This is a genomic window from Vibrio sp. 1180_3, assembly GCF_029478545.1.
In the GTDB taxonomy this organism is placed as follows: domain Bacteria; phylum Pseudomonadota; class Gammaproteobacteria; order Enterobacterales; family Vibrionaceae; genus Vibrio; species Vibrio aestuarianus.
Genome location: NZ_SJFM01000030.1, coordinates 1 through 53,372 on the forward strand (window position 1 = coordinate 1; position 53,372 = coordinate 53,372).

Here is a 53,372-nt window from a genome sequence, read left to right on the forward strand (position 1 = left end):
AGTCATAATGTAGCTTTAGCACGCATATAACAAAGCGTTTAAGACGGACTCCCAACGCTTGGCGCTTTCGGCTTTCTTCAGGTTAAGTGTTTATGTCACAATGGTTTAGGTAAGGTGGTTGGCGTTGCTCGCCACTTAACGCGGCGTTATGCGTACTAATTAACAAGGAAGAATTAAATTTGAAAGGAAACTGTTTGTGTGGAGAAGTTTCGTTTGAGTTGTCAGGCGAATTGCCACCCATTTATCAATGCCATTGTTCTCTGTGTCGCAAGGTATCGGGTTCTTCATCAAATTCAGCGTTGATAGTTGAAGCCTCAAATTTTAAGTGGCGTTCCGGCGAACATCAAATTAGGTCATTTTCTACGAGCTCAGGTTTTAAATCTGAGTTTTGCTGTCAATGCGGTAGCCCAGTACCGAATATCAGCTCAAGCGGTGATTCATATTGGGTGCCAGCTGGCCTGCTGTCCGAGCCCGTGGATACAAAAGTTTCTGCTCATGTTTATGTTGGCTCTCACGCTAGCTGGGACGTGGGGTTTGTAAATGACGGTATACCGAAATTTGATACGATGCCAACTGATAAAGATTGGTTAAAAATATGCAGGTAACGCACGCATAACAATGCGTTCAAGAGGGACTCCCAACGCTTGGCGGTTTTAGTTCAAAGTTTGGCTCATGTGTTTATGGCACAATGCTTAAGTTTGGTGCCATAGCGTTGTCGCCCCTTAACGCGGCGTTAGGGGCTGTCGATATTTGTAAGGAAGAGTAGATTGAAAATTCAGTTTGGCGTCGTCTTAGTTTCAGTCATTGCTATGGTTACTTCTATAGCCGCTAATGAGTTAGATTTTTCTCAGTTTAAAGGTAAAGCTTACGATATGGTGAAAAATGAATTTTTTGCCAAAGGCTGGGAACTCTCCCCCAAGCAAGAAGGCGAAACCTCTTTCAGTAAGCAATACCCCGAGGTTACATGTGGTTCGGGCTCAATGGCTATATGTTCTGTTGGATTTTATAGCAAGCAGCACTCAGTGGCTTTTGTTGTCATAGAATCTGGCGGTGAACTAATTGTTTCTGAGGAATACTGAGCCTGCCCCTAACAAACAATTCAAGTGGATTTTCAACGCGTGGCAGTTTTACTATGCGTTGAGTAAAGTGTTTTATGGTGCAATGCGGTGGCTTGGTCAGTGCGTTGTTCACCACTTAATTGGGCGTTAGTTGCTAGGTGAAAAAATAGCTTTTGGGAGATAATCAAGTTGGTTCAAACATACGGTTCTGAAGAAACCAAAGCGTTCTGCTGTAATTGCAAGAAGGTGACGCTTCATAAGTATGAAAGCTTCTCCAAATCTGATGAAACCACGGAAACAGAAGTTAAAGGTTTCTTTTCAGGCTTTTTCGCTGCAATAGCAAGTGCGCTAGTGGAAGGTGAACCTACAGGTGATTACAAGTGCAAAGTCTGCGGTACAAACTTACATACACCAGACTACCTGGATTAAGGTTGGTAGTACTCAGCAAGCGGTAAGTTTCGCAACTAACAATCAATTTAAGAGGGATTCCCAACGCTTGGCATTTTTGCTTCTACTTCAATTTTAATGGTTACGGTACAATGCGTTAGGCTGGGTGGTAGCGTTGTTCACCCCTTAATTGGGCGTTAACGGCGATGCCTTGGAGGCAATCCCTTGTTGCTCTTGCTTCAACTGCCGAACCCAACGGTCGATAGCGGATTGACTGACGTTCATCGCTTTAGCCGCTTCGATAACGGAATAACCATGACTCACAACCAGTTGAGCAGCTTCAAGTTTAAATTGTGCGCTGAATGTTCTTCTTTCGCGTTTACTCATATTGTCACCTGTTGGTTTTATGAGATGTATTTTAACACCTCTAATCAGGTGGCCAAATTCACCGTACCACTACAATACGCTGTGGGTTGTGTTTTTTGATGGTAGTTAAGGCTTGTTTGATACCTTTTTCGTTGTTTGGCACGGTAAAAAAAACATCGAGTGGACGGATGTAAATGTCGAGCTGTGATTTGCCAGTATCAACACCGATATTAATGTTTTGAAGTGTTTTTGTATTCATAATAAGCTAACTCTTGCTTGCGAAATGCGGGTTCGAGACCCAGTCGACTATTCGAGGTTTATGCTTGGAGTCCTATGAGGTGTTCATGTTTGTTATCGGTCTCTCGACAGAGGAGCCAGCGTTCAATCGAACTACTACATAGAAAGCTTTAGTTGCCGCTAAAGCCTGGATCTCATTTTACCCTTTTGGCTTGGTTATTATCCATACAAACTGTTTAAGAGTGATTCTCAACGCGTGGCAGTTTTACTCTGCGTCAGGTAAAGTGTTTTACGGTGGAATGCAACGGCTTGGCCAGTACGTTGTTCACCCTTTAATGCAGCGTCATACTCTAGTCACAATCAAATTATTTTGGAATTTATCACAATGAAAAAATTAACAATTTTAGCTCTTTCATCACTGGTTTTCTTCTCATCAAACACTTTTGCTAGAGATGATGTGGGTAATTATTCGATTACAAAAGCAATGAGCTCTGAAGTAGCTAAATCTAAATTAGGCTCTGAAGTTTCATTTTACTTTGGCGAGCAGAGTTACGGCAAAGTTCTCAAAGAATTAGGTGAATTTAAAACCAACAAAAAAACGAACGCTTTCAATAAAACAGATGAAGAAGCGTGCAATTGGGTTTTTCTTTCCGCCATGATTGCTCTTAAAAACAGAGCGATAAAAGAGGGTGGAAATGCGGTGGTCAATATCAAATCAAATTACAAAAATAACCTCACTTCAAGCAACGATACTTTTCAATGTGGTGCTGGAGCCGTGATGGCTGGAGTTGCATTGAGTGGTGAAGTTGTGAAGCTCAAAAAATAAGGTTAACGAGGGATTCCCAACGCTCGTCGTTAGCCAGCACGAAGCTTTTGGTTCAGTCTGTTTTCGATAAAGTGGAACGTTTCGAAATGTTCCCAGAATCAAGGCGTGTCCCTCCTGAACTTGATTATTTAAGCTACCGTGAAGTCGTTGCTAGCCCTTGTCGCTCCCATATTAAGATAGCCCGTTTATGGGGCGTAAGTAATAGTCATATGCAAATGTCAGATCGCGATGCACCTACTAGGGCACAGATGAAAAACCTCCGGCTATGCCGGAGGATATTTTTTAAACGTGTTAATGAATCTAGCTTTTCGCTTCAACAAGATCATTAGGCTGGTTTGACTGAGCCGCCTCGAGCATTTTTTTAATAATAAATGAAGCAATCAGCGCTACCACAACCATTACAACAGCAAGTATGGTCAGCAATTTAAAGTAGTCGCCATAAACGGTTTGTACAATTTGTTGGGTAATGACTTGGCCTTTTTCTAATGCTATTGAGGTCGAGAAAACGGCCCCGACAATGCCACTTAAGGCAATAGCAACTGAAAATAAGCTAACAGAGAAGTTTTCGATATGTTTAGGCGCGACCGAAAGGATAAACGCAACCACTAGGCTACCGACAATCACTTCTGCAAACGCTTGGAAGAAGTGGATCACTAAGAACACTTCAGGACGGATAACGACATCTGCGCCGACACTCATGACAGCCATGGTTAGAATACCAAAGGCAATGGCAGTAAAAATAAATGCGAAGCCGATTTTCGTTGCGGTAGAAAAGTTAACGCCACGTTTTTCAAGTGATGAGAATGTCATCGCAATCACTGGGCCCGCCACGATACACCATAGTGGGTTCATCGCCATTGATGCTTCCGGCGCTATTGGGATTAAGCCAAACAAGTCACCACGCATTGTGTTGATTGTTACCATGGTCATGGAAGTCATCATTTGACCGTAGTAAACAAAGAAACAAGTAGTGAGCAGCGTCATGATAAGGATGGCTCCCATCTTCAGCGCGTCTGATTTTTGTGCTTTTAGCATTAATGTTATGAAATATAAAATAGCGGCTGCACCGATCGCATAGACGATGTTTTGGCCGATATCCATATTAGAGAACATGAAAAATACCAGTCCCACCATCGCGCAAGAAAGCACTAAGAAAGCCAACCAGTTCTTTTTGCTAACCTTATTTTGGTCAATTTCAGCGGCTACACCAACCAATGGTTTATTGAAAATAATTAGTGTTGCAAATGCGCACGCTGCCAAAATAGCAGAAAGCATAAAGCTACCGTTAAAACCGATAGCCAAAACAAACATTGGAAATAGGTATTGACCAAGTAGTGCCCCAACATTATTGACTGAGTAGTTGATTGGGTAGCAGTTTTCGAAGTCTTCTTGCGATTTAAAAGTGCGTTTATACAAACTGGGGTACGAAGGAGACATCAAACCACGAGCGTAACTCGCAAGTGCAATACCAGCTAAAGCCATTGGGACATTGGTCGCAGAAGCACCTAGAACCAATAGCACATAACCTGTTGCAAATGCACCATAGGCAATAGTTAATGAGCGATATGCACCAAGGAATTTATCTGCGATAAATCCACCAGCAATAGCAAACAAAGGGCCAATCGATGAAAACGCACCGACAACCATCATGGTATCCGCTTCGTTATAACCTAGATCTTCTAGAAAAAAACGCGTGAGGATTACCATCACACCGTAAAACGATAAGCCAAACATCATTTGGCAAAACATCATTGATTTATTGAGTTTATTCCACATAATTATCTCGATATATAGTGATATTAAGAATTTATTCCTGATTATTTTATCACTGTCAGGCGTTTATAATTTGGCGCGATTATCGCAGAAATGTCACTTTATGCACGAGTTTTTCTAATGTATAAATCATGTTTCGCTAATGTATAATCAAGGCAAACGTTTCCCTTGAGTGTTGTCGCGCATGAGTAAAATTATTGATTAGCTTGTTTTCAATGTATCCCTGAGATGATTGGCAACTTTCAGCTTTGAATAAGAAGGGCATAAGATGGTTTTGGTCATTTTAGTTATTTAACTTTTTAGGTAGAAAATGAACCCAGAAGATACGAGTAGTAACAATACAAAGAAAATTTATGTGGTGTTGGGTAAGCGCCTTGCCGCGGACCAACTCACTTTAGAGGGGCAAAGTCGTATCGATAGATTGGTGATGGCGTTACGCTGTAATGAAATAGATAATAGCGTGCTTGCATTCTGTGGTGGAGTAACCAAAGGACAAACGGTGTCAGAAGCGTCGGCGATGTATCGCTATTTGGTGAGCCAAGTCGATGAATGTTCAAATCAACGTGGTGGTTTGTCGAATTTATTGAATCGCAACCATATTTTGTTAGAAGAGTCTTCAACCAATACAGTGGAAAATATTGAAAATTTAGCGATTGAATTGCTAAAAACTGGTCAACTGCAAGCCGGTAATCAATTACACGTTACCTTTATCTCTAGTGATTATCACCTCCAGCGTATTTTTGAAATACAACAGTTGATGGATGAACAAGGTCTTCTTGGAACTCTAAAAAAACGCTGTGAGCAGTCAGGCCTAACTGTATTGGTCGACTATGACATCAGCCGACACTTTGTTGCTCAATATCCCTATCAGCATTTAGAAGCTCAATTGTTTCTACTATGTGATGAACTGACAACGTATCGTGTTTATCTTGAAGGTGTTGTAAGGCATTCTTTTACGAGAGATTTAGAGTCAGTAAGGTATGAACCATACCGTATTGGGAATTCTGCGCTAAATCGTATGAATGCACTTATCCAACAAAGCGAGAAGTGGTCTTTTTTGGTATCGAGTATAGAGCTACTCAGAGAGTGTATTGAGGCCACGCATTGCGAGCAATCACCACAGATGATTGAGCCATATTTAATCATTTTTGACACTCACTTAGCGCTATTAAATCGTTGGTTTGATCCCGAGCAATCACATGCAGGGCGATGGTGGCGCTAGCTACTACAAACTACTATTCGTTACGACCTACTACCAATAGATAGACCCCGCAAGCGGGGTCTTTTTGCTTTTAGTCAAGCGACTTATTTCCTGACCAAAATTGAGGGCTAAGCGATTTCTAAAGAGCGTTCTTCCACAACTGTTAAGCGTTCACCATAAATAGGGCGTAATGCTTGAAGTACGTGATTACGAGTCAGCATTCCGACAAATTTACCATTGTCTAGAACGGGCAGGTTTTGCGGTTTGCTGACTTTCATGCTTTTTGCGCGCTCCTCTAGTGATAGTGAGCTAAAGCGAGTGGCAATACCCATGCTTGTCGTTGGGTATAGCTGCTCTTTATCAATACATAAGAATTCTGCAATATCGATTAGACGGTCAGAAGCATCGATAGCCACAACGTCACGACTCATCAAATCAACCACTTTTTGGTCTGCTGTTGGAATGTAATCTTGGCACCATAAGTCGACCATCACATCGTGAGCGGAGAAAAAGCCTACTAAGCGACCTTCCACATCGACAACTGGAGCACTATCAAGCTGGTTATCTAAAAGCATATCAACCGCAACAGCCGTTGGCATTTCAACGCCCAGAGTGATTGGTTGGGTATTCATGATGTCTTGGACCATTGTTGTTTTGTTCATTTTAGTTTCCTTAACTGACGTGATTGTTGCAGTTTTTGTAATAGATTGGATGTTGGCAGCTTTGAGTTGCGGACGTCGGAAAATACTCCAGTTGGCTAAACCAACCAGCACCGCTCCGCCAACGATATTGCCTAACGTTACAGGGATTAGATTTGCGGTAATAAAGTGATAGATGTTGAGATCGGCATAGTGACTTGCATTCACACCAATTTGTTGCCAGAAACTGTCTGGAGCAAAGTTTTGAATCACAATACCTAAAGGCACCATAAACATGTTAGCGACACAGTGTTCAAATCCACTGGATACGAACATCGCGACAGGCATGATGGTCATCGCTGCTTTTGTCATTGCATTGGCAGAACTGAAAGTAAGCCAAATTGCAAGACAAACTAGTAAGTTACAGAGAATCCCTAATGAAAATGCTTGAATTGTGGTGTGATGTAACTTGTGCTGTGCAATATTGAGCGCATTTAGTCCCCATTGCCCACCATCCATTTGATAAAGGCCTGCACCAGTAACTAAAACCAGTAATAGCATGGCACCAATGAAGTTGCCGACGTAAACTTTGCCCCAAATAGACAACATTTTGCCGAAGCTGATTTGCTTGTTTGCCCAAGAAATGCTCGATAACACGGAACTTGTGAATAGTTCACCACCGCAAATCACAATTAAGATAAGACCCATACTGAAGGCCAAACCACCAGCTAATCGACTTAATCCCCAACCAGCATTGGCACTACCCGTTGTGACCGTAATGTAAAACAAAAAGGCTAAGCCAATAAATGCGCCAGCCATAATAGCCAAGCTTAAAGTCATACCGCTGGATTTCTTAGCTTTACTTAAAGCGAATTTTTCCGCTTCAGCCATCATCTCAACAGGTGAGAACAGTTGTTTATTTTCAGAGTAGGCCGCTGACATAGTGTCTCCCAAAACTCATTTTCATATTTACCTCCTAGTTAATGTAAGAGTAAAAACAACGCATCATGCCTTGCTTCCTAAACAGACTAACCAGTTGAGTATGTAGTGGTAAAATTGATAATTTTTAAAATCATCATCAAATAATTTGATATGCATAAATGAAGGTGTAAAATGAAACCGCTTGCGCATATATCACCTTAAAAATTAAGGTTAAATACGCAGAAGAAAATGAAACTAAATAGGATTAGCAGTGCGGTATTCACTCAAACAATTAGCAGTATTTGACGCAGTTGCCGATAGTGGTAGCGTCAGCCAAGCTGCAGACAAACTAGCGCTAACACAATCAGCGACCAGTATGTCGCTTGCACAACTGGAAAAAATGTTAGGGCGACCTTTGTTTGAAAGGCAGGGAAAGCAAATGGCATTGACCCATTGGGGGATGTGGTTGAGACCCAAAGCAAAGCGTTTATTACAAGATGCTCAGCAAATAGAAATGGGGTTTTATGAGCAACATCTTCTTAGTGGTGAAATACGTTTAGGGGCCAGTCAGACGCCAGCCGAACATTTAGTCCCAGACCTCATCAGTATTCTTGATAACGACTTTCCAGAGATGCGAATTGACCTAGGAGTACAAAGTACGAAAGGGGTGATAGATGGCATACTTGATTACAAATATGACCTTGGTGTCATTGAAGGTCGTTGTGACGATAATCGAATTCACCAAGATGTATGGTGTCGAGATCACCTGACCGTAGTTGCATCAGCACATCACCCGTTTGCGAAGCGTGAAACGGTGAGTCTTGCGCAACTCGAACAAGCAAAGTGGGTACTTCGAGAACATGGATCCGGCACGAGAAAAGTATTTGATAGTACCATTCACAAACTCATTGCAGATTTAGACGTATGGCGGGAATACGAACACGTTCCTGTATTACGCAGTATGGTTGCTAATGGTCCTTATTTGACATGCTTGCCGTATTTAGATGTTGAACGCTTTATCAATGCTGGGAACTTAGTTGCTCTCAATGTACCTGAATTGAATATGGAAAGAACGCTTTCTTTTATTTGGCGTGCCGATATGGCTGAAAACCCTTTGGTTGAATGTATTAAACGTGAAGGGTTAAGAATGATGAAAGGTAAACCAAGCGTCCTTTAACGGTTCACTTCTTACAAAGAACATATTTCCTAAATCTGTTGATTTACCGTTTGCGTCTATTTTTTGATGAGAAATATAAATCTATTGCAATATTTATGTGATGAAAGTCACTAGATATTGATTGGTTATACTCTAGTATGCCCACTTGATTCACTGATGCCATCGCAATACTGCACTTTATTTTAATCTCGTGCGGTTTGTTCGGCTCAAATGAGGGTGCTATGAGTACATTATTTGCCATTTCATTGACCACTGGAATTCTTTCCGGTGTTTGGGGTTGGATTGCCGTTTCATTAGGGCTGCTTTCGTGGGCTGGTTTTCTTGGCTGCACTAGCTATTTCGCCTCTCCAACGGATGGGATAAAAGGGTTAGCAGTAAGTTTGATGACCAATATCAGTGGTGTATTTTGGGCAATGGTGATTATTCATACATCAAGTTCAGTTAGCCTAGATATTTTGGGTTATGTCATCACTGCTATAGTGGCATTTTTAATGTGCATTCAAGCTTCCAAAACATGGCTAAGTTACATCCCCGGTACATTTATTGGTTCTTGTGCAACATTTGCCGCAGGCGGTGACTGGCAAGTCGTGGTTCCTTCTCTTATTTTGGGCGGTGTATTCGGTTACGCAATGAAGGCAAGTGGAATGTGGTTACATCAGCGATCAAAACAGCCGGCTCTTAACGACAAAGCCGTTGCCGAAACACAGTCTTAATGGTTTTCCCTATAAGGTATTGTGTGGCGTTGGTTTAAGAAAAGGCTACCCCCGATTGATTTGTATCGATTCATCAAAATTGTTGATATTAGTCTTCGGTATTTATTGTCCCTATATAATGCCGAATGAATATGGTACAAGGCACACAGCAATGTGTGCCTTTTTTTAGAACTGAGTATTGCCGTTAGCCATCGTAATGACACGCTTTAATGTCCAACGTAAAAGTACGGGAATACATTCAATACCTTGTAGTTCACAGTGGGAAACAATAGCTAAAGCTAAGTCTGGCTTCGCGTGTTTCTTCAATACACGCGTGACCACTTTTTTCGCTGGAATAGGGTGGTCGTACGGAATTTTGATCATATCTTTGAAAAAGTTTTCAAATCCATGAGAATAGAGGAAATGCTCAATATCTCGGTCAGGTAATTCTGTCAGACGATGTCTTTCCTGATCGCCAGATAGCATTCCACGAACAGTTGCCGAATATTTTTTGCCGGCAGGGTCTCCATCTGTGACCACATGCCAATCAATTCCAAAGGCTTTGGCCACTTTAATTAACGATTTCAAGCCTGACTGAGCAAATTCTATAATTTGAACACCCTCAGCGGCTAAGTTGTAGCCACATTGACGTGCTAGTTCACTGAATAGCCATACTTCCGTTTCGCCTTCAACTAATAACCAGCAACGAGCAAACAAGGCTCCAGAACGATGAAAACGTATATGAAATCCAATTCTACGTAGTTCATCTTGGTTTAAACCTCGTGAAGGCATTGATGTTACAGTGGTGCGATCAGAAGTTCTCACCAAACGGCGAATAGAGTGTAAAGGTACCGAACCCAGCAGCTCACCACTGTTGGTGGTGAGTATTTTTTGCATTGGAAGCAGTTCGAGTAAACTCCAAGCGCGTGCTAAATGAGTTGGATGCAAACGACCTTCAGGATCTTCCAAAATGAGCAAAGGTCGAGCACAGCGTCTTAAGTCTGTTGGCCCTTTGGCTTGAAGGTAGGCATTGAGCAGCCCCATCAATAAAAGACGAGTTTGTTTATTTTTTGTTTCTTCAACAACCTGACTTATGTTCTTGTCTGTTTTAGGGCTCGAGTAAACTAAACTATCACGTTGCTGCCTCGGATTTTTGCGAGTTTGACTTTTGAATGAAAAATAATGATTGACCAAAATATTCATCGAATTAAGGCTGCTTTTCATCTCACCTTTATTGACATGCCCAGGAATCGCAAGTAAGCGACGACAGGTATTATCGATGCGTTTTTCTACCCGTGCATTTTTTCCATTGCCGTTAATGAATGGGCGTTCAAAACGTCTTGAATCTTTTAGGCGGATCACAGGATGAAGGCTCATCAACTCTTGGGCGAGTTTTTCTGAATGATGCAAAGGGAGTGGATTACCCTCAATATCTAAAAAAAGATATTGAGTAGTAACTTGGTGACGATCCAGTGTGCCACTTATCCGATAAAAAATACGCTTGTCACCGTTTTCATCATCGACCCAAAGTGGTCTTAATTTACGATAACGCCCTGATCGAGATTCATTTTTTTCGGTTGAAACAAAACTTAAAATAATTTGTAAATGCTGGGTTTGTTGGTGGGCGATAGAATAGTCGACATGGAAGTCCTGCATTTCAAACTGGTAAGGTACGCCGTTGGCGGGTAAAACAACAGATAATGCGTCTAGTAATGAGGACTTACCCCACGTGTTTTCACCTATTAAGGTGGTGAGTTCATCAAAAGAGAGCGATAAACGTTTAATTCCTCTGAATCCAGAAATTTCAATTCGCTCTAAATGCATAGGCTGACTCCTTTTATAACTCAAAGACTTACTGTATGTTCAGCTTCTTTTTATCAAGCATAATTTAAATTTTTGAGATAAGTCGCTTGTTGGCTCACATATCAAATGTTTATGTGAGCGCTACAGGTAGAAATAATGTTAGGGAAAGGTGATGCAACACTCTTTGCGTAAATTAGTTTTCAAAGCCGTTTCATAAAAGTCACGATTCTGTCATGATTTGTAGGCTAGGATGGAGTGGAAAAAGAAGAGATAGATAAATGATGCATAAAAAGAACAGACCAGCATCAATTATGCTGGCACATATAAATGACACTCACTCATATTTTGAACCTACGTCGTTACAGCTTTCATTGAATATAAAACAACAGACGTTGACTCCCTATGTTAGTGCGGGCGGCTTTGCTCGGATAGCGACTAGAGTGGCTCAATTGAAAGATGATGCCGCGCGCATGAAGCGCCAATTTCTGTTTTTGCATGCAGGAGATTGTTTTCAAGGTACTTTGTATTTTTCCTTATTCAAAGGAAAAGCCAACGCCGACATGCTTAATGCGCTTCATATTGATGCCATGGCTTTGGGTAATCATGAACTGGATATGGGCAACGAGCCGGTTGCGCATTTCGTTGAGCGAATTCAATTTCCATTACTTGCGGGCAACTGGGATTTATCTAATGAAAGAAAAGACAAACCTTACCCTATAGCATCAAGTCCACAAGTCATCAGCTACGATTCTCAAGGCCAGTATGCACAATGGATAGAAAAACAAGCAGGTGAGGAAACTATCGCTATCTTCGGTTTATCACTCGATAAAATGAGCGATATTGCTAACCCTGATCCAGACACGCCTTTTGCCAATGCCATTGAAACAGCGAGGAACACAATTAAGCAACTGCATCGTAAAGGCATCAATAAAATCATTTTGCTCAGTCACTTGGGTTATGAAGCTGATATTGAACTGGCACAGCAGGTTGATGGTATTGGCATTATCGTTGGCGGGCATAGCCATCGCTTACAAGGGGATTTTAGTGCATTAGGCTTAAAGAAAGACGATGACTATGGCTTAAGAGTTAATGATACCTATGTCGTACAAGCTGGATACTACGCATTAAGCTTGGGACATTGCCAAGTGGATTTCTCTACTGAAGGAAAAGTCGTTGGGTTTTGCGGAGGAAATGAGCTATTACTTGGCCGCCGTTTATTTTTAGATGCAAGCATGAATGAAGCCGGAACGGATGAAAGTCATCTAAGCGCCTGCGAGTTTCTCAACAATCATCCCAATGTTGTGGTGTGTAAGAAAGACCCTCTGGTCCAAGGTATCTTGATCGATAAATACATGCCAAGAGTGCGCCAATTACAACAGAATATCATTGCTCATGCTGATTGCTCGCTAAGGCATGTTCGTATCCCTGATGAAATGGGAGCAAGTGAACTGGCCCCACTGGTAGCAAAATCCTTTGTGTATGCGATGAAAGAGCGTGGGCATCCAGTGCAGTTTGCAATCCATAATGCTGGTGGAGTACGCAATTCACTCAATGCAGGCAAGGTATCTATTGCCGATATTGCCGGAAACTTGCTGCCATTTGCCGTTCCTATCGGTGTGTATCACATTCAAGGAAAAGTGATTGCGCAAGTTGTCGAAGGTGCAATAAATAACGCATTAGGCAATGGTGTCAACGGCACTGGATCAGGCAGTTATCCATACACGCATAATTTATCATTTGTCTATCACCACGACTGGCCAATTGGAAACCGAGTGACTGATGTAAAACTGTTTGATGAAAAATTAGGTTGGCAACTAGTTGATTCTGAAAAATATTATTGTGGTTCTTCTTCTGCCTATACGATGAAAGGCAAAGAAGGTTACGATGCATTACTGCAAATGCAAGGTGAAGGCATTATTTCGAATGTTTCAATGGCCGATGCATTCATTGAACTGCTTACCGCCCACCCAGAGACGTTAAATACTCTTGAATCGTCGCGAAGACATAACAGTACTGTGTAGCATTACTGTTATGGCATAGAGTTTGCTCAGTAGTTATTAGTCTTAGAGCATCTTCAACCTTTGAAGGTGCGTGAAGATGCTAAGGGGAGAACTATGTGGAGTAGAGATTGGGCTGACACCGTCATCGTTGTTGCTTGGGTTGGTATATGGTCAGCGTTAGTTTACTTACTGCCATTTGCAGGTGTTTAGACGTAAATGCCGTTGAAGACATCTGAACTCACTAAGGAGCAATAAATTGCTCCTTTTTTTGATCTAATCTATGGACGTTGCACGATGACAAGTCTAGAATCCATGCCGATTGGGGAGTAGTCGCCTTTTGTTTACTTATCGTCATCTCGTTAAGCATTCGCTTATCCGGTAAGTATAAGTTAGTGGTTTTTTTGTAAAACAGAAAAATGACAACTTCGACGAGACCAACGCATACAACACTGTTCACTATGATCAGTGGTTACTTGTCTGCGGAAGGTTTCGAACAAAGCGATTGCCTTGTGAACCTTCCGTATTTTGGAGGATGCACATACTATGACCCCAGCAATCTACGTTTGTTTCGGTTTACTCACTATACTACTCATCTCCGTTGATATTTGGCAAACTCGTGGTGGTGAAGTATCGATCACTAAAGCGGCTATCTGGAGCACGGTGTGGTTTATATTGGCATTTGTGTTTGCAGCAACTCTTTATTTTTATTGGGATTTTTACGCACCAACCAGTACCTATTCTGCCGATAAGGCAATGATTTCATTCATTACGGGTTATCTGCTAGAGAAATCACTTAGTGTTGATAACTTGTTTGTTTTTGCGATTATTTTTCACCAATATGCCGTTCCAGAACACCTTCGTCCTCGCGCATTGCTGTGGGGAGTGATTGGGGCGCTTATTCTAAGAGCAGTAATGATCATTGTCGGTGCTCAGTTACTAGAGCAATATCACTGGTTGCTATATGTGTTCGCATTATTTCTTATGTGGACCGGGATACAACTTGCGCGTGAAAAAGGCGATGAGCAGCTAAACCCAATGCCGGAGAAATTCATTCGACGCTGGTTTAAAGTCACCGACAGTTATGAAGGTAACGCGTTGATTGTTAAACGCGATACACAGTGGCTTGTGACTCCGATGCTGATTGTTATTGGGGTGCTTGCATTTATGGATGTGATGTTTGCTTTGGACTCAATACCTGCCATTTTTGCCGTGACACGAGAACCTTTTTTGGTGCTAGCCGCGAATGTTTTTGCACTACTCGGCCTGCGTTCATTGTATTTTGTTCTCCAAGGAATGATGGACAAGTTTACTTATCTCAAACCTGCGCTGTCATTCATCATGGTGTTTATTGGTATTAAGATGACATTGGTTGGCTCAGAGTGGGAAATACCGACACAAGTTTCTCTGAGTGTTTTGCTTATCACTATGTCGGTTGCCATTATTGCTTCAATTTATAAGCAGAAGCATTCACCGTTGTTAATACAAAAATAGATGTAAGGCGTGAGAGAGTAATTACCATTACTTGCAATATACAGTTGCTTGGATATGTCATGCTCTCTGTACACACTTCACCCACTGTGAAGGCCTGCCGTTATTTTAGTTTAACTATGACAAAAAGAGATAAAAAGACAAGTGTAAACGACTTGTGAATATCGATGGGTGGCGTCAAGAATTAAGATTAAAATTCACGAAAATGACGCCATTTCGCATATAAAACCAAAAATAATGAATATAAAAAATAGCCACTGTTAATGTGTTGTTTCATTAGAATAACTAATCTGAAATTCGAAATTTTGTCATTTTTTAACCAGAAAAATATCACCTAGAATTCATTTCAACAAAGTAAGTTACCGAATATAAAGAGAGGCTATCATGGCACAAGCAATGAATCTGGGTACTATCACTGCACCTACCTCTATGGACAAAAAAACCTACACGGTTAACTTCAAAGGATTGATCAAACATTTAGTTGATATACTTTTTGTAGACAACAGCGCCCCTCGTAGTTACTACGAGAATGACTTGTCTGGTCACATGCAAAAAGATATCGGTTTGTACCGTTAATTAGCTATTTATTAGAATTAAAAAAGCCGTCCCTGAAAGAGACGGCTTTTTCGTATATAGCGATAGCTAATTGGCAGAAAAAAGAAAAGCGTAAGCGCTAAAGTTGTCGTTACGCTTTGTTGTTATCTGCAATTATTTCTTACGGCAATATTCTGCAATGATGTACATCGATTGACCGTTAGCTTTACCTGAAATCAGTTTCGGGTCATCACCTAAGCTAATACCACGAACCACGGTACCTTGCTTGATCACCTGACTAGAACCTTTGATTGGTAAGTCTTTAATGATCGTTACGTCGTCACCTTTTTGTAGTTCAACACCGTTTACATCACGCGGTTTTTCGGCATCATCATCCATGCCAATTTCAGCCCATTTTGCTGTTTCTTCTTCAAGATACATCATATCAAGTAGGTCTTGAGCCCAACCTTCAGTGACGGCAAGTTGCTTGAGTTGACGCCAAGCCATCACTTGAACCGGCTGCTCTTGGCTCCACATGCTGTCATTAAGACAACGCCAGTGGTTCACATCTACTGTTTCTGGGTTCTCGATCTGACCTTTACAGGTATCACATAGCATAACAGCATGGTCAACAGTAACCATAGTATGTGGCGCTACCACAAATGGTGATAATGGAGATTCTGATGAACAAAGCTCACATTTTGATTGGCAGCGTTCAAGTAAAGTTGCTTCAGTAGACATAGTACCCACCTTGTAAAAATATGTAGGCACGTATTATCCACTTTGCGCCTAGAAATAAAAGGGGTATTGCTGAAAAGCGCTCTTTTTGAAGGGAATTGCACTGAATATGTCATCAATAGTCAGTAGTTTTGTTTCGTGCTTTACGCTGTTATTGCTCAAAGGCATAATGCGCGTAGTTTTTATATTCATAGTTAGGTATCGGTTTGGAACTGCTAGCAACGCCATTTTTAGGAAAATCTCTGCGCCTTGAGGGATCATTGTCAGGTTGGCAACAACTGTTTTGGGATAATCATTTGGTCGCTCAATGTGATGCTTCAAGTGAAGCTTGTTCGACAACTATCCATCAATTTCAGTTGCTCAATGGCGAAGCACTAAACCATTGTGAATTAAAGGTGGAACTGACTTGGCAGCCATTTTCTTTACACTACCAAGCTTCCGTTAATGGTGACATTGTCACGCAGGGTGAGCGTGTTGAGAAAGATATAGAGACTCAAACTCCTTATAGTGCACCGAAAGTAGAAAAACGATTTAGCTTGATTGGGCTAGTTTCGTTAGGGATGAAAGCTTTAAAAAGTGCCAAGTTAATTAAAGTAGTCTTTGCATCAGCCAGTTTAGCTGCTTACTCGTGGCTCTTTTCGTTTCAATTTGCGCTTGCGCTGATCGCCTGCTTGATGTTTCACGAATACGGACATATTCGCGCCATGAAGTATTTTGGCATGAAAACCAAAGGTATTTATCTAATCCCATTTTTAGGTGGCCTTGCGCTGAGCGATGATAAGATCAACACTCGCTGGCAAGATGTCGTTATATCAATCATGGGGCCATTTTTTGGCTTAATTCTCTCACTCATTTTAGTTGCATGTTATTGGGTGACTGGCGAGATGTTTTTTGCTGGATTGGCGGTTTTTAATGCGTTTCTGAATTTGTTCAACCTGTTACCAATTCTTCCTCTGGATGGTGGACACATTTTAAAAAGCGTTAGCTTTTCAATGAACAGCAAACTCGGTATCGCCTTATGTGCCTTAGCTGCTGTGGGCGGTGTTGTGTTAAGTTATTCACTTGGATTGACTTTATTTGGTTTTTTGCTGGCAATGGGAACGCTAGAAATTGTCATGGAATGGCGACAACGGCATCAGAGCCATTTGCTACCATTGAATCGTTATGGGCAGATATTTTCTGCGCTGTGGTATATCGGACTAGTGGTTTCGCTAACGACCATTATTTGGAGTTTTGCCAACACGGGCGATGCAATGCTGCAACTCCCTCTGCTCATTCTTGGTACTTAAGCTGTTATAAAAAATAAACACCTTCAGAAGCAAAGAAAGGAGCATGCAGTGCTCCTTTTTTACATCAATAATTTCGAACATTTATTGTGATTAATAGCATTACCTACATTTAGGACGCGTAGCTGACGAAGCTGGTAAGGTTTTAATCTTCTCTTCTAAATCATGGATTCGCGTACTATGCGAAGGGTGGGTTGATAGCAATTCAGGAGGTTGGCTTCCACCTGATGCTTTTGCCATATTTTGCCATAAAGAAACACTCTCTTTAGGGTTAAAACCTGCTTTTGCCATCAGTTCAAGTCCTACAATATCGGCTTCTGATTCTTGTGTACGCCCATAAGGCAAAATGACGCCATATTGCACGCCAACGCCCAGCGCAGCCATTGTTGCTTCCTTATACTGGGCATACTCCGAAGCACCAATCGCTACCTGTGTAATTTGTAACCCTGCATTTGCAATTTGAGACTGAGACAAACGCTCGTTACTGTGGTTGGCTAAAACGTGCGCGACTTCGTGGCCAATCACCGTAGCCAACTGATCTTGATTAGTTGCTACTTTGAGTAAACCTGTATAGACACCAATTTTCCCACCAGGCAGTGCAAATGCATTGACCTGATCACTTTCAAATACCACGACTTCCCAGTTGTCAAAACTTGGTTGCTTAGGGACATAGTCTGTCACCGTTTTCGCGACACACTGAACATAAGCATTGGTTTTAGCATCATGATTGATCGGGATCTCTTTCTTCATTTGTTCAAAAGATTGATCACCTAAGCTGCTCATATCTTGATCAGAAAATAGGATTAACTGGTTTCGACCTGTGGGCGAAGAACTACAAGCAGCAAGTGCCATGCAGCTTAATAGCACTGAAGTTTTGAGGCTGTTTCCCATAAAATAGTTTCCTTTTAGATGAACGATTACTCATCTCACAACTCATTACATTTTAAAAGAATCATATCATCGAGAAGCTAGTTTGTAAGTCGGCAGTTTTTATATTGTGCAAATTTATTTAACGATCTTCATCTAAGTGTCGAATGCTTTTTTCTTGGTTTTAGGTATAAAATGAACGTCTTTAAAAAATAGATGAGATAGACACATGGCCATTTGGAAGAAGCCGATCGATCTAGAAACCTTGAACGCGACCTCTAAAAACACATTGATAGAGCATCTCAATATTATTTATAGCGATTACACCGACAATTCTTTATCTGCGACGATGCCCGTTTGTCATTTTACTCATCAGCCGCTTGGTATGTTGCACGGTGGAGCTTCGGTTGTGCTCGCGGAAACATTAGGTTCATTGGCGGCAAATTTTTGTGTCGATCAAGACCACTACTGTGTCGGATTGGATATCAATGCCAATCATATTAGAGCGATGAGAGAAGGCCATGTTATCGGTACGGCAACGCCAATTCATTTAGGTGTTTCCACACAAGTGTGGCAAATCAATATTACTGATGAACGTGAACGCTTGGTTTGTAGTAGCCGTTTAACTATAGCCGTAAAGAAAGTGCGTCATGCGACCAAAACAGAAAAGGTAGACCGTTAAATGGTGATTGATTTTTCAGGTGGAAAACTTATTGCCACGGCGCATGAGCTGGTGGTTCGTTTGAAGGGTGATCACAAAGTGATACTGCAAGCACAAACGGACGCCATTCAACTTATTGGCCAAGGAGCCAATGTGGTTTCAGTCAATTGTTCAGAGGCTAAGTGGTCCATTAAATTAGATAATGAGCAGCAAATTAAGCAACTGTCTCAACAGCTAGGATGTGATATCGCTTAAAGAATGCTTTGAGCCCCTTGCATCGTAAACACAAAATGAGGAAACTATCTCAGTTTTATAAAAACTGAGATTTCCTCTTTATATGAGTAGCCCGCGACTTCGAGTTCAATTCGAATCATTATTTGAACACTTTAATGGCCAAGATGTTGGTGTTCAATTAGAAGACATTACCGATATTCTATTCTGCACACGTCGTAACGCCCGTATTGTTCTGAACAAAATGGAAGAGCAGGGCTGGATCGAATGGCACCCCGCGGCTGGTCGCGGAAAATTGTCTGACCTGAAATTCAAACGTAGCCGCAGCGATGTTAGTGAGAACCTTGCTCGCCGGTATCTGGATGAAGGTAAAATAGGTCAAGCCTTCTCGGTTTTGGATCAAGATGCGGCAAAACTGACCCAAGTTATTCAAAGCTACTTGGGAGTTCAGCATCAAGAAGGGTTGCAAGTGGTGCGCCTACCGTACTATCGACCACTTTCGATGCTCAATCCTTTAAAGCCGATGCGTCGTTCAGAGCAGCACATCGCGATGCAAATCTTCAGCGGCTTAACCCAGCTTGATGAAAATGAGCAATTACAACCCGACCTTGCGCATACGTGGGAAGCCATTTCTGCAACGCATTGGCGTTTTTATCTACGCCCAGGGGTTAGGTTCCATAATGGCGATTTACTGACCACAGAATGCGTTGTAAAAAGTCTTTGGGAATTAAGATTTCTGAACTTGTTTTCTCATTTAGAACGTATTGATTCGCCTTCAAATTGGGTGATAGACATCTTTTTACAGAAACCGGATAGCCGTCTTCCTCTGCTGCTTGCGGAGTCTTGCGCCAAAGTTTTACTGGCTGAATCAAATCGTAGTGAAAATTTTGACTTAATGCCTGTTGGAACTGGACCGTATAAAGTGGTGCTTAATGACGAAAAGCGCCTAGTATTACAAGCCTTCGACGGTTACTTTGGTTTTCGTCCATTGTTAGATAGAGTCGAAGTGTGGGTCATTGATGAAGCGTATTCATCGATGGTCTTTCCAAGTCTATCGCACCCAATTAAAACTAAGCGTGGTTCCTTTACGGAAGACGTCGACCTAGACCCCGGCTGTACTTATTTACTGTTAAATAGGAAAAATGGGGTCGCTGCGGATGATGTATGGGCAAACTACTTAACCAATAAGCTCAGTACATTAAACTTATTTCGACAATTACCAGAAGAGAAGGTTGTCGAGCTGGGTGTGCTGCCAGCGTACGGATTGAAACCGGGTTGGTATCACCAAACCTCAAGTGATACTTCCGTAAAACCACCCTATGAACGTTCAATTACCGTCGCGTACCATGCCCATCACCCTATGTTTCCTAGCTTGGTTAAAACCATACAGCAACTACTCAAAGATGATGGGATTAACGTAGAGTTGATCAAATATGACTTAACTGTTGAAGACACAAGTTTGGTTGATATCTGGGTAAAGCCGATGGGCATTGCCAATCATCGAGAAGATGCACTTGCAGGATGGTTGTTGGATTATAGTGATATAGAACATTTAAGCCGTGCTGAGGATTTTTCTTACTGGACGGGGTTGGTTGATTTATGGCGCGCAGATAAACACGCCGCTTTCCCTGCGAAAGAGATTGGTAAGTCATTAGTTGAGAAATATCAAGTGATCCCAATGTTCCACTGTTGGTTAGGTATCAGCAAAGATCAGTGTGGTTCTCTACAAAACGCAAAATGTAACGCATTAGGTTGGTTTGATTTTAGTAATGTTTGGGTGAAACCTGAGTGGTAATTTAAGACGATGAAAGTGATGATTTTGCGATGTCCATCTGTTTTTTGATCTGAGTCGATAAAAAGGTAATAAATTGGTTAAATACTATCTTAATCTTGTAAAGATGCTAGACTTTGTTTGTCCTTATTTTATTCCGTAAATTTACATTTTTATTGAGGTTATGTATGGAACTTGGGTTAATCATCGCTTTTATCGTTGCAGCTGCTGTAATGGTTAAAAAAGAGATGGCCGACAATAAATAAACAATTCATTTTTACTTTTAATCCCATTTTTTGAATGAATTTGTCTAAGGCCAGTGTAAAGCTGGCTTTTTTATATCTTTTCTCTGAAGTATCATTTTCGCTCATCCCTTACCTATATAATTTTTCACTTTTATTCAACGCGGTGAATACCACTACATAAGCAAATAGGGCATACTTCTTAGCAGCTATAGCCAAACAACTTGAAGTTGCGATTCAAGTTGCAAAGGTACAACTAATTGCTGATTTCATGGAAGGGTGACTTATTTTGCAAAGTCCAATTACTTTAGAAGCACTTCATATTCTAGATGCTATCGATAGGCGTGGCAGCTTTGCGGCTGCGGCAAATGAACTCAACCGAGCACCTTCATCGCTCAGTTATCAAATACAAAAACTTGAGCAAGATTTAGATATCATGATCTTTGATCGCTCAGGACATAAAGCCGCATTTACCGAGTCTGGATTGCTTATTTTAGAACGAGGGCGTGCCATTCTTACTGCTACAGAAAAATTAGTTAATGACGCGACATTACTTGCCAATGGTTGGGAGTTAGATCTGACGGTTGCCTTTGATGGGATCATACCAATCAATAATTTCTTTCCTATGGTGGAAGCTTTAGGCAACGTTAGTAAAACTAGGGTACGTCTTCAAGAAGAAATTTTAGCAGGTTGCTGGGAATCTTTGTCAGCAGGTCGCTCTGATCTACTGATTTGCCCAAGAATAGAAACTTTGCCACAAGACGTTAAAGCCGAAACGATTGGTTCTATGTCGATGATATGGGTAGCTGCAAGTTCGCACTATGTCCATAAACGAAACGGGGCATTTGATGAAGTAGCACGCGAAAAATATCGAGTTATAGCGATTGCTGATACCGCTCGTGAGCAACCAGCGATGAGCGTTAATATTTTGCAGAAACAACCAAGACTAACTGTGACAAATTTTAGTGCCAAATGTGAAGCACTGATCAACGGGTTAGGAATAGGAACACTGCCGAAGCAAATAGCTTTGCCTCTAATAGCGGAAGGCAAACTAAAAATCATAGATGGTTCTCCAGAATCTCCGGTTGAAATTATTATGGCGTGGCGTCGAAATAAAATGGGTGAGGCCAAATCGTGGTGCGTACAGTACCTTAAGAAAAACTGGTCGTTAGGCTAAGCGGAGCGCTTATTTCTCAGCTTGTGAGTAAATGATCAAATGAAAGCGGGAAGATCAAGGTCGATCTTCCCTTGTGACTCAGACCTTATTTAATACTAACACCATGTCAGCTGTGCCATCTTCAAAATGAATGTCGACTTCAAAGCCCAATTTTTGAGCAAGCGTCAGCATTCCTCGGTTTGTCGGCATGGTCATCCCTGATATTTGTACAGTACCTTTTAAACGACAGTAATCGATGACTTTTTGCAGCAAAATTTTTCCTAAGCCGTTTCCTTTAAGATCGGAGCGGATCAAAATAGCAAATTCAGCATCGGTATTTTCTGGGTTAATTAGTGCTCGAGAAACCCCAATAATCTTGCCTTCACCATCATTATTATCAACGGCAACAAAAGCCATCTCTCTGTCGTAATCAATTTGGGTAAAGTTGGCTAATGCCTCGTGGTTGAACTCGCCAACATCAGAGAAAAAGCGCTTGTATAAATCTTCTTTCGAGACGTTATGAATAAACTCTGCGTGCTGTGGTTCATCTTCCGGCAAGATAGGCCGTAACATCACAACAGAATTGTCTCGTAGCGTCACCCGCTCCTCAAGTTCACTTGGATAAGGACGAATCGCCAGCCTACTGTGTCCATCACCTTGAAATGGTTTTAATATTAAATCAGCATCAAGGATCGTAAATTGGCTTCCATTAGCAAGTACTGGATGTATATCCAGCTCGTGAATTTGTGGACAATCTATTATCATTTGCGAAATTCGCACCAGAAATTCAGACAAGCCATTAACATTCATCGGTTCTGGTAATTTTTGTAGCCTAATTTTGCCTCCACGAATTGCCCTTACAATCAAATAACGGGCTAATGTCATATTGAGTGGCGGCAAAGCGGCTGCAGCGTCAATGGCTTCATCCCATTCTGATCCACCTTGCCCTAGCAAGATCACCGGGCCAAAAGTTGCATCTGTTTTAACCTTAATACGTAACTCTTCTCCGCCAGCGAGTTTAGCCATTCCTTGAACCAATAAGCCATGAATATTAGCAGATGGATAGGAGAGTTGCGTTCGGTCTAAGATTGCTTGGGCGGCGTTTGCCACTTCATGGCTATTGCGTAAGTTAAGCATCACGCCTTGAACATCGGACTTATGGGCAATATCTGGTGATCTCAATTTCACTGCGACAGGGTAACCAATTTGTTCGGCAATATGGATTGCTTCACTCGCATCAGAAGCTATCCATGTCGGCAACACATCAAAATTAAAGCACTTAAACAGTGTGCCTATTTGATGAGTATCTAAATGCAAAGTGGATTGCTCGCCAAGCTGCTTAATTATCCACTGTTGTGCAGTGTGGATTTCTGAAACATGAACGGGCTCTGCAGTAGTTGGGGTTTCCATCAACTGTTTTTGATTGCGCCTATATTCAACCAGGTGCATGAATGCGACCACAGCACTTTCTGGAGTACGATACGTTGGAATACCTGCCTGAGTGAATATTTGTCTAGCAGGACGAGCTGTTAATTCTCCAGACCAATTGGTTAAGATATTGAAATGTTTATGCCTTGGGTGCGCTCTAATCGCATCAACAACGGCTTGTGCCGTCTGCTCTGATTGCGCAATAGCTGAAGGACTATGCATGATAAGAATTGCATCGGCTTCATCACTATCTAGCAGTGCATTAAGCGTATTGACGTACCTTGTGTGATCCGCATCGCCAACCATATCGATAGGATTACTATGTGACCAACTATCAGGTAAACATTGATTCAATTTCTCAAAAATATGTTCTTCAAGCTCCGCCAGCTTTCCACCGCGTTCAAGCAAAGTATCCACCGCCATAATCGCAGGGCCGCCACCATTTGTAATGATGGCCAATCGTTCACCTCTAAGTGGTACAGAGTGGGTAAGAGTCTCTACCGCGGCAAATAATTCATGGGTATTATTGACTCGTAGCATACCAGTTCGCTTAATCGCGGAGTCATAAATAATGTCTAGAGTATCATCACCCCCTGTATGAGCTTGTGCTGCTTTACGACCCGCCAGAGTTCGGCCGCCTTTGAGCACCAGTATTCTTCGATTGCGTGAAGCCGCTCGTGCAGCGGACATAAAACGCCTTGCGTCTTTTATTGTGTCAACATACAAAAGGATCGCGTCGGTATGCCTATCTGTACTAAGGCAATCAAGTAGATCGGCAAAGTCAATGTCACTGGCGTTGCCTAATGAAATAAATGCGGAAAATCCAATTTGTTTATCGTTAGCCCAATCCAAAATGGTGGTACAAACGGCAGCGGATTGAGAAATAAACGCGATATTGCCTTTCAATGCCGTTACTGGAGAAAACGAGGCGTTGAAATTAAGCCAAGGCAAAATTAAACCTAAACTGTTGGGGCCGAGCACACGAATTGCTGCTGATTTAGCGATTTCTGAGCACTGTTTTTGGATCTCAATACCCTGATCGTCAAGTTTGTACATATCAGACGAAAGTACAATGACAGATGAAATTCCTTTTGCCGCTAATTGTTTAAAAATGGCTACGTTTCTTGTTGCATGGGTACAGAGGATTGCGATGTCAGGAACGATAGGTAATGCATCGATGGTTTTGTAAGCTAAAACACCACAAACGGACGGGTAATAAGGGGTAACAGGCATGATTGCGCCATCGAATCCACCTTGCAGTAAATTCTTCATAACAATGTTGCCCGCACGAAAAGGCCTAACGGACGCACCAATGACTGCGATTGATTTCGGTTTTAAAAATGGGCTTAAATTATTCATGTAGCTACACCATTCATTAGTGAACTGCTGCTAGCTTAACCAACAAATGGTGAACTTGTTGGCGATATTCGTTTGAATGTGATCGTTTTGGCAGCGGACATATGCGACTTTGTGCCACAAATCACAATGTAAGGGTATATAATTAAAAAGCGCACTTGATTCTGGGCGTCGCTATCGGCATGATTTATAGTAATTTCTACTTAAGGCGTTGAACATTTCATGAAAAAAATAGCAATTGTCGGTTTATCCGTCCTTTTGGCTGCTTGTGCTTCAGATACTTACATTACTGATGTGACCTCTGAAAGTCACCGCGAAGAGTACAAAGTCGCCTCTGTACAGCAACCAGTAATGACTCAAGATGGTATGGCGAATGGGATTTCTGAAAGCAACGTTGAACCAAACGTTGTAAAAATGCCGCCAAAAGCTGTAGAAAAACAAGTCGCTCAAACTAAACCTGCGGTTGCTATTATTCCACCAACCGCCAAACAAAAAGCAATGAACCCACGTTTTGGCTACACGATTCAGGTGGTTGCTGTTGGTTCACAAACCAAAGTTGATCAATTCGCGAGCAAATTACCGACTGCTGACAATCAACCGATTTGGGAAAACTACAAAGTCGTAAATGGCACTAAGTGGTATACCGTTCTTTATGGGGATTATGCAACACGTTCGGATGCACTAGAAGCTATCAATACGCTTCCCGCTGAATTCCAAGCAATGAAGCCGTTCGCGAAAAGCATCGATGCTATTAAGAATTCTGAGTTTCCAACGCTCAACAAGTTAAATTAACCTCTGTTGAACTATACGGACTACTTATGTTAAAGAGGGGCGAAAGCCCCTTAATTGTTTGGTATTTAAGCAGTTAAGTCCAAAAATTACATTTGCTTAGCTAAAATTGTGTAACTTCTTGCTGAATTGATTATGATGTTTAATTAGCTTATCTAGTAACATCACGGACAGATTTTAATGACAACAACAATCCTTCTACTGTGTGGTGGCGGTTCTTCTGAGCATGAAGTATCGCTTGTTTCTGCTAACTATTTACAAGCTCAACTTGAGATGACAAAGAGTTTCAATGTTATTCGGGTTGAAATGAAAGATGATGGTTGGTACAGCGAGCAAGGTGAGTTGAGTTATTTAGATACCAATGCTGCAACGTTAAACACTAGCAGTAGTTCGACAAAAATCGACTTTGTCGTGCCATGTATCCATGGATTTCCAGGGGAAACTGGCGATATTCAATCCATGCTTGAATTAGCTGGCATTCCTTATCTAGGCTGTGGTCCTGAAGCCAGCTCTAACAGCTTTAATAAAATCACTTCCAAGCTGTGGTATGACGCTCTGGGCATCCCAAATACGCCTTATTTATTTTTGACTGACAACAATGCCCAAGCTTATCAGCAATGCGAAAAAGCATTATCAGAGTGGGGCGCCATATTTGTAAAAGCTGCACGGCAAGGTTCATCGGTTGGATGTTACAAGGTCACAAATGTTCAGCAGTTAGCTACAGCGATTGATTCTGCATTCAGTTATTCAGAGCAGGTGCTGGTTGAAAAGGCACTCAAACCACGTGAACTAGAAGTTGCGGCTTACCAAATTGATGATGTTCTGTATTTATCTAAACCAGGAGAAGTGATTGCTCCAGAAGATGCGTTTTATACTTATGAAGAAAAATACAGTGCAGATAGCCATTCAATGACGGAAATTGAAGCAAAAAATCTTACGGATCAGCAGTTAGCATCGATAAGGCATTGTGCAGAAAAAGTGTTTACGCATATGAAGTTAAGACACTTATCTCGAATTGATTTCTTTTTAACGGCCGATGGTGCAATTTATCTAAATGAAGTCAATACCTTCCCAGGCATGACTCCGATTTCAATGTTCCCGAAAATGCTGGAACATAACGGCCATTGTTTTCATGAATTCCTTGCAAACTGCGTGACAACGTCACTCAAAACCAAGGTTTAATCGTTTTAAATTTCATTTTCTCCTGTTCTGCGGTGTGAGTTTTACCAATATATTGGGCTGGCATCGCAGGGCTTAACCACCGTCCAAATTGTTGAATATCTCTCATCTTATAACCTTGCTTCGCTAATTCTTGCGCCGCTCCTATTCGTGTCGATTGGCCTGAAAATTTTAGGTTCATCAGACCTAGCTGTTTACCTGCATTACGCAAAATACGAAAAATCGACGCATCATTGAGCGATTTTGAAGAAATATTACCGTGACGATCTATAGAGCAAAAAACAATACCTTCATTTCTGTTAACAATTGTCAGCCAACGATTAAGCGCTAATGAAGCCCTATCGGAAAGAGAATAGTTTGCTTCCCCAACATGTACTGTTATGGCTAACTCATTATCTATACTGATTTGTTCACGCTCGAAGAATTTAAGTTCTCCTCGTTTGAGCACGCATTCAAACATCACGTAATAAATAGCGAGATCTCGGATATCTTTTTTATATTCAGAACGTGAGAGTCGCTCATCCAAGGCGAATAGATGCTTTTGGGTAAATGGCATTGCTTGTTTTGCGTCATCTAACTTCTCTAGTCTGAGGTTTGCAAGTGACATCTGAACTTTACGATTTGTGGTTGGATCATTTAAAGAGAGTAATGAGTGCATGATACCAATGGTGACCGCGTAACGTCTTATGGTCGAGTATTTGCGAGCTCTTGCTTCATATTCAATAAATTGCCTAACCGCTGCCACTGACGCTGGCAAAGAAGATACATGCTTGGAAATACAGAAAGAAACAAAGTGATTCCAATCTTTTGTCATCGCGAGTAAAGAATTTCTGGAATATTGATTTTGTACTAGTTGTTGGAACTGCTCTAAACGAATGGGTGAAGAAAATTCACTAAGCTTTTGTTTTAAAATAATAGGATCTGTGATGACGGGAATGTTTTTTCTCATCTTAATGCACTATAACAACAAAAATTATCAATAAATATACTTGATAACGGCGTAGATACAATTATTATTTAATTAACCACAATTAAAAGACCAGATAAAATATGGCTATTTCGATATATCGAGGTTTTAACCTTAAATCGGCTCCTAATTCCACTGAAATATGGCAAGTGAAAATTAAAAACCATGTTTTGACTGGAAACCTTGCTGCGGTGAAAAAAAGCATAGACTGGTGGTGTGATACAGCATCTATTATTGACCCGCGTGAATTCAATTCTGTTGGACAAAAACGGAATGTAACCTCTGGGCACCAAGAACAATTTGGTGGATTTACTCTTAAAAACGATACCGGTGAAGCTAACGCTTGGTATTGCTTTTTTAATGGTCGCTTAATCAAAGGTTCTAAAGTGGCTATTCAAAAACATATCGAAGCTTTTTTGCTAGCAAAGCAAAAAGCAGAACAAATGAAGAAGTAATAATTTATGACGCTTGTATATTCAACTGATTTAGGTCGTATTAAATCAGAACCTGAGAAAGTAGAACGGCCGAAAGGTGATGGTATTGTCAGAATTCATCGCCAAACCAAAGGCCGAAAAGGTAAAGGCGTGAGCATAATTACCGGACTAGACTTGGATGATGCACCATTAAAATTATTGGCAGCAGAATTGAAAAAAGTATGTGGATGTGGCGGTTCAGTGAAAGATGGCGACATCGAAATACAAGGTGATGTGCGAGATAAGGTGAAGGTTCACCTCGAAAAGAAAGGTTTAATCGTTAAGCTATCTGGTGGTTGATGCTTAAATAGAACAATAGCCCCCATGAGTATGATAAACAATGTGATTGGGGGAATATTTAAAGCTCATCCTCTCACTAGCTAGAACTTGCTTGTCATTTCTAAATGATGATCCCTCTTATTTTCTTAGCGCTCACTGTTTAAACTCCATGTATCTCTCGTGTGAGCAAATTATCGAGAGCGAAACAACAAAGCAACATTTACTGTGCTTTTATCACGATGTTTTCTTATATTTTCATCGAGTTACAGTTTGAAACACTTCCTTTTTATCTTCTTTAATTTTTCTGACAAATCAAGCGGTATGCTTGCTGTATTTTTAACGAATCATGTTCTAATAAGATTATAAATAATGCAAAAGAAACCACTTGCGGCACTTATTGCTACAACACTCATCTTAGTTGGGTGCGGTGAAACGGAAAACATTCAAACCCAAACACCATTGCCACTTGTTGAAACACAACGGGTTATCCTTGTCGAACATCAACAAAGTAAATCTTATATTGGCCGTATCGAAGCGATAGAAGACACAAATATTACTGCTCACGTTTCTGGTTACTTGCAGGCCCGTCATTTCAAAGAGGGACAACTGGTCGAAAAGGGTGATTTGTTGTACACCATCGAGCCATCGTCATTTGAAGCTCAGCTAGCAAGTGCAAAAGCGGCCGTAGCGCAAGCTAATGCCGTACTTAAAAAAGCACAGCTTGACCATGTGAGAGGCAATGAACTCCTTCCGCGTGGTAGCATTTCGCAATCTGAATTTGATGCATTAACGGCGGCATTACATGGTGGGCGAGCTGAATTAGAAGCGGCAAAAGCAAAGCTAAAGCTCGCTGAAGTTAATCTTTCATACACTCAAATACGGGCCCCTTTTAATGGCCGTATTAGTGATAGTAAAGTTAGTTCTGGTGATTTAGTTTCTGCATCAACGGGCATTTTGGCTACGCTTGTGAGCTTAGATCCTATCAATACGGCTTTTAGTGTTAGTGAACGAGAGCGTATTGCCTTAGGTATGGATAAAATTAAAGGTGATGGCGCAACGCAAGCGAATGGTGTTGAAGTGCTACTTGAACTCGAGAATGGCGAGCAATATCCTTATTTAGGTCAGCTAAATTACTTAGGCAATCGAATCAATCTAGATACTGGCACTATTGATATGCGTGCCGTTATTCCCAACCCCGAGCAGCGACTTCTTCCCGGCCAACACATCAAAATCAACCTTCGTGAAAGCGTTGCTAAAAATGTTATCGTTATCCCACGTCGTGCAGTCCAAACAGACCTAGAGGGTGATTTTGTTATGGTGATGTCAGACGATAATATTGCAGAACGTCGCAATGTCGACTTGGGGCCTCAAGTTGAGCAAGGTATTAGCATCAATCAAGGCCTATCACTTAATGATGTGGTGATCACCCAAGGTCTACAACGTGTCCGCAATGGTGTTGAAGTTCGTACTCAAACGCCAACAACGACCAATCAATAAGGAGGCGAAATGTTAAGTCGTTTCTTTATTCAAAGACCTAAGTTTGCATTGGTCATATCTATTATTCTTACTTTAGCAGGGGCGATATCCCTGGCTATTTTACCCGTCGCTGAATATCCGAAGATCAGCCCGCCATCTGTTAGCGTGACGGCGTTTTATACTGGTGCAAGTGCCGAAGTTGTCGAACAAGCTATTGCTGACCCCATAGAGACGTCAGTAAACGGTGTCGAGAACATGATCTACATGTCCTCGAAAAGTGCCAATGATGGCTCGTACAGCCTAAACGTGACATTCGATGTTGGTACTGACCCTGATATGGCACAAGTTAACGTCCAAAACCGTGTTGCTCAGATCGAGTCCAAGCTTCCACAAGAAGTGAGAATGGCTGGCGTCACCGTGAAAAAACGTTCGCCAGATCTGTTAATGGTACTCAATTTCTATTCACCGGATGGAAAATATGACGACCAATTTCTGATTAACTACATCAACCTTAACGTTAAAGATCAACTCGCACGTGTAAAAGGTATTAGTGAGGTTAATGTCATTGGTGGGGGCGAATATGCAATGCGTATTTGGCTTAACCCAGAAAAAATGGCTAATTTAAAATTAACAACGTCCGATATTCAATCCGCTTTAACTGAGCAGAATGTGCAAGTTGCAGCGGGGCGTATTGGCGCTGCTCCATATAGTAGTGCTCAAGAGGTGCAGTTTAATCTGGTAACAAAAGGGCGTTTGGAAAGTGTCGGTGAGTTTGAAAATGTTATTTTGCGTTCGAATCCTGATGGCTCTACGGTTTACTTGAAGGACGTCGCACGGGTTGAATTAGGCAAAAAATTCTATGATGGTAACGGTACATTCCGAGGCCAAGAAGCATCGATCGTTGCATTATCATTACAATCAGACGCCAACGCGTTGGAAAGCGGTAAAGCCGTTATGGCGTTGTTACAACAACTTAGCCATAATTTTCCAGATGGCATGGCCTTTGAAACCAGTTATGACACAACCGTGTTTGTTGCTGAATCTATCAAAGGTGTGGTTAAAACGCTGATCGAAGCGATATTACTGGTTATTGCCGTCACTTACTTATTTTTGGGTAGCGCACGCGCAACCCTGATTCCCGTTTTTGCCATTCCAGTCTCATTGATTGGTACATTTGCCATTATGCAAACTACCGGCTTCACGATTAATACTGTGACTTTGTTTGGTCTTATTTTAGCCATTGGTATTGTTGTTGATGACGCTATTTTGGTGATTGAAAACGTAGATACAACAATGGCTAAAGATCCAACGATGTCTCCGCGTAAGGCAACGCTTATCGCAATGAAGGAGGTAACAGGCCCAATTATCACTTCAACGCTTGTATTACTTGCGGTATTTCTTCCTGTCGCCATGCTACCCGGTATCACAGGTATCATGTATCGACAGTTCGCATTAACTATCTGTATTTCAGTTGTTATTTCATCGATTAATGCACTAACTCTGTCTCCTGCGCTGTGTTCACTGGTTCTGAAACAAGGCGGTGAAAATACGGCAAGTTGGTTTAAGGCTTTTAACCGAGGCTTAGACAAAGTGACACAAGGCTACGGTCAAATTGCAGGTTTCTTGGTTAAAAAATCTTTACTGCTGATTACTTTCTTCCTACTTGCACTTGCTGCTGTCTCGTTCTTTGCTAAAAATACTTCAACTGCTTTCGTTCCACAGGAAGATAAGGGAATATTATTAGTCAATGTTCAATTACCTGACTCTGCTTCTTTATCTCGAACGGAAGAAGTGACTTCACAACTGATGCAAATTCTTGAAGAAGAGCAGGGGGTTGATGGCGTTACCGTTGCCAATGGCTATTCATTCATGACTGGTGCCGCTGCATCAAACGGGGCATCTCTGTTTGTTAAATTACACAGTTGGGATATGCGCAACAGCCTAGCTGGCGATCATTCAGCAGCTGCAATTTCGTCGCGGATTAATGGCCGTGCCGCTTTGGAAATACCACACGCGGTTGTATTTGCAATGGGGCCTCCTGCAGTGCCTGGCATGGGAGCCGCTTCCGGATTTGAATTTGTACTGGAAGATACATTGGGTCGTAGCCGTACCGATTTAGCGATGGTAATGGGTGAAATGCTTCAGGCTGCTAATCAACAACCTGAAATTGCTTATACATTTAGTACATTCCGAGCCAACGTTCCTCACTATTATGTGGATATTGACCGTGAAAAGGCAAAACAGTTAGGTATTCCTTTATCCTCAATATTTCAAACGCTACAGGGTAACTTAGGCTCAGTTTACGTTAATGACTTTACTATGTTTGGTAAAAATTTCCGTGTGACAATGCAAGCTGATAGTGAACATCGTAATAGCATGGAAAACCTTGAGCAGTTCCATGTGCGCTCTGCTAATGGAACAATGATTCCGTTAAGTACACTAGTTAGTCATACACAAGTGTTTGAACCGGATGTGGCATGGCGCTATAACATGTACCGCAGCGCGATTATCCAAGGTCAACCTGCTCCGGGTTACTCCAGTGGTGATGCTATTGCTGCGATGGAGCGAGTTGCTGCTCAAGTATTGCCGCAAGGTTACCAATACGAATGGACAGGTATGGCCTATCAGGAAGTTCTCGCGGGCAACCAAGCCATTTTTGCTTTTGCGCTTGCGCTCATTTTCATCTATTTGTTTATGGTGGCACAGTATGAAAGTTGGAGTATTCCGTTAGCCATCATTTTAGTGGTGCCGATTGCAACCTTAGGTTCATTCTTAGCTCTTAACCTAATGGGAATGCCATTGAATTTGTATGCTCAAATCGGTCTAGTCCTGCTGATAGCATTAGCTGCAAAGAATGCTATCTTAATAGTAGAGTTCGCAAAAATGGAGCGAGAAGAGAAAGATATTGCTATTGATGAAGCCGCGGTTCATGGTGGTAAATTACGTTTTCGTGCCGTGAATATGACATCGTGGTCATTTATCTTAGGTATTTTCCCTCTGATTTTTGCTTCGGGGGCTGGGCATGTCAGTCAAAACTCTCTCGGTATATCACTTATCGGTGGACTACTATGTGTGCTTCTTGCGGGAACATGTTTGATCCCTGGTTTCTATGCATTAATCCAAAAACAACGAGAGAAGTATCATGGTGGCAACACAAAACTTGTACCATTAGATGATGAAGACTGACTAAATAACTCAAATCCCAAAGTCATACTTTGGGATTTTTGATGTTGGATCTTTTCAGATTAATAGTCATATAGTCATATAGTCATATAGTTAAAATGGTAACTATATGACTATTAAGTATTTTATGGTAAATGGGTTTATGTTTAATGACACAATGCGAGAAGTGTAAAGAAGAGGTGGTGTACAATATTACTCCCACTCAACATTTAACATAACACATATAATGCGCACTGCAGTTGTAGATGCAATTTAGTAATGGTTCGCTAACGCCCGTGTAATTACTTCAAAGTCTTTACTGGTTATTTATTTGCTTTTCGTTTTGTATAGAAGCTGATCTGCACGGTGCAGAATGTTGTCAATATTATCATCATCAACCTTAAGTGACGTAACCCCAACACTTAAGGTCAACTTATTACTCTCTGGCGTACTGAGTTCAGTATATACCCAAATAACTTGAAGTTGATTGCTTGTTTTACTTTTAAAGTGACAGTGTCTCGATGTGGCATTATCCACTACCTCGCAATTAACTAGAATGACGGAAGAACTTACTTCTGTAATTTTATTACACCCACCAGTTGTCAGAATAGCTCGCTGGTGTTTTGTTCTTCGGTAACCTATTGTTTTTATTTGTTATATGGACATTGAAAATAGATTGTATTGATTTTTTAGATGGGGTTTTTCTGAGGTGGATTTGAGATAGGCGCAAAAAAGGCACTAAATAAGTGCCCTGTTATCGTTATTCTTTATTTTCTGCCGCTTTTTCTGCTCTGATTTCAGTAGCAACAATTTTTATCGCTTCTGCGGTACTGATACCTTGGGTCATTAACTGCTGGATTTTTTCAACGGCTTCTTGCTGTTCTTGGTGGGATAACGTAGGGAGATCGTCAAACATAAAAAAGGCTCCTGATGTTGAGGAGCCTGACTATAAAGACTGCGTTAATAACTAGCAAGGAAATTTATGTATGCACCCATAGCATTTTCATTAGTGTAACTTGCACCCAAATCCAACTGAAAAAGGTTTAAAGGTGATATTCCTATACCTGCGGTAATGGTGCCATCCAAATTGTCGTATGCTAAATTCTTGTTGTACCCTGCCCTTAGTTTTAATTGACGTAAAATGTCAATTTCACCACCAATGCGGATCATTTGTGTGTTGTCTTCAAAGTTTGTATAACGCTTTTCTTCATTAAGATCGTAATCAACACTTAATGTTGCATAATCGGCAACTAGGCCAATACCAACGGTATACAATGGGCGCATTTGGTATGCGTAGCCAAGATTAATGTCTCTTGTTTGTCCGGAAGTCTTACTTGTCAGTGTTTTAGTATACGACTGCGTATTGATATCACGCTGAATAAGGTTGGTTGCCGAGAAACCAACGCGAAGTGGTCCATAAAACCATAATGCACCCGCATCAAGGTTGAATATGGTTTCGCCTTGGCTACTGTCTCTTACATCTTTAATATCATAATCAGTCACACTTGCTGAATATACATAAGTGTAGATTCGTTGCAGTTTTGGCGTTACACCAAATGCAATGTGTTGACCTAAAAATGTTTGATATTTGGCTAACGATAACCCAATTTCAGTTACCCCAACAGACACCGCATTTACAGCGCTTAATTCTGCGTTTTCGACAGAGGTACTACCACCGGTATAGATATCAGGAGTAACAAAAGTTTCAGTGTATGCTTTTGCAAACAGATTGGCTGCTATAAATTGATTCGGAATGGCAAACGCAACAACACCACCAATTTCAGCTTTTAAGCTGTCGCCTTCTAAATTGTCTAAGGTTTTCTGAAGATCTTGATAGTTTTTATTATCTAGCATACTAGATATGCTATCTAAATCATCCACCATTTTGTCTTCATCATTGTAGGAAATACCAATGCTTGGAAGTATCATTCCTGCATCATCGTTACGGCGATAAATGGCTACCAAAGCTGGGTTATAAAAAGGTGCGGTTAGAAAATTAGCAGATACAACCCCAACGCCACCCATCGCATCGCCCCTGGCTTCAATGGCATAATTTGCCGCTACTGCTAAAGAAGGTGTCAGCGCGATTGTTAATGGCAGTATTTTGATGAATTTTTTCATAGTGTTATAAACGTATTAATTCCTTTAAGTCTATAACGACCTATTGTCTATTATCTTTAGTTATTCATCTACAGAAACATCATATGTTTTACTGATAACTTGAGATTGCTCAATCGTGATCGGACCTTGCCAACGCTGACTAGTCATTGTTACCGCCAATACATATCTATCGGAGGACAAATTCGTCACCTCTAAAGAGTTTGGATATTCAGACACGTAACTTTTGCTCCACAACTTAGAATACTGTCCATCGACATAATCATAGAGTGATACATTCAGCTCAGGTAATGGGCAGTATGGATTTAGTAGCGCTTTTTTTTCAATTTGCCACTCATCTTTTGAAGCCCAGCGGACGACTTGTCTTGCTTTAGGCTCACCTATAATAACCCATGCACTCCAAGACTGTTGATCACTGGCGGTTATATCAAGGCGGTATAGACCCATACTGAGTTTGCTGTTTAAATCGTAGCGTTTAACATAGCGAAGCTCTTTCCTATCCTTGCCATTGTTATATGAATCGACTGAATTGACATTGGAAATAGGTTTATCCACCCACTCTGTTAGTTCGACGCTATCAAGAGTGTTGATTGATGTAACATCAACGGCGACACGATAGGCATCTCGGCCAGGGCTTTGAATATCTTGGCGATTTATAGTGATAGATTTGAGCCATTCAGGTAGTGGGCGCTTGTCTAAACCTTTACCACAATCAGTAGTTAATGATTGGATTAATAGATCATTAAGATGGCTCTTGATGTTGCGATTTTGTTCGAGCTGCCAAACTTCGACCAAAGAATCAAACATGGCTTGTAAGTCATTGTTCAGCAAGTGCTGGTGTGCTTGGGTGAGTGGTGTGTTTTTATCAAACCACTCATCACTTTGCACTGTTATTGGCACACTAAAAGCTAGTGTGCCAAGTAAAACGCTTCGTAATTGAAACATTACGCTTTCATCTTATAACCGACGCCGCGTAGTGTTTCAATTTCTAAGCCAGGAAGCTTTTGTCTTAATTGCAATACATGCGTATCCACGGTTCGTGTGGTAGGGAAATGATTATATCCCCAAACGTGATCAAGTAATTCGTCGCGGGTGAATACACGCCCTAAATTATTGGCCAAAAATAACAACAGATCAAATTCAGTGCGAGTTAAGGTTATCGATTCATCTTTATAAAAGACTTCGCGAGTTGACTTATCGATAACTAAATTTGGGGTGACAACTTTAGCATCATCTTGCCCTTCACCTTCAGGAGATCTAAGTTGTGCGCGGATGCGAGCAAACAGCTCGGCTTCAGCAAAAGGTTTGGTTAGATAATCATTTGCTCCTGCATCGAGTCCTGCCACTTTATCTTTCACAGTAACCAAGGCAGTTAACAAAATGACGGGAACCTCTTTAATCTTTTTCCATTCCGGCAGTGATTGAACAGAGTCGCCATCCGGTAGCTGTCTATCTAAAATAACCAGATCAGCACTATCCCAATGCTGCTTAACTTCTGCAATCGTTTCTGCATGTAAACAGTCATACCCAGCTTGCTCAAGGCTAACCAGTAAACCGTCAGCTAGGTTTTTATCATCTTCAACGAGAAGCAATGTCTGTTTCACAGGGGATCTCCAATATAAATGTGGTTGGTGGTCCAATAAGCTTCATTTTACCACCCATCCGACCAACCATGGATTCTACAATCGTGAGGCCTAAACCAAGGCCACTTTTACTCACAAATGGTTTACGTACACTTCGCCAGTCTTTATTGGTCAGTTGACCTTGGTCAGTGACTTTTATCGTAATGGAACTTTTATTTGTTATAACCTGCAATTTAATCGGTGCAACACCATATTTTATGGCATTTCGGATCAAATTATCGATACAAGTCCCCAGCCAATACACATTCAGTTTAGCTGCTATGTCTTTGTTTATCTCGAGCTCAATCACTTCTTTGAACTCTTCTTCAACTTTATATTGTAACCACTCTTCTACAGAAAGAACCCAGTCTGTTGCAAGAGGTTTGTTATCGGACTGCAAATAATCTTTACTTGCTTCGGCTAATTGCCTCAAACGTCTTGAATCTTCACAAAGTCGCCTAAATTCATCATAAACAGAAGCGGGTAACTGTTCAAATTCTCGTCGAAAACCTTCAACCGTTAGTGACAAACTAGCAATAGGAGTGCGCAGCTCATGAGTTAGAATCTGTAGCACTAACATGCGACTTTTCATTTCTTGCCGTTTTGAATTCCAGCGATAAGCCGACCACCCTAAAACGAGCATAATATTGGCGATAACAAGTACCACCATGCTTATGCGCAAAATGTTAGAGTGATCTTCTACATCCCAGCAGATATTTCCTCTTTGCACAAAGCAGGTAGAATTTTGTGAAGACATGGCATAGCTAAGGCCAGCCTTACTAGCATTATCTAACCATATATCTTCATCGAAAATGTAATATTCATCCCCTTTTCGCAGCCAGAGATCTTTGTTCTCTACGAACATGGTCGAGCCAGCAATAAGTGCGGTAATGGTCTCTTCATTCATGCTTTGCAAACGACCAAGTAGAGTGTCATGGCTAGCTTTTGGTCGTTCTTGTATATGCATATATTTCTGCAAATCGGCAGTACTATCCGGGTGTTTACCAATATAACGTGCTGCATAACTCCCCCCGCCAGGATGAATTAGAGCACTGCGAGCAAACCACCTTTGCGTCAATTTTGTGCCTTTGCAAAGCGCTCGAGTAAAAACTAAAGGTTCAGTAATCAATGGGCTAAGAGGTAATTTACCAGTGCAACTTTGTGATAATTTATACAACAGTTGAATATCTTTTAATGGGTATTCAGCGGTTTGGGGTAGCATAGATTCTGGTGTTAAAAGGCGCGTCGGGTATTCTGCTTGCAAGATCCGAATGTCATAACTAACACTGGCAGAATCGTAGTCAAAAAGCGATACAAATAGGTCGATCCGTTCAGGCAACGAATCTGCATAAGTATAAATTGGCAACAGGGTGAAGATGACCCATAAAAATTGATTGATCGCTTTAAACAAGTTGTATATTCATCAAATGGTTGAATGGTAAAATTGTAGATCATTATCTGCTAGCAATACATTAGATATGTTATATCAATGTCAGTAATGATAATGGTTAAAAAAAAGAAGCCAGCAATAGGCTGGCTTCTTTTGCATCGTTAAAGATTACAACGCTTTAGATATCGCGTCTACGCTCTCTTTAGCATCACCAAAGAGCATGTGCGTATTCTCTTTAAAGAATAGTGGGTTTTGCACGCCAGCGTAACCAGTATTCATTGAACGTTTAAAGACAATGACGTTTTGTGCATTCCATACTTCTAATACTGGCATACCTGCAATAGGACTGCTTGGATCTTCTAACGCTGCAGGGTTAACTGTATCGTTTGCACCGATCACCAGTACCGTATCGGTTTCGGCAAAGTCATCATTAATTTCATCCATTTCAAGAACGATATCATAAGGCACTTTTGCTTCAGCGAGTAACACGTTCATGTGGCCAGGTAAACGACCCGCGACTGGGTGAATACCAAAACGAACTTTAATACCTTGAGCGCGAAGTTTTTCAGTAATTTCATGAACTGGATATTGTGCTTGAGCAACCGCCATGCCATACCCTGGAGTGATAATAACTGACTTAGAGTTTTTGAGCATTTCAGCAACGTCTTCCGCACTCGCTTCACGGTGTTCGCCGTATTCCACGTCAGCACTTACCACGACATCTTGACCAAAACCACCGGCAATAACGCTAATAAATGAGCGGTTCATTGCTTTACACATAATGTAAGAAAGAATGGCACCAGACGAACCAACCAACGCACCTGTTACGATCAATAGATCATTCGCTAGCATAAAGCCTGCTGCTGCTGCTGCCCAACCAGAGTATGAGTTCAACATAGAAACCACAACTGGCATATCTGCACCACCAATCGATGCAACTAAATGGTAACCAAAGGCAAAAGCAATCAAGGTCATCAGCAATAGTGCAAACATACTACCGTCTTGCTTAACAAAGTAGACCATTAGCAACGCCGAAATAACGATGGCAGCTAAATTCAACTTATGTTTATGAGGTAAATTAAGTGAAGATGATGAAATGATTCCACGAAGTTTACCAAACGCAACAATTGAACCTGTAAAGGTTACTGCACCGATAAATACCCCGAGGAAGACTTCAACCAAGTGGATAACATGCTCAGCGTGATCAAGCACTACTGGCGCATCGATGTAGCTGTTGTAACCAACCAGTACTGCGGCCATACCGACAAAGCTATGTAATATGGCTACTAGCTCAGGCATTTCGGTCATTTCTACTTTCTTAGCGAAATGAATACCAATACCGCCACCAATAACCATAGCAAGTATCACCCAAGCGAAACCTTCCGCTCCAGGGCTGAAGATAGTCGCAATCAGCGCGATCGCCATACCAGTAATACCATAGTAGTTACCAGCTCTTGCCGATTCCTGCTTGGATAAACCAGCTAAACTCATGATGAAAAATATAGCAGCAATAATATATGCGGCTTGTACTAATCCTGCAGACATATATTACTCCCTTAGTCTTTACGGAACATTTCAAGCATACGTTTGGTTACTGTAAAGCCACCAAAAATGTTAATGCTTGCAATTAGAACGGCGATAAATGACAAGAAAGTAACAACGCCACTGCCCTGACCTATCTGTAACAATGCACCGACCACAATGATGCCTGATATGGCATTGGTTACTGACATTAATGGCGTATGCAGAGAGTGAGTTACGTTCCATACCACGTAATAACCAACAACACAGGCTAAAACGAAAACAGTAAAATGGCTTAGAAACGCAGCAGGCGCCACTGAAGCTATCCACGCAAACGCCCCAACCCCAGCAGCAAGCGCTACGACTTTCTTAAGTGGTGATGTTGGTTCTTCTTTTTTCGGTTCTGGTTTAACTGCAGCAGCTGGTTTTGCTTGAGGTTGTGCAGAAACTTGAATAGGTGGCGCTGGCCAGGTGATTTCACCCTCTTTCACTACCGTAACACCACGAAGTACAACATCGTCAAAATCAATGTTGATGGTGCCATCTTTTTCTTTGCATAGTAGCTTCAGTAAGTTGACCAAGTTAGTTGAATAAAGCTGAGAAGACTGGGTTGGCAAGCGGCCAACCATGTCAGTATAACCGACAACTTTCACACCATTAGCCGTAGTAATCACTTGATCTGCAACTGTGTATTCGCAGTTACCACCATTGGCTGCCGCAAGGTCAACAATAACACTACCTGCTTTCATGCTATCAACCATTTCTTTGGTGATTAACTTAGGCGCTGGACGACCAGGAATTAATGCGGTAGTAATGATGATGTCAACGTCTTTAGCTTGTGCTGCGTAGAGTTCTGCCGCTTTCTTATTGAACTCGTCAGACATTTCTTTCGCGTAGCCATCACCTGAACCAGAAGCTTCTTGGAAGTCGACTTCCAAAAATTCGGCACCCATTGACTGCACTTGCTCTTTTACTTCTGGACGAACATCGAATGAACGAACAATAGCACCAAGGCTACCAGCAGCACCAATGGCAGCCAAACCAGCCACACCGGCACCTGCTACCAAGACTTTTGCAGGTGGAACCTTACCAGCTGCCGTAATTTGACCAGTAAAGAAACGGCCAAACTCATGCGCAGCTTCTACAACTGCTCGGTAACCGGCAATATTTGCCATTGATGATAGGGCGTCTAATGCCTGAGCCCTAGAGATACGTGGTACAGAGTCCATTGCAAGCACATTGATCTTTTTGCTTGATAATTGCTCCATCAATTCAGGGTTTTGCGCAGGCCAGATAAAACTGATCAAACTTGTCCCTTCTTTGAGCAATGCAATTTCATCAATGCCTTTTTCAGCATCAACAATAGGGGCATTAACTTTTAGAATCAGATCTGAATTCCAAACATCCTGTGCTGATACAATGCTTGCTCCTGCCGCTTCAAAAGCAGCGTCATCAAAACTGGCTAAAGCACCAGCTTGTGTTTCGATGGAGACATCAAACCCTAACTTGATTAACTGCGCTACCGAACTCGGCGAAGCAGCAACTCGCGTTTCACCCGCAAGTGTTTCTTTTGGTACACCAATTTGCATAGTTATTCCTTGACTATTGGCACAATGATTATTCTGTTTTTATCTAACCGCTCGCCTAACTGCAAGCTTTTTGTAATAAATAAACAAAGTGTTATTACATATAACTGTGAGAAACCACCGATTGTCGTAGTTAAGCCACCAAAAAACAATGGTACTTCAACAAAGCAGAGGTCAAACCACCTGTTACAAATTTCTATAAAAACAGTAAATTAGCCATGCTTCTCATAAATAAAGAGCCATAAGAGTATCGACTTATGGCTCTAATGATTATGATTTTTATCAAATTGCATACTGTTGAACGAAGATTTATACCTAAACTACTTGGAGTTGTAGGTAGGCGGCAAGTGAGTGAACGGCAAGTGAGTGAACGTAGCCAACACCGCTGCAACTTCAAATAGGAAGGGTATACCCGTTAAGAAAAGATTTTGTCACCCATTTGATCAATAAACATTTGTGATTTTTTTAACATTAGCTCATCAGCATCATTGCGATTAGAAAGTACATCTGAACGAATAAATCGGTGGCTATGCAACTCTCCACCAATTTCTTTCTCAATTCGGCCTGCGACTCGGTATTGCCCAGACTCTGCAATGGCTGCTTGATAAATTAAAAAACCTTTGTATTCGATTGGTTCTGCCGCTGTTTCAACGGCTTGTTTTTTGGAACTACCAAATAAACGCGATAAAAAACCCACATTTACTCCTTTATCGTTTGTTCGATTCAATAAGTGGCTTCTCGAACCATTCTAATTCAATATCGTCATCAAATCTCAATTGACCGACAATAACAGGGATAGCATCTTCCCGATGTTGACGTCGGTCATTGATGATCAAGCTTTGCGCAGATTCAACAGCAATCCGAGCATTATCCTTAAGTTCGACTAACCTTTCTTCAGGCAATGCAGATAAAAAATCAATATCGTGTCTTATATAAATTGGTCGTAGTTGACCTAAGGCCAAGCATGCTAAGTCTGCCAACTGTTCGTTATTAAAGCGTTCAATATAAAAGTCTTCCGCAAGCACTCTCCCTACTAGCGTTTCCATGTAGTTATGAACATCGGCACTTATTTGCATCGTTACGCCCCTTAAATTTTATACTGGTTAAGTTTTGACTTAATTGTTGTAGTACCAATAACTTAGTCTACGGTAACTCTTTTATCCAACAGATCGTATATTTCAGTGTGTGATATTTGCTCAGACACTCGCTTTTATTATCTAAGTTTAGTAAAAAGCTTGGCAATCCATTAAATAAAAGTATGCTAATCACCTTGTTATCAGTTTTTCTTCTGTCTTATAAGCTAGCATCGTATTATTAAATGTCATCGAGTTTAGTGTCATCTCATTGGTTTCGTTGTGGTTTCCCGATAGTCTTATTGACGATTGTGTCTTTGGGAATGGAAAACGTCATCCTTATCACTAAGGCAAATAGCGGATTTGCCGAAAACTTACCGTACATATTATTTACGGTAGCGATAGCATTAGGCCATATTTTCAAGCAAGGACGTTTAGCCATGATTTCCATGGCAATGCTAGTGGGCTACGCAATCATACAGTGGCGTTTACAAATGCCATTATCTTTAGGAAGTACGTTTCTTGAATTGTCACTGCTCAGCATTTTACTACCGATATCATGCTTCATTCCCCATGCACTAGGGGGCAATGCGACCGTTTTAAGTAAAACATTCGGACTTTATCTCGCAATATTGGCGTTGTTTATTCTTTGGGCCAGTATCATCTTGCTATACGTGAGTGATGGTGGATTTAAAGATTTCAGCGACTCTTTTCTTATTGCGATACCACAACTATCGAAGTTACCTATCCTATTGGTTTTATATCTTATTGCTCTAATTGGAATTTCAGCCATTTTAGTGCTGACACGAAACCGAATTTTGGATGTGAGCATCTACGCTAGTATTCTGCTTTGCGCGGTTACTTTCATCTTTTTTCATATCAACTACATCTCGAGCACCCTGTTCTCTTTAGCTGGCATTTTATTGATTTTATACCTTATTTCAACCGGACATCAGATGGCGTTCATTGATCGCTTAACCAATATTCCAGGCCGACATGCGTTGGATCTTGATTTGAAATATGTGGGACGTAAATACGCAATTGCGATGCTTGATGTCGATCACTTCAAACAGTTTAACGACCGTTATGGGCATGATACTGGCGATGATGTTCTAAAATTGGTTGCCAGTCGTCTATTGCTTGTACAGGGTAAAGCTCGTGTATATCGTTATGGTGGTGAAGAATTCACGGTCATCTTTAAAGGCAAAGATAGCCAACAAGCCTACGAATACTTAGAAGCGTTGCGCCATGACATCGAACAATATCAAATGTCGATACGCGATACGGATGGCAGACCGAAAGATGATAAAACCGGTTCCAAAAAACGGGCGAAAAAAACCTCATCAAATATAGTTTCGATTACCATCAGCATTGGTGTGGCTGATAATCAGTCAGCAAACAAACCCGAAGACGTTATCAAAATGGCTGACAAAGCACTCTATAAAGCAAAACAAAATGGCCGTAATCGGACTGAAATGTAACAGTGTCACCTTTCAATGAACCACATATCCAACATTTCATTTACCAAGTAAACACATAAAATGTGATATACAACCATACGAGCATCACATTCACAGAAACTTCATTAGCTTGTCTATGACTCTTTCGCTAATTTGTTTATGTTGCAATTGGTTAGCAACTTTCAGACTAAAGCAAGAGTAAGATTATGAGTGATAAAGTAAACGGAACGGTAAAGTGGTTCAATCAAGATAAAGGATTTGGTTTCATTACACCTGAAGATGGAGGCAAAGATGTATTCGTACATTTTTCCGCTATTGTTGGTGAAGGTCACCGTAACCTAACCGATGGTCAACGTGTAAGCTTTACTATTACCGTTGGTCAAAAAGGACCACAAGCAGAAAACGTCAGTCCCGTTTAAGTTTCTAATATAAATACAAGGGATCTAAGCATCACACTTAGATCCTTTCTAGTTTTAAGTATGCCTTAAACTTCCATCTGCTATATATTACTCCTTAACCGTGACATGTTGACGCGCATAACGATTAGTCAATATCGTGCAGTAAAATATTCATATTGGGTGATAGGTGGGGATTTTTCTGTAGTATCGATGAATAGCCTCTATCTTGCTTGTACGAATGACTCTACTCCCCATATAAAACCATCGGCAATAGCTCTAGACATCATATTGTCAATGAACACACATTTGGTTTTTGCCTAACGATTTCGCTTTATATAGCAAATTATCGGCTTCATTGATCATTTCCAACAATGTTTGGCCGTTATAACAACTGACCCCACCACTGATGGTGATCGTTACTTTACCGCTGTACATTGGCAAAGGGTGGTTTTCTATAACACTACGGTAGTGCTCAGCGATTGCTGCCATATTATCGACGCAATGACTTGCATCGGACAACTTAACCAGTATGAGAAACTCTTCTCCGCCCCAGCGTATGATGATATCTGAATCGTGTTTGTGCGTTTGAAATGTGCTTGCTATATGACGTAGTGCCTCGTCACCGCTTAAATGACCGAAGGTGTCGTTTATGCGTTTGAAATGGTCAATGTCGATCATAATTATCGCAACTTGCTGATCTTCTTCGATTTGGGAGAGCAGTTTTTCTGCAATTGCGTAACCTTGGCAACGGTTATAAAGACCGGTTAATTCATCATAAGCTGCTTTATTAAGCAGCTTTTCTTCGAGTGCTTTTTGCTCGGTAATGTCAAATATCACCCCAATAAGCCCAGCAACATTCCCGTGTCCATCATTAAAACTGGTCTTGTGAAATTTCACATAAATATCATTACCTTCGAAAGTGCGAATCTTTTTTTCATAGACTTGTATTCCAGGATCGTTGAACAATTCGATATCCGCTTTTTGGTAAACATCCGCTAGGTCTTTATCAAAAAGCTCATAAACACTGCGCCCCACCAACTGCTGTCTTGTGATTTTAATAAATTCTTCAAAGGCGCGATTACACCCTAAATAGACGCCGTGAGTATCTTTGTAAAAGATAGGAACCGGCAAAACATCAATGGTTAGTTGCAATAGCTCATTATCTCCTGAAAAGAAACGTAACAGGTCTGCTCCATCTAGCGAAGAAATTAGCGGCATATATACAGTCCCTAATTGGATTTTGCTATGTATCTATTATAGAGATGGTTTTATCAGTTAGCCTAATGTTGATTTAAAATCTCCTAAATAGGTTTAAATATTTTACAAGCCGCTTTTCCTCTATTACTGAATAAATACAGTACTGAGATTTCACTTTGCTTGACAATAACTGCCGTTTCTTTTGTTATATGACAACAACTTGAAGTTGCGCTGTAGCTGTACGGCAAGTAAGCTCACCATCATTATCACTGATAAACTGTGTGATTAAGGTGAGCAGCGTAGCCAACACCGCAACAGCTTCAAGTAGCAAAGGAATAACAACTTCTGGTGATAAAACATTCACTATTCAATGGCTCAAGGACGATACATGAAAGACGAAACACTCTCGATACATTTTGGTTATGAAACCGATCCAACCACTAAATCAGTTGCAACGCCAATCTACCAAACTGTTGCCTATGAGTTTGATAATGCACAGCATGGCGCTGATTTATTTAACCTTGCCGTCCCAGGTAATATTTACACGCGGATCATGAACCCAACCAACGATGTGTTAGAAAAACGTATGGCGGCCTTAGAAGGTGGTATTGCAGGCCTAGCCGTCAGTGCGGGTAGCGCAGCGATAAATTATGCCATTTTAACGTTGGCACAAGCTGGCGATAATATTGTATCGACTCCACAATTATATGGTGGTACATATACCCTATTTGCTCACATGCTACCAAACCAAGGCATAGAAGTGCGTTTCGCCAAAGACGATCAGCCAGAGAGTTTAGCTGCACTGATTGATGAAAATACTAAAGCCGTTTATTGCGAAAGCATCGGTAACCCTGCGGGTAATATCATTGATTTAGAGCGTGTTGCAGAACTTGCTCACGCGCAAGGAGTGCCAGTGATTGTTGATAACACCGTAGCAACTCCAGCCTTATGCAAGCCGATTTCATTTGGTGCAGACATCGTGGTGCACTCTTTAACCAAGTACGTCGGTGGGCATGGTACTACGCTCGGTGGCATGATTATCGATTCAGGTAAATTTCCTTGGGCGCAGCATAAAGATCGTTTTCCTGTGTTTAACCAACCCGAACCTTCTTACCACGGTGTGGTGTATACTGAGGCTTTTGGCGACGCTGCCTTTATAGGACGCGCACGTACTGTTCCTTTACGAAATACTGGCGCAACCTTGTCACCAATGAATGCTTTTATGTTGATGCAAGGGTTAGAAACCCTATCACTTCGCATGGAACGACACACAGAAAATGCACTGAAAGTAGCCCAATTTCTTGAGCAACATGACAAAGTTAGCTGGGTTAACTACGCCGCTCTTCCACAGTCAGAACACTATGCTCTTGCGCAAAAGTATATGAAAGGTAAGCCTTCGGCCATCCTCTCGTTTGGTTTAAAAGCGGGCTATGATGCTGGCGTGCGTTTTTATGATGCATTGCAGATATTTAAACGCCTGGTCAATATTGGCGATGCTAAATCTCTCGCTTGTCACCCTGCATCAACCACACACCGACAGCTCAATGAGCAAGAACAAAAACAAGCTGGTGTGTCACCAGAGATGATTCGACTTTCAGTGGGGATTGAGCATATTGATGACATTCTTGCCGATTTAGAGCAAGCGCTTAACGCATAGCCTTATCCCCAGTAATAACGAGCCAGCAGAGACGCTGGCTTTTTTATTGCTATCGCCTCCCCAGTTCTTCTCTACGTTTAGATTAAACATCGCAACTGGCTCGATAAATGTGACCATGATCTATATAATCCACAATCCAAATAGCAATATGTAGAGTAAATGAGCTTGGCTTTTCAAAAAGAACAATTTGAGTTATTGGCCCCAGGTGGCGACTTAGAATCCATTAAAGCGGCCATTGCTGCGGGTGCAGATGCTATCTACTGTGGATTAGAACGGTTCAACGCCCGAAATCGCGCAGCCAATATCACGTTAGATTTGCTTGAAGGCGTGCTCAAACTTGCTCATCAACATCATTGCAAAATATTTTTGACTTTAAACATCGTTGTCTTAGAAAGTGAGATTCCTGCTGTCATACGTCTGCTTAAACAGTTGGTTGATACCAGTATTGATGGGGTGATCATCCAAGATCTTGGTCTGGCATATATTCTCAAACACCATTTTCCTAGCTTGGATATGCACGCCTCAACGCAGATGAATACACATAACGAAGGGCAAATATTGCTTTTAGGAAAACTCGGTTCTAGCCGTGTCAATCTCTCTCGCGAACTTAACATTGATGAAATTACCCACTTAGCTCAGTTTGGGCGTAAACATGACGTGTTGATGGAAGTCTTTGTTCATGGTTCGTACTGTATTGGTTTTTCTGGTCTGTGCTATTTCAGTTCAGAGCGCAATGGCGCATCCGGCAACCGTGGGCGTTGCAGCCAGCCATGCCGTGACCAATATCAAACTACCGAGGCTGGAAAAAACTATCCACTCAATTTGAAAGACAATTCAGCGTATTCAGATATGGAAGCGCTAGCCAAAGCTGGCGTCTATTCTCTGAAAGTTGAAGGGCGAATCAAAAAATCTCATTACGTCTATACGGTGGTCGATAACTGGCGTAAACAAATCGATCACTTTTGTCAAACTGGTGATATTCATAATGATATGACCGAACTGTACAGTGTCTTTAACCGTGATTTTAGCAACGGCTATCTGCAAGGTGATATTCATCGTGATATGTATATCGATAACCCACGCGGCCATACTGTTACTCACTTCAGTAAGGTGTATCAATGCCGTACTGCTGATGACACCATGAAAGTGAAAAAGTCACTTTTTGATAAAACGACAGACCTCATCCGTAAGGTAGACAATATTACACAGGCGATGCCAATTGAAACTGGTCGTACACGCAGTTTGAAAGGTAGTGGTGAAGTCATTGATATTCCACTGCCGAAAGCCGAATCAAATGCAAGTGCTCAGCAACCGTCTGCATTATCGGTTTTAATTGCAGATACCGCCGATTTAGGTTTGCTAGATAGTCACCCTGACGCTAGCTTTTTCTATCAATTACCCGACGCATTGAATTATCAATTGGATGAAATGATCGCTCTATTTAAGTCTCATCCAGACTTGATTCCATTTTTCCCTGCGATTTTGATTGGTGAACACTATCAAGCCGCGCGTGAACTATTAACGCAAACTATGCCGCGCCTCGTTGTGACCAACAACCTTGGCGTTGCAGAACTTGCTCAGTCACTAGGGTTACAATGGGTGGCAGGCCCACAACTGAACATCACCAATTCATTTGCCCTTCAGTGTATTGATCAAGAGCTAAAAGGAGTTGGTGCTTTTATCTCTAATGAATTAAATGCGCTACAAATGAAACGTTTAGTTAAACCAAATGGGTTCAAGCTTTTTTACAGCATTTATCACCCCATCAACCTATTAACTAGCCGCCAATGTCTGTTTATTCAAAGCATAGGCTGCAAGAAACAGCGAATGAATAAAGGTTGCATGAAACGTTGCGAAAAGAACGCGTCAATCATCAACCTTCAAGATACGTCATATGTGATCAACAAACAAAAAAGTAGTCACAACAGCTTGTATAACGATGTGAACTTCCTGAACCTCGATATCCTCAATGATTTACCCACCACCTTTACTGATGTGATGATTGATGTAAGAGATATCCCCACACAGACCAAAGTCAATATTAGCAAGTCGGAATTAATCGCACTGTTTAAACACAGTCTTAGCGGTGATGATAACGCAAAAGCGCAACTAGTCGCTTCAATGACCGCAACAACCAACAAGCAATATCACAAAGGTCTTTAGAACAATTTTGCTTCAGATAAAAGTGTGTGACTCGTAACTTGCCGCGAGCCACACACATACAATGGGTAATTCGTCTAACTAGTTTATTGCTCATTTAATCGTCATCACCCCATTGCATTATGGCTATCTACCCCAATATAAGGAGTGAGCAAGAACACGCCTTGACCTCAAAAATATCCTTTTCCTTACTGAGAGAACTGGAGCGTGGAAATACTATTCCCGCTTTCTCAAGGAATACTGTCATGATTGCTTACCTTGTTTTAGTGCATCGATATCCAGAGCAATTTAAACGTCTATTTAGAGCTATATACCACCCTGAAAATCACTACTTGGTGCATGTTGATAAGAGTTCAGGTAAAGAAATATCGAATACTATTTCGACCTATTTAGAAGACTACCCTAACGCTGAAGTTCTAGAGCCTGAAAATGCATTGTGGGGTGGGTATAGTCTGGTCAATATTGAGCTTCGTGGCATGGCTAAACTACTCGAAACCAGTAAAAACTGGACTCACTTTATCAATCTAAGTGGCCAAGATTTTCCGTTAAAAACTCAAACCTACATCCACAATTTTTTAGCAGAAAACCCGAATAAAGAGTTCATACGGGCGCTCGATCAAAATGAAAACCGACCAGAAACAATGAATCGTATTCACAATATGTGTTTTGAATTCGGTGAACAACTTTATCGACCTAAACTATCTAGAAGATTCATGACTGGGATCACCCCATTCATTGGAACTCAGTGGATGATTGTATCTCGCAAATTTTGTGACTTTGTCTGTAACACCCGTGTTTCTGAACCTTATAAGGAGTTTTACAAGAACACGTTTATTGCTGATGAAGGTTTCTTCCAAACAGTGATGATGAATAACGATTGCCATGGTGAAGTTATTCAAGATGACTTGCGTATGATTGATTGGGTTCCTGATGGTGATATAAAACTTCGCCCAAGAACGTTCCATATCGGTGACGCATCTGAACTTATTTCTAGTACAAATCTCTTCGCTAGAAAATTTGATCTGCTACAAGATGAAGAAGTTATCGATAAAATTGAACTTCATTTAGCTAGCGCAATGTAAATTATCTTTGAAGTGCCCACTAATTTATAGAGGGTACTTCATCGTATTGTTATAGATTGGGCTCACTATTTTCTGGAAACCTCTCTAGAATATAATCGATCAGCGCCTTAGCCTGCCGTGACAAGGTTTTCTTCCTAGGATAAAGTAGCCAACCATGAACTTGTTCCGTTCGATAGTTCGGTAGTAACTTCACCAATTCACCATTTTCGACGTATTCTTGTGTATCATGATCAGCGATACAGCTAATTCCTTGATGATCGAGGCAAGATTGGGTCAGTAACCCCACATCATTAACAATTAAACGTCCTGAGACAGTCACTGATTCATTGTTAAAATTCAGTCGACGGTCTATTTTACCATCAAATTTCCGAAATAAAATAAACTCATGCAGTTCAAGATCCATCGGTGTTTGAGGCGTACCGTACTGCTCTAAATATTGAGGTGAAGCATAAAGGCTAAGATCAACTGAAAGTAACTTTCGTGCAATAAGGTCCATACTTTCAAGCTGATAACCAATGCGAAAACCAATGTCGACATTCTTTTCTATTAGTTCAAATTCTGTCGAACTGGTAATGATTTCAATCGTAACTTTTGGGTGTATTGACATGAAATCAGTAATGATATTCGCCAATATTCTAAGGTTAGGTAATGCCAAAATCTGTATGCGTATATGACCTGACAGCTCAAAATTTTGGCTACTCAGTCCCTGTATTTCTATTTCGAATTGTTCAAGAAAGGTTTTACTGGTTTGATAGAATCGGCGGCCGTTTTCACTCACTACAATCGTTTTATGTTGGCGATGAAAAAGGTCAATGCCTAACTCATGCTCTAATGCTTTCAAACGTCTGCTCAAATTAGATTTAGGTAAATCTAGTAACTCTGAAGCTTTAACCAACCCACCGCTTTCAACAATATGGTGAAACATCTTTATATCTTCAGTTTTCATGCACTGATCTCATCATAAAACACAAGTGATTATCTCTTGATTGATGTTCTGAATTATAGAACCCACGGTGCCACTTTGTCATGTTTTATGAAACAAAAAATTTGCGTATAGTCTCCCATTCTTTTTAAAGAAGGTAACAGCAATGCGCATTAATAACCCTTTACAACACACCACTCTCGCGATAGTGCTGACGTCTACAACCATCGCGGCTCTTTTTTCTGTCGTTACAGAAACTTACGCCCAGAGTATTGAATCAACGACCACGTTTTCCTCACGTGTTCGTCCAGTCAAACTAATACAGGTTGGCAACGTAGGTACTCAGATTCATAAAACATTTCCTGCCAAAGTAGCAGCTAATCAACAAGTTGATCTTGCCTTTCGTATTAATGGGCAATTAACCCAATTAAACCTACTCGCCGGGCAGAAGGTGAATAAAGGTGATGTATTAGCTCAATTGGATAATAGAGATGCAAAAAATGCGTTATTAAACGCACAAGCGAATCATCAATTAGCCAAAGCAGACTTTGCACGTAAAGAGGAGCTATTAGAGCGAAAACTGATATCAAAAGCTGAGTTTGATACAGCAAAAGCACAACTGCAATCAACCGTGGCGGCGCTTAATTCTGCGCAAGATCAACTCAGTTACACCACATTAATCGCTCCATTTACTGGTATGATTGCAAAAGTAGATCTAGATAACCATCAAATGGTTCAAGCATCTCAAGTGGTCATCACTTTACAGGGAAATCAAGAGTTTGACCTCACGTTCAACGTTCCTGAGTCCTATGTTTTTAATATGATCAGCTTTACGCAAAAAGCAGCTCAAGAGCAATACCGCGTAAAATTCCATGGGCTAGACGATACCTTTAACGCAACATTCAAAGAAATGAATCGCGTGGTTAATAATGGCAGTCAAACGTATCAAATAACTTTGTCATTTACGCCACCCGCCAAGCTTTCAATTTTACCAGGCATGAGTGCAAATGTTACTGTCGATGAAAGAAGTGCCAACCAACCTGTTACTATTCTACCGCTTACTGCCATTGTCCATGATGAACAAACTCAACAAAATTTTGTTTGGGTGTATCAAGAACAAACACAAACCGTTCAAAAGTCGGTCGTTGAACTCGGTAAAATTCGTACCGAAGGAACTGAAATACTCAGTGGATTAAATCAAGGTGACCAAGTTGTTGCAGTTGGTGCTAACGCAATTAACTCTGAAATCAAAGTTTCTCCATTACGTTGGGAGCGAGGCGTTTAACCATGAATCCAGCCGTATTTAGCATCAAAAATAGTGTCATTACATGGATGGTTATCATACTCATGACCATTGGGGGAATCATATCTTTTATTGGACTGGGGCAACTCGAACAACCAGAATTCACCATCAAACAGGCCTTAGTAATTACAGCCTACCCAGGAGCCTCACCAGAGCAAGTCGAGGAAGAAGTAAGCTTGCCTTTAGAAGATGCGATTCAACAAATGCAGCAAGTGAAGTTGGTGAAATCAATTAACAGTGCTGGTTTGTCTCAGATTGAGGTCGAAATTCAAAGCCAATATGGTAAAGATCGCCTGCCACAAGTATGGAATGAGCTACGAAATAAAGTCAGTGATACGTTAAGCCAGTTACCTTCTGGGGTTGCGTCCCCTATTATTGTGGACGACTTTTCTGATGTATTTGGTTATTTGATGAATCTCAAGGGTGAAGGCTACAGCTATCAAGAATTAGAAAAATTCTCAGACATAATTCGCCGAGAGTTAGTATTAGTCGATGGTGTTAAGAAGGTTTCGGTTGAGGGAATGCCAGAGCAACAAGTTGTGATTGAAATAAGCCAAGCTAAATTAGCCGCATTAGGGGTGGATCCTAATTATATCTATACCGAATCAACTTGAAGATGCAGGCTTGAGAACCTGAAAATGATCATTAATTCGAGATGTCAAAGAGCCTGCGATCTCTGGAAGAGTCACAGAAAAAAATTGGTCTATTGCCGCCTTGAAGT

Annotated in this window: 49 protein-coding genes and 3 pseudogenes; 28 read left to right on the forward strand and 24 right to left on the reverse strand. The window is 41.2% G+C overall.

What is annotated here, in order from left to right:
- Window positions 1-230 precede the first annotated feature (230 nt).
- From EYW48_RS16235 to EYW48_RS16245, 3 genes are all read left to right on the forward strand, one after another.
- The gene (locus EYW48_RS16235; RefSeq protein ID WP_269799015.1) at window positions 231-605 is read left to right on the forward strand and encodes a GFA family protein; all 375 of its coding nucleotides are present in this window, start codon (window positions 231-233) and stop codon (window positions 603-605) included.
- A 162-nt stretch (window positions 606-767) separates the two neighbouring features.
- Complete coding sequence (locus EYW48_RS16240; protein WP_277432677.1) at window positions 768-1,079, forward strand: hypothetical protein; 312 nt, start codon at window positions 768-770, stop codon at window positions 1,077-1,079.
- A gap of 168 nt (window positions 1,080-1,247) precedes the next feature.
- Window positions 1,248-1,487 (forward strand): hypothetical protein, encoded by a 240-nt coding sequence (locus tag EYW48_RS16245; RefSeq protein ID WP_080539581.1) that lies wholly within the window; start codon window positions 1,248-1,250, stop codon window positions 1,485-1,487.
- Window positions 1,488-1,637: 150 nt separating this feature from the next.
- On the opposite strand, the pseudogene EYW48_RS16250 reads toward EYW48_RS16245, so the two are convergent.
- Window positions 1,638-1,832: pseudogene (locus EYW48_RS16250) on the reverse strand (transposase); the annotation flags it as partial.
- 67 nt (window positions 1,833-1,899) lie between these two features.
- Window positions 1,900-2,070: pseudogene (locus EYW48_RS16255) on the reverse strand (IS110 family transposase); the annotation flags it as partial.
- A 363-nt stretch (window positions 2,071-2,433) separates the two neighbouring features.
- Between EYW48_RS16255 and EYW48_RS16260 the strand changes: the two are divergent.
- The gene (locus EYW48_RS16260; protein WP_053312122.1) at window positions 2,434-2,874 is read left to right on the forward strand and encodes a hypothetical protein; all 441 of its coding nucleotides are present in this window, start codon (window positions 2,434-2,436) and stop codon (window positions 2,872-2,874) included.
- 300 nt (window positions 2,875-3,174) lie between these two features.
- Here EYW48_RS16260 and EYW48_RS16265 read toward each other — a convergent pair whose 3' ends face one another.
- Window positions 3,175-4,650: an MFS transporter gene (locus tag EYW48_RS16265; RefSeq protein ID WP_053312121.1), complete on the reverse strand. Its 1,476-nt coding sequence runs from the start codon at window positions 4,648-4,650 to the stop codon at window positions 3,175-3,177.
- Between the two features lie 307 nt (window positions 4,651-4,957).
- On the opposite strand from EYW48_RS16265, the gene EYW48_RS16270 reads away from it, so the two are divergent.
- Window positions 4,958-5,869: a YdcF family protein gene (locus EYW48_RS16270; RefSeq protein WP_172533494.1), complete on the forward strand. Its 912-nt coding sequence runs from the start codon at window positions 4,958-4,960 to the stop codon at window positions 5,867-5,869.
- 107 nt (window positions 5,870-5,976) lie between these two features.
- Here the strand turns inward: EYW48_RS16270 and focA are convergent, their stop codons facing one another.
- A complete protein-coding gene (focA, locus tag EYW48_RS16275; RefSeq protein WP_053312119.1) occupies window positions 5,977-7,428 on the reverse strand; it encodes a formate transporter FocA in 1,452 nt (483 codons plus the stop codon).
- Window positions 7,429-7,678: 250 nt separating this feature from the next.
- On the opposite strand from focA, the gene EYW48_RS16280 reads away from it, so the two are divergent.
- Together EYW48_RS16280 and EYW48_RS16285 are read left to right on the forward strand one after the other, a co-directional pair.
- Window positions 7,679-8,584 (forward strand): LysR substrate-binding domain-containing protein, encoded by a 906-nt coding sequence (locus EYW48_RS16280; RefSeq protein ID WP_053312118.1) that lies wholly within the window; start codon window positions 7,679-7,681, stop codon window positions 8,582-8,584.
- A 221-nt stretch (window positions 8,585-8,805) separates the two neighbouring features.
- Window positions 8,806-9,297, forward strand: coding sequence for a DUF1097 domain-containing protein (locus EYW48_RS16285; protein ID WP_168524641.1), 492 nt, complete (start codon window positions 8,806-8,808; stop codon window positions 9,295-9,297).
- Between the two features lie 165 nt (window positions 9,298-9,462).
- Here the strand turns inward: EYW48_RS16285 and EYW48_RS16290 are convergent, their stop codons facing one another.
- A complete protein-coding gene (locus tag EYW48_RS16290) occupies window positions 9,463-11,100 on the reverse strand; it encodes an ATP-dependent endonuclease (RefSeq protein WP_261918703.1) in 1,638 nt (545 codons plus the stop codon).
- Between the two features lie 257 nt (window positions 11,101-11,357).
- On the opposite strand from EYW48_RS16290, the gene EYW48_RS16295 reads away from it, so the two are divergent.
- From EYW48_RS16295 to EYW48_RS16305, 3 genes are all read left to right on the forward strand, one after another.
- Window positions 11,358-13,100 (forward strand): bifunctional UDP-sugar hydrolase/5'-nucleotidase, encoded by a 1,743-nt coding sequence (locus EYW48_RS16295; RefSeq protein WP_277432678.1) that lies wholly within the window; start codon window positions 11,358-11,360, stop codon window positions 13,098-13,100.
- Window positions 13,101-13,622: 522 nt separating this feature from the next.
- Complete coding sequence (locus tag EYW48_RS16300) at window positions 13,623-14,570, forward strand: TerC/Alx family metal homeostasis membrane protein (protein WP_277432679.1); 948 nt, start codon at window positions 13,623-13,625, stop codon at window positions 14,568-14,570.
- Window positions 14,571-14,951: 381 nt separating this feature from the next.
- Window positions 14,952-15,143 (forward strand): hypothetical protein, encoded by a 192-nt coding sequence (locus EYW48_RS16305; protein ID WP_277432680.1) that lies wholly within the window; start codon window positions 14,952-14,954, stop codon window positions 15,141-15,143.
- A 132-nt stretch (window positions 15,144-15,275) separates the two neighbouring features.
- Here the strand turns inward: EYW48_RS16305 and EYW48_RS16310 are convergent, their stop codons facing one another.
- Window positions 15,276-15,842: a PhnA domain-containing protein gene (locus tag EYW48_RS16310; protein ID WP_053312112.1), complete on the reverse strand. Its 567-nt coding sequence runs from the start codon at window positions 15,840-15,842 to the stop codon at window positions 15,276-15,278.
- A 203-nt stretch (window positions 15,843-16,045) separates the two neighbouring features.
- Between EYW48_RS16310 and EYW48_RS16315 the strand changes: the two genes are divergently transcribed.
- On the forward strand, window positions 16,046-17,128 hold the full coding sequence (locus EYW48_RS16315; RefSeq protein ID WP_277432681.1) for a site-2 protease family protein: 1,083 nt from the start codon (window positions 16,046-16,048) through the stop codon (window positions 17,126-17,128).
- Between the two features lie 99 nt (window positions 17,129-17,227).
- Here the strand turns inward: EYW48_RS16315 and EYW48_RS16320 are convergent, their stop codons facing one another.
- A complete protein-coding gene (locus EYW48_RS16320; protein ID WP_274683840.1) occupies window positions 17,228-18,016 on the reverse strand; it encodes a M48 family metallopeptidase in 789 nt (262 codons plus the stop codon).
- A gap of 205 nt (window positions 18,017-18,221) precedes the next feature.
- On the opposite strand from EYW48_RS16320, the gene EYW48_RS16325 reads away from it, so the two are divergent.
- From EYW48_RS16325 to EYW48_RS16335, 3 genes are all read left to right on the forward strand, one after another.
- On the forward strand, window positions 18,222-18,674 hold the full coding sequence (locus EYW48_RS16325; RefSeq protein WP_053312109.1) for a hotdog fold thioesterase: 453 nt from the start codon (window positions 18,222-18,224) through the stop codon (window positions 18,672-18,674).
- Entirely contained in the window at window positions 18,675-18,908 is a 234-nt protein-coding gene (locus tag EYW48_RS16330; RefSeq protein WP_277432682.1) for a DUF3389 domain-containing protein, read from the forward strand.
- Window positions 18,909-18,990: 82 nt separating this feature from the next.
- Window positions 18,991-20,679, forward strand: coding sequence for an SgrR family transcriptional regulator (locus tag EYW48_RS16335; protein WP_176246638.1), 1,689 nt, complete (start codon window positions 18,991-18,993; stop codon window positions 20,677-20,679).
- 176 nt (window positions 20,680-20,855) lie between these two features.
- On the opposite strand, the gene EYW48_RS16340 is transcribed toward EYW48_RS16335, so the two are convergent.
- Entirely contained in the window at window positions 20,856-21,026 is a 171-nt protein-coding gene (locus EYW48_RS16340; protein ID WP_171822952.1) for a hypothetical protein, read from the reverse strand.
- Between the two features lie 160 nt (window positions 21,027-21,186).
- On the opposite strand from EYW48_RS16340, the gene EYW48_RS16345 reads away from it, so the two are divergent.
- Entirely contained in the window at window positions 21,187-22,074 is an 888-nt protein-coding gene (locus EYW48_RS16345) for a LysR family transcriptional regulator (RefSeq protein WP_053312106.1), read from the forward strand.
- A 78-nt stretch (window positions 22,075-22,152) separates the two neighbouring features.
- Here EYW48_RS16345 and EYW48_RS16350 read toward each other — a convergent pair whose 3' ends face one another.
- Window positions 22,153-24,840 (reverse strand): bifunctional acetate--CoA ligase family protein/GNAT family N-acetyltransferase, encoded by a 2,688-nt coding sequence (locus EYW48_RS16350; protein WP_176314058.1) that lies wholly within the window; start codon window positions 24,838-24,840, stop codon window positions 22,153-22,155.
- Between the two features lie 219 nt (window positions 24,841-25,059).
- Between EYW48_RS16350 and EYW48_RS16355 the strand changes: the two genes are divergently transcribed.
- Both EYW48_RS16355 and EYW48_RS16360 read left to right on the forward strand, forming a co-directional pair.
- A complete protein-coding gene (locus EYW48_RS16355) occupies window positions 25,060-25,629 on the forward strand; it encodes an SPOR domain-containing protein (protein ID WP_053312104.1) in 570 nt (189 codons plus the stop codon).
- A gap of 177 nt (window positions 25,630-25,806) precedes the next feature.
- On the forward strand, window positions 25,807-26,808 hold the full coding sequence (locus EYW48_RS16360; protein ID WP_261918709.1) for a D-alanine--D-alanine ligase: 1,002 nt from the start codon (window positions 25,807-25,809) through the stop codon (window positions 26,806-26,808).
- Here the strand turns inward: EYW48_RS16360 and EYW48_RS16365 are convergent.
- Window positions 26,792-27,754, reverse strand: coding sequence for a tyrosine-type recombinase/integrase (locus EYW48_RS16365; protein WP_261918710.1), 963 nt, complete (start codon window positions 27,752-27,754; stop codon window positions 26,792-26,794). The two genes, EYW48_RS16360 and EYW48_RS16365, sit on opposite strands and share 17 nt — an antisense overlap.
- A gap of 101 nt (window positions 27,755-27,855) precedes the next feature.
- On the opposite strand from EYW48_RS16365, the gene EYW48_RS16370 reads away from it, so the two are divergent.
- The 4 genes from EYW48_RS16370 (at window position 27,856) to EYW48_RS16385 (ending at window position 33,186) form a co-directional block, all read left to right on the forward strand.
- Window positions 27,856-28,227: a DUF3319 domain-containing protein gene (locus EYW48_RS16370; protein ID WP_053312101.1), complete on the forward strand. Its 372-nt coding sequence runs from the start codon at window positions 27,856-27,858 to the stop codon at window positions 28,225-28,227.
- Between the two features lie 6 nt (window positions 28,228-28,233).
- Window positions 28,234-28,545 carry a stress response translation initiation inhibitor YciH gene (gene yciH, locus EYW48_RS16375; RefSeq protein WP_053312100.1) on the forward strand — a complete coding sequence of 104 codons (312 nt, stop codon included), beginning with the start codon at window positions 28,234-28,236 and terminating at the stop codon, window positions 28,543-28,545.
- Window positions 28,546-28,893: 348 nt separating this feature from the next.
- Complete coding sequence (locus EYW48_RS16380) at window positions 28,894-30,021, forward strand: efflux RND transporter periplasmic adaptor subunit (RefSeq protein ID WP_277432683.1); 1,128 nt, start codon at window positions 28,894-28,896, stop codon at window positions 30,019-30,021.
- Between the two features lie 9 nt (window positions 30,022-30,030).
- The gene (locus EYW48_RS16385; RefSeq protein WP_261918711.1) at window positions 30,031-33,186 is read left to right on the forward strand and encodes an efflux RND transporter permease subunit; all 3,156 of its coding nucleotides are present in this window, start codon (window positions 30,031-30,033) and stop codon (window positions 33,184-33,186) included.
- A 736-nt stretch (window positions 33,187-33,922) separates the two neighbouring features.
- Here EYW48_RS16385 and EYW48_RS16390 read toward each other — a convergent pair.
- The 9 genes from EYW48_RS16390 to EYW48_RS16430 all read right to left on the reverse strand — a co-directional run bounded on the left by EYW48_RS16390 (window position 33,923) and on the right by EYW48_RS16430 (window position 42,475).
- On the reverse strand, window positions 33,923-34,078 hold the full coding sequence (locus EYW48_RS16390) for a YoaH family protein (protein WP_168524669.1): 156 nt from the start codon (window positions 34,076-34,078) through the stop codon (window positions 33,923-33,925).
- Between the two features lie 44 nt (window positions 34,079-34,122).
- On the reverse strand, window positions 34,123-35,283 hold the full coding sequence (locus tag EYW48_RS16395; protein ID WP_277432684.1) for a conjugal transfer protein TraF: 1,161 nt from the start codon (window positions 35,281-35,283) through the stop codon (window positions 34,123-34,125).
- A gap of 60 nt (window positions 35,284-35,343) precedes the next feature.
- Window positions 35,344-36,225 (reverse strand): DUF2861 family protein, encoded by an 882-nt coding sequence (locus tag EYW48_RS16400; RefSeq protein ID WP_168524671.1) that lies wholly within the window; start codon window positions 36,223-36,225, stop codon window positions 35,344-35,346.
- The gene (vxrB, locus tag EYW48_RS16405; RefSeq protein ID WP_171980386.1) at window positions 36,225-36,884 is read right to left on the reverse strand and encodes a response regulator transcription factor VxrB; all 660 of its coding nucleotides are present in this window, start codon (window positions 36,882-36,884) and stop codon (window positions 36,225-36,227) included. The genes EYW48_RS16400 and vxrB overlap by 1 nt, the downstream gene beginning before the upstream one ends.
- On the reverse strand, window positions 36,859-38,313 hold the full coding sequence (gene vxrA, locus EYW48_RS16410; RefSeq protein ID WP_301002765.1) for a sensor histidine kinase VxrA: 1,455 nt from the start codon (window positions 38,311-38,313) through the stop codon (window positions 36,859-36,861). Before vxrA ends, vxrB begins: the two co-directional genes overlap by 26 nt.
- A 147-nt stretch (window positions 38,314-38,460) precedes the next feature.
- Window positions 38,461-39,837, reverse strand: coding sequence for a Re/Si-specific NAD(P)(+) transhydrogenase subunit beta (gene pntB / locus EYW48_RS16415; protein ID WP_277432685.1), 1,377 nt, complete (start codon window positions 39,835-39,837; stop codon window positions 38,461-38,463).
- 11 nt (window positions 39,838-39,848) lie between these two features.
- On the reverse strand, window positions 39,849-41,402 hold the full coding sequence (locus tag EYW48_RS16420) for a Re/Si-specific NAD(P)(+) transhydrogenase subunit alpha (RefSeq protein WP_171980385.1): 1,554 nt from the start codon (window positions 41,400-41,402) through the stop codon (window positions 39,849-39,851).
- Between the two features lie 412 nt (window positions 41,403-41,814).
- Window positions 41,815-42,096 (reverse strand): HlyU family transcriptional regulator, encoded by a 282-nt coding sequence (locus tag EYW48_RS16425; RefSeq protein WP_053312093.1) that lies wholly within the window; start codon window positions 42,094-42,096, stop codon window positions 41,815-41,817.
- Between the two features lie 10 nt (window positions 42,097-42,106).
- On the reverse strand, window positions 42,107-42,475 hold the full coding sequence (locus tag EYW48_RS16430; RefSeq protein WP_274693616.1) for a late competence development ComFB family protein: 369 nt from the start codon (window positions 42,473-42,475) through the stop codon (window positions 42,107-42,109).
- Between the two features lie 242 nt (window positions 42,476-42,717).
- Here EYW48_RS16430 and EYW48_RS16435 point away from each other — a divergent pair, with 242 nt between their 5' ends.
- Entirely contained in the window at window positions 42,718-43,953 is a 1,236-nt protein-coding gene (locus tag EYW48_RS16435; RefSeq protein ID WP_171980383.1) for a GGDEF domain-containing protein, read from the forward strand.
- 185 nt (window positions 43,954-44,138) lie between these two features.
- Entirely contained in the window at window positions 44,139-44,351 is a 213-nt protein-coding gene (locus EYW48_RS16440) for a cold-shock protein (RefSeq protein WP_171980382.1), read from the forward strand.
- Window positions 44,352-44,621: 270 nt separating this feature from the next.
- Here EYW48_RS16440 and EYW48_RS16445 read toward each other — a convergent pair whose 3' ends face one another.
- Window positions 44,622-45,548, reverse strand: a complete 927-nt coding sequence (locus tag EYW48_RS16445) for a diguanylate cyclase (RefSeq protein WP_277432686.1) — start codon at window positions 45,546-45,548, stop codon at window positions 44,622-44,624.
- 184 nt (window positions 45,549-45,732) lie between these two features.
- Window positions 45,733-45,891: a hypothetical protein gene (locus EYW48_RS16450; RefSeq protein WP_172532713.1), complete on the reverse strand. Its 159-nt coding sequence runs from the start codon at window positions 45,889-45,891 to the stop codon at window positions 45,733-45,735.
- 24 nt (window positions 45,892-45,915) lie between these two features.
- On the opposite strand from EYW48_RS16450, the gene EYW48_RS16455 reads away from it, so the two are divergent.
- Window positions 45,916-47,184, forward strand: a complete 1,269-nt coding sequence (locus EYW48_RS16455; protein WP_053312133.1) for an O-acetylhomoserine aminocarboxypropyltransferase/cysteine synthase — start codon at window positions 45,916-45,918, stop codon at window positions 47,182-47,184.
- Here EYW48_RS16455 and EYW48_RS16460 read toward each other — a convergent pair.
- Entirely contained in the window at window positions 47,161-47,301 is a 141-nt protein-coding gene (locus tag EYW48_RS16460; RefSeq protein WP_277432687.1) for a hypothetical protein, read from the reverse strand. The genes EYW48_RS16455 and EYW48_RS16460 overlap by 24 nt on opposite strands.
- A gap of 42 nt (window positions 47,302-47,343) precedes the next feature.
- Between EYW48_RS16460 and EYW48_RS16465 the strand changes: the two genes are divergently transcribed.
- Entirely contained in the window at window positions 47,344-49,347 is a 2,004-nt protein-coding gene (locus EYW48_RS16465) for a peptidase U32 family protein (protein WP_176313796.1), read from the forward strand.
- A gap of 242 nt (window positions 49,348-49,589) precedes the next feature.
- Window positions 49,590-50,426 (forward strand): beta-1,6-N-acetylglucosaminyltransferase, encoded by an 837-nt coding sequence (locus EYW48_RS16470; protein WP_277432688.1) that lies wholly within the window; start codon window positions 49,590-49,592, stop codon window positions 50,424-50,426.
- 49 nt (window positions 50,427-50,475) lie between these two features.
- Here the strand turns inward: EYW48_RS16470 and EYW48_RS16475 are convergent, their stop codons facing one another.
- Window positions 50,476-51,372, reverse strand: coding sequence for a LysR family transcriptional regulator (locus EYW48_RS16475; protein WP_053312085.1), 897 nt, complete (start codon window positions 51,370-51,372; stop codon window positions 50,476-50,478).
- 142 nt (window positions 51,373-51,514) lie between these two features.
- Here EYW48_RS16475 and EYW48_RS16480 point away from each other — a divergent pair, with 142 nt between their 5' ends.
- Together EYW48_RS16480 and EYW48_RS16485 are read left to right on the forward strand one after the other, a co-directional pair.
- Window positions 51,515-52,633 (forward strand): efflux RND transporter periplasmic adaptor subunit, encoded by a 1,119-nt coding sequence (locus EYW48_RS16480; RefSeq protein ID WP_277432689.1) that lies wholly within the window; start codon window positions 51,515-51,517, stop codon window positions 52,631-52,633.
- 2 nt (window positions 52,634-52,635) lie between these two features.
- A complete protein-coding gene (locus EYW48_RS16485) occupies window positions 52,636-53,265 on the forward strand; it encodes an efflux RND transporter permease subunit (RefSeq protein ID WP_277432690.1) in 630 nt (209 codons plus the stop codon).
- Here the strand turns inward: EYW48_RS16485 and EYW48_RS16490 are convergent.
- A pseudogene (locus EYW48_RS16490) lies at window positions 53,257-53,372 on the reverse strand (IS630 family transposase); the annotation flags it as partial. The gene EYW48_RS16485 and the pseudogene EYW48_RS16490 overlap by 9 nt on opposite strands.

What these genes read in the sequence shown, in the direction of transcription:
- EYW48_RS16475 (WP_053312085.1), bottom strand. Translation starts at nt 51,372, where the DNA reads ATGAAAACTGAAGATATAAAGATGTTTCACCATATTGTTGAAAGCGGT.
- EYW48_RS16435 (WP_171980383.1), top strand. Translation starts at nt 42,718, where the DNA reads ATGTCATCGAGTTTAGTGTCATCTCATTGGTTTCGTTGTGGTTTCCCG.
- EYW48_RS16455 (WP_053312133.1), top strand. Translation starts at nt 45,916, where the DNA reads ATGAAAGACGAAACACTCTCGATACATTTTGGTTATGAAACCGATCCA.
- EYW48_RS16335 (WP_176246638.1), top strand. Translation starts at nt 18,991, where the DNA reads ATGAGTAGCCCGCGACTTCGAGTTCAATTCGAATCATTATTTGAACAC.
- EYW48_RS16395 (WP_277432684.1), bottom strand. Translation starts at nt 35,283, where the DNA reads ATGAAAAAATTCATCAAAATACTGCCATTAACAATCGCGCTGACACCT.
- EYW48_RS16460 (WP_277432687.1), bottom strand. Translation starts at nt 47,301, where the DNA reads ATGGTCACATTTATCGAGCCAGTTGCGATGTTTAATCTAAACGTAGAG.
- EYW48_RS16265 (WP_053312121.1), bottom strand. Translation starts at nt 4,650, where the DNA reads ATGTGGAATAAACTCAATAAATCAATGATGTTTTGCCAAATGATGTTT.
- EYW48_RS16325 (WP_053312109.1), top strand. Translation starts at nt 18,222, where the DNA reads ATGGCCATTTGGAAGAAGCCGATCGATCTAGAAACCTTGAACGCGACC.
- yciH (WP_053312100.1), top strand. Translation starts at nt 28,234, where the DNA reads ATGACGCTTGTATATTCAACTGATTTAGGTCGTATTAAATCAGAACCT.
- EYW48_RS16390 (WP_168524669.1), bottom strand. Translation starts at nt 34,078, where the DNA reads ATGTTTGACGATCTCCCTACGTTATCCCACCAAGAACAGCAAGAAGCC.
- EYW48_RS16300 (WP_277432679.1), top strand. Translation starts at nt 13,623, where the DNA reads ATGACCCCAGCAATCTACGTTTGTTTCGGTTTACTCACTATACTACTC.
- EYW48_RS16295 (WP_277432678.1), top strand. Translation starts at nt 11,358, where the DNA reads ATGATGCATAAAAAGAACAGACCAGCATCAATTATGCTGGCACATATA.
- EYW48_RS16310 (WP_053312112.1), bottom strand. Translation starts at nt 15,842, where the DNA reads ATGTCTACTGAAGCAACTTTACTTGAACGCTGCCAATCAAAATGTGAG.
- EYW48_RS16400 (WP_168524671.1), bottom strand. Translation starts at nt 36,225, where the DNA reads ATGTTTCAATTACGAAGCGTTTTACTTGGCACACTAGCTTTTAGTGTG.
- EYW48_RS16290 (WP_261918703.1), bottom strand. Translation starts at nt 11,100, where the DNA reads ATGCATTTAGAGCGAATTGAAATTTCTGGATTCAGAGGAATTAAACGT.
- EYW48_RS16260 (WP_053312122.1), top strand. Translation starts at nt 2,434, where the DNA reads ATGAAAAAATTAACAATTTTAGCTCTTTCATCACTGGTTTTCTTCTCA.
- EYW48_RS16480 (WP_277432689.1), top strand. Translation starts at nt 51,515, where the DNA reads ATGCGCATTAATAACCCTTTACAACACACCACTCTCGCGATAGTGCTG.
- pntB (WP_277432685.1), bottom strand. Translation starts at nt 39,837, where the DNA reads ATGTCTGCAGGATTAGTACAAGCCGCATATATTATTGCTGCTATATTT.
- EYW48_RS16385 (WP_261918711.1), top strand. Translation starts at nt 30,031, where the DNA reads ATGTTAAGTCGTTTCTTTATTCAAAGACCTAAGTTTGCATTGGTCATA.
- EYW48_RS16305 (WP_277432680.1), top strand. Translation starts at nt 14,952, where the DNA reads ATGGCACAAGCAATGAATCTGGGTACTATCACTGCACCTACCTCTATG.
- EYW48_RS16285 (WP_168524641.1), top strand. Translation starts at nt 8,806, where the DNA reads ATGAGTACATTATTTGCCATTTCATTGACCACTGGAATTCTTTCCGGT.
- EYW48_RS16320 (WP_274683840.1), bottom strand. Translation starts at nt 18,016, where the DNA reads ATGGGAAACAGCCTCAAAACTTCAGTGCTATTAAGCTGCATGGCACTT.
- EYW48_RS16270 (WP_172533494.1), top strand. Translation starts at nt 4,958, where the DNA reads ATGAACCCAGAAGATACGAGTAGTAACAATACAAAGAAAATTTATGTG.
- focA (WP_053312119.1), bottom strand. Translation starts at nt 7,428, where the DNA reads ATGTCAGCGGCCTACTCTGAAAATAAACAACTGTTCTCACCTGTTGAG.
- EYW48_RS16350 (WP_176314058.1), bottom strand. Translation starts at nt 24,840, where the DNA reads ATGAATAATTTAAGCCCATTTTTAAAACCGAAATCAATCGCAGTCATT.
- EYW48_RS16445 (WP_277432686.1), bottom strand. Translation starts at nt 45,548, where the DNA reads ATGCCGCTAATTTCTTCGCTAGATGGAGCAGACCTGTTACGTTTCTTT.
- EYW48_RS16340 (WP_171822952.1), bottom strand. Translation starts at nt 21,026, where the DNA reads ATGAGCGAAAATGATACTTCAGAGAAAAGATATAAAAAAGCCAGCTTT.
- EYW48_RS16465 (WP_176313796.1), top strand. Translation starts at nt 47,344, where the DNA reads ATGAGCTTGGCTTTTCAAAAAGAACAATTTGAGTTATTGGCCCCAGGT.
- EYW48_RS16470 (WP_277432688.1), top strand. Translation starts at nt 49,590, where the DNA reads ATGATTGCTTACCTTGTTTTAGTGCATCGATATCCAGAGCAATTTAAA.
- EYW48_RS16380 (WP_277432683.1), top strand. Translation starts at nt 28,894, where the DNA reads ATGCAAAAGAAACCACTTGCGGCACTTATTGCTACAACACTCATCTTA.
- EYW48_RS16440 (WP_171980382.1), top strand. Translation starts at nt 44,139, where the DNA reads ATGAGTGATAAAGTAAACGGAACGGTAAAGTGGTTCAATCAAGATAAA.
- EYW48_RS16355 (WP_053312104.1), top strand. Translation starts at nt 25,060, where the DNA reads ATGAAAAAAATAGCAATTGTCGGTTTATCCGTCCTTTTGGCTGCTTGT.
- EYW48_RS16430 (WP_274693616.1), bottom strand. Translation starts at nt 42,475, where the DNA reads ATGCAAATAAGTGCCGATGTTCATAACTACATGGAAACGCTAGTAGGG.
- EYW48_RS16370 (WP_053312101.1), top strand. Translation starts at nt 27,856, where the DNA reads ATGGCTATTTCGATATATCGAGGTTTTAACCTTAAATCGGCTCCTAAT.
- EYW48_RS16330 (WP_277432682.1), top strand. Translation starts at nt 18,675, where the DNA reads ATGGTGATTGATTTTTCAGGTGGAAAACTTATTGCCACGGCGCATGAG.
- EYW48_RS16420 (WP_171980385.1), bottom strand. Translation starts at nt 41,402, where the DNA reads ATGCAAATTGGTGTACCAAAAGAAACACTTGCGGGTGAAACGCGAGTT.
- EYW48_RS16485 (WP_277432690.1), top strand. Translation starts at nt 52,636, where the DNA reads ATGAATCCAGCCGTATTTAGCATCAAAAATAGTGTCATTACATGGATG.
- EYW48_RS16360 (WP_261918709.1), top strand. Translation starts at nt 25,807, where the DNA reads ATGACAACAACAATCCTTCTACTGTGTGGTGGCGGTTCTTCTGAGCAT.
- EYW48_RS16365 (WP_261918710.1), bottom strand. Translation starts at nt 27,754, where the DNA reads ATGAGAAAAAACATTCCCGTCATCACAGATCCTATTATTTTAAAACAA.